Origin of the sequence: uncultured Arthrobacter sp. (assembly GCF_902805515.1) — a bacterium.
Lineage (GTDB): Bacteria > Actinomycetota > Actinomycetes > Actinomycetales > Micrococcaceae > Arthrobacter_D.
In genome coordinates this window covers 1-56,676 of record NZ_CADCTE010000008.1, presented here as the reverse complement: position 1 = coordinate 56,676, position 56,676 = coordinate 1, and the positions used below count along the sequence as shown (strand labels likewise).

Genomic DNA, 56,676 nt, shown 5'->3' with positions numbered 1-56,676 from the left:
CTCGCCACCGGCCTCGGCGACGAGGGGGGCTTCGCGCCGAACCTTCCCTCCAACCGGGACGCGCTCGACCTGATCACCACCGCCGTGGAGCGGGCCGGCTACAAGCCCGGAACCGACATCGCCTTCGCGCTTGACGTCGCGGCCTCCGAGTTCTTCAGCGACGGGGTCTACACGTTCGAGGGCAAGTCCCTCAGCACCGCAGAGATGAGCGCCTACTACGAAGAGCTGGTGCGTGACTACCCGCTGGTGTCCATCGAGGATCCCCTGGACGAGGAGGACTGGGAGGGCTGGAAGGCCCTCACCGCGTCCCTCGGCGACAAGGTGCAGATCGTCGGCGACGACCTGTTCGTCACCAACCCCACCCGCCTCGAGCGCGGCATCACCGCCGACACGGCCAACTCGCTGCTGGTCAAGGTCAACCAGATCGGCACGCTGACCGAAACCCTCGACGCGATCTCGCTGGCCCAGCGCTCCGGCTACACCACGATCACCTCGCACCGCTCCGGCGAGACCGAGGACACCACGATCGCCGACATCTGTGTTGCCACGAACGCCGGCCAGATCAAGACCGGCGCCCCCGCCCGGTCCGAGCGCGTCGCGAAGTACAACCAGCTGCTGCGCATCGAAGAGGAACTCGACGACGCCGCCCGTTATGCCGGGCGCAGCGCCTTCCCGCGTTTCACTGCATAGTTGAACCGGAGGGCAGTTACCCTCGTTAGACGGGGTCCGTAAGGATCCCGTCGCAGCAACCAGCCGAGGAGTGCCATGTCTGCCCGCCGCCCCAACGTGCCGCATGCCGTCCGTCCGTCGCCCCACGCGGCGGACCGGACGGCTGCCGGGGCGCCCCCGGCGAAACCCGGCACCCATCCGGGCTCGGTCGGAGGGCCGCCGGCGGACCGGGTCCGGACCAAGCCCCCCGCCGGCGCGGCACCCGCACCCCAGCCCGTTCCGACCCGGAAGCACGCAACGCCGTCCGAGGTCCGGGCCGCCGAACGTGAGCAGCTCGCCGGGTCCATCCGCAGGACAGGGGCCAGCGCGGTCCGGCCCCGGAACCGCGTGATCGTTCCGGCCGAGGACGCCAAACCCATTCCCGCGCAGTCGTTCTCCGGGCGCCTGCTGGCGCTGGCCCTCGTCCTCGTAGCAGTGATCGTGCTGCTCGTCCCCTCGGTGAGCAACTACCTCCGCCAGCAGGGCGAGGTGTCGGCCCTGCGGGAGCAGATCGCCGAGCAGCAGCAGGCCCAGGAGCAGCACCGGGCGGACCTGGCCCGCTGGGACGACCCCGCCTACATCAAGCAGCAGGCCCGTGAACGCATCTTCCTCGTGATGCCGGGGGAGAAGCGCTACCTCGTCAAGGGCGGCTCGGGCATCGAGGAGTCAACCGGCACCGGCTCCGCCGGACAGCCCGAGGACCTCCCGTGGGTCGATTCGCTGTGGGAATCGGTCTCCCGCGCCGCGACGGACTGACAACACCAGAACACCTGCCCGCACCGGGCAGCACGAAAGGACCCCAAGTGGCTCAGCAGGACGAGCGGACCCCCACGGCCCGGGACCACGAGGTCCTGAGCCGCCAGCTCGGGCGGCCGGTCCGCGACGTCGTCGAGATCGGGGCACGATGCGTGTGCGGCAACCCGCTGGTGGCCGTGACCGCACCCCGCCTCAGCAACGGCATTCCCTTTCCCACCACCTACTACCTGACCCACCCCGTGATCACCTCCGCCGTGTCCCGGCTTGAGGCCGACGGCGTGATGACGGAAATGACGGAGCGGCTCGGCCTTGACGCAGACCTCGCCGAAAAGTACCGGGCCGCACACGAGGCCTACCTTGCCGCCCGCGAGGAGGTCGGGGACCGGGCCGGGACCGGCCCGGTCCCCGAGATCGCCGGGGTATCCGCCGGCGGCATGCCCACCCGGGTGAAATGCCTCCACGTCCTGGTCGGGCACTCACTGGCCGCAGGGCCCGGGGTCAACCCGCTGGGCGACGAGGCGCTCGAGGGCATCGCCGAGTGGTGGACCGCCGACGTGTGCTACTGCACCGGCGCCTGGGACACCTCCGGCGACCCGCCCTCGGCCGACCTCAGCCGGCACACCAAGACCCAGGGACTCAGCCCCGAAGAGCTCGAGCGCAAGCGCGCCGGGCGACGAGCCGAAGCACAGGAGAACCAATGAGGACCGCCGCGGTTGACTGTGGAACGAACTCCATCCGGCTGCTGATCGCCGACATCGAGGACGGCGTGCTGACCGACGTCGAACGGCGCATGAGGGTGGTGCGCCTCGGGGAGGGCGTCGACGCCACCGGGCGGCTCTCCGAGGCCGCCCTGGCGCGGACCTTCGAGGCCACCGAGGAATACGCCGCACTGATCCAACGGCACGGCGCCGATGGGCTCCGCTTCGTCGCCACCTCCGCCTCCCGCGACGCCGAGAACCGGGACGTCTTCGTCGAGGGCATCCGCCAGCGCCTCGGCGTCGAGCCCGAAGTGGTCAGCGGAGACGAGGAGGCGTCGCTGTCCTTCAACGGCGCCGTGAGCGTCCTTGACGTGCCCGACACCGACACCGTGATGGTCGTGGACATCGGCGGCGGCAGCACCGAGTTCGTCGCCGGGCGCGGTGGTGCCGTGACCGCCGCCCGCAGCATGGACATGGGCTGCGTCCGGTTCACCGAACGCTTCCTCCGCTCCGATCCGCCCACCGGAGCCGAAATCGGGGCGATGGAACGCGAGGTCCGCGCGCTGATCAGCGAGGCCGGACGCGAGGTGCCCTTCGGGGAGGTGAGCACCCTGATCGGTGTCGCCGGAAGCATCACCACGGTGACAGCGCACGCGCTGCAGCTTCCCTCGTACCTCCCCGAGCGCATCCACGGCGCACGCCTGAGCACCGCCGCCATCGCCGGAGCCGCCGACGACCTGCTGCGCCGCGACCGGGCCGCCCGCGCGGCCCTGCCCTACATGCACCCCGGCCGGGTCGACGTCATCGGCGCCGGGGCCATGATCTGGAAGTGCGTCGTCGAGTACGTCGCCGAGGCCACCGGCGGCCGGGTCGACTCCGCCGTGGCCAGCGAACACGACATCCTCGACGGCATCGCCCTCAGCGTTCCCGCCCTCCGGAAGTGATTTTTTGACCTTTTCGCACACCAGCACCGCACCTTCACCCACCCGGGCGGCCCGCCGTCGAGCCTCCCGTGCCTCCGCCGCGGTCCTCGCCGCGGCAATGCTGCTGTGCACTGCGGCCCCGGCCCGGGCCGACCATGTCCGGGACAAGCAGTACTGGCTGCAGGACTACGGGGTGACCGAGGCGTGGAAGTCGACCCAGGGCGAGGGGGTCAAGGTCGCCGTGATCGACAGCGGCGTCGACAGCTCCCACCCCGATCTGCGCAGCGCCGTCACCGCCGGGATCGACGCCTCGGGCGCCGGCCGCGGGGACGGCCAGCAGGGCATCGGTGAGGTGCCCGAGCACGGGACCCTCGTCTCCACCCTTCTGGCAGGCAGGGGGCACGGGCAGCGTCCCGCCGAGGGAGCCGCGCCGTCCCCGCTCGCCGCGTACGGCGAGGGCCCCGACGGCATCGTCGGGGTGGCGCCGAAGGCGGACCTGCTCGCCGTGTCGGTCTGGATCGAGGGGCCCAACAGCGGCCCCAACCCGGCGGGGATCGGCACCGACGAGCAGATCCCGAACGCGGTGCGCTGGGCGGTGGACAACGGGGCCAAGGTCATCAACATGTCGCTCGGGAGCACCTCGACCGCCTGGCCCGAGAGCTGGGACGAGGCGTTCCTCTACGCCGAGAAACGCGACGTCGTCATCGTGGCCGCCGCGGGCAACCGGGCCGGCGGGCTTACCCAGGTCGGCGCCCCCGCCACCATCCCCGGCGTTTTGTCGGTCGCGGGTCTTGACCGCAGCGGGGTGGCGAGCAGGGAATCCTCATCCGAGGGCATCAGCATCGCCGTCGCGGCGCCGTCGGAGAACCTCGTCGGCGGGCTGCCCGGGGCGTTCTACGCCGAGTGGTCGGGAACCTCGGGCGCCGCGCCGCTCGTCTCCGGGGTGGCGGCGCTGATCCGCTCCAAGTATCCGGAGCTGAGCGCCGCGCAGGTCATCAACCGCATCGTCGGCACGGCCCGCGACGCCGGAGCGCCGGGCTTCGACACCATTTACGGGCACGGCATCCTCGACGTCGCCGCCGCCGTCGGCCCCGGGGTCGAGGTTCCCGAGGCCAACCAGCTCGGCAGCATCGAGCAGTGGATCCAGGTGTACCGGCGGGGGAAACCGCCCGCCGAGGCGGCACCTCCGGCTCCGGCCGAGAACACCGCCACCCCCGACATTCCGGCTGCCCCGGTCCCGCAGGCCCACGAAGGGGCCGGATCCTCAACGGTGCTGCCTCCGGTGGTGGTCCTGGGCTTCTCCGGCCTGTTCGTCGTGCTCCTGGTGGCCGGAACCGTCCACGTGCTGCGGGTCCGGCGCACCGAGCGCCTGGCGCCCCTGCGGGAGGAGCCGGACACCGGTGCGTTCGACGTCCCGAAGCGGGCCGACCGCCCCGCTGAGACCGGCTCCGGAAGCCCGCGCGGCTGAGCGGCTAGACGTTCTTTACAGTTAGTGAAGACTTTCACAAAGTCCGGTACTATCGAGCCATGGCATCGAACTCACTGTTCTCTGATCGTCCGCGCATCCTCGTCGTCGGAGGCGGCTACGTCGGCCTCTACGTGGCCCACAAGCTGCAGAAGAAGGTGAAGTCCCACGGTGGCATCGTCACCCTGGTCGACCCCCTTCCCTACATGACATACCAGCCGTTCCTCCCCGAGGTGGCCTCCGGAAGCATCGAGGCGCGCCACGCCATCGTCTCGCACCGCGTCCACCTGCCCGAGACCGAGCTCATCAGCGGCCGGGTCACCGGGGTCGACCACGCCGCCCGCACCGCCACGATCGAGCCCGCAGGCGAGGGTGAGCCGTTCACGCTCGGCTACACCGACATCGTCATGGCCGCCGGCGCGATCACCCGCACCTTCCCCATCGAGGGGCTGAAGGACCAGGGCATCGGCCTGAAGACGATCGAAGAGGCCGTCGCGCTGCGCAACCAGATCCTCGAGCGCATCGAGACCGGCTCGCTGCTGCCCGCCGGCCCGGCCCGGGACCGCATGCTGACCTTCGTCGTCGTCGGCGGCGGGTTCGCCGGCATCGAAGCCATCACCGAGATCGAGGACATGGCCCGCGATGCGGTGAAGAAGAACGCCCGCCTCAAGCGCTCCGATGTCCGCTTCGTCCTGATCGAGGCCATGCCGCGCGTCATGCCCGAGGTCACCGAGCAGCAGGCCGTCTGGGTCGTCGAGCACCTGCGCTCACGCGGCATCCAGGTCCTGCTCAACACCTCGCTCGCCAGCGCCGTCGACGGCAACCTGAAGCTGATCAACATGCCGGACAAGACCCCGGCCGACGAGTTCGCCACCGACACCCTCATCTGGACCGCCGGCGTGCAGGCCAACCCGGTCGTCCGCTCCACCGACTTCCCGATCGATGACCGCGGCCGCCTGCGCGCGAACGCCGAACTGCGCATCACCGGCGATGACGGACCTCTCCAGCACGCCTGGACCGCCGGCGACGTCGCGGCCGTGCCCGACCTCAGCGGCGGCGGCGTGGGCGGGTTCTGCGTCCCCAACGCCCAGCACGCGGTCCGCCAGGCGAAGCGCCTCGCGAAGAACATCTACGCCCAGAACTACGGCGTGGGCCGCGTTCAGGAGTACAAGCACACCAACCTGGGCGCCGTCGCTGGCTTCGGTACCTTCAAGGGTGTCGCCAACATCATGGGCTTCGGGATGCGCGGCTTCCCGGCCTGGCTGGCCCACCGCGGGTACCACGGCATGGCCATGCCGATGTTCGAGCGCAAGGCCCGGGTCATCTCCAACTGGTCGATGAGCTTCATCTTCGGCAGGGACCTCGCCCCCATCGCGGACCTGCAGACCCCGCGCCGGCAGTTCCGCAACGCAGCCACCCCGCCGCCGAAGAAGGACACCGCCCTTCAGGCGGCACCTCCGGTCCCGGCCGGAAAGGCGAGCGGCAAGGCCGCCTCGAACGCCTGATTTACCCGGTCCGCCGGACACGACGGTGGGTTCCCGCACAAGCGGGGGCCCGCCGTCGCCGCTTAACCGGTGATGCCCTCCAGCCGGGTTCACCCCGTGCCCTGCGACGCCCGGCCGCGCCTGGAGCGGGGGCGGGTGGTCCGGCGCGATATTCTTGACCTGCGGAGCATCCGCCCCAGTAGCCCAATGGCAGAGGCACCAGACTTAAAATCTGTTCAGTGTCGGTTCGAGTCCGACCTGGGGTACCACCGGGCCCGGCGGCCCGTAACCCGAGCACGACCGTCCGCTGAGGCCTCCAGGCCCGCCCGATCTCCGCCGCGGGCCCCAACCGGCTCTCATCACGCGCAGCATTTCAGCGTCACACCTCGACGCGCCGACCGGGCGCACCGCCGCCCGATCGTCTCCCCACCGCCCCGGTGTCAACCCCGCCGAGGCCTCGGTGTGACGAGCGTTACAAGGTCGTAACCGGATTCCCTTATGTTCGGGCCTTTTTTGCATTAGCTTTTCTACATACCAGGAACACCTGGTGAGTGCAGCGAAGGCTGACAATGCCTTTCGGTCGAGGAGAAAAATTGATGACTGTAACACGCAACCCGATGCGGTCCGGCATTGGGGAGAATGCTCCGCGCGCAGCGAAGATCGCAGCCCTCAGCCTGGGTATTGCACTCTTTGCCTCGGGCTGTGGCGGCGGCGGCGGCGGAAACGCGGCACCCGAGGACGGCGCCGAGCCCGGCGCCTCGGCGACCGCCGAAACCGCGGGCGCACTGTCCTGCCCGCCCAGCGAAGGCGGCGAGGCGGCGGAAGCCGGCGAGAAGGGCGACCCCTCGGCTGTCCCCGAGGCGAAGACCGTCACCGATACGCCCCTGAAGTTCGGATCCATCCTGCCGACCACCGGTGCCCTCGCGTTCCTCGGCCCGCCGGAAATCGCGGGCGTGAACCTCGCGGTCAAGGAAGTCAACGAAGCAGGCGGCGTCCTCGGCAAGGACATCTCGGTGGTCCACCGCGATTCAGGCGACACCACCACCGACATCGCCACCCAGTCGGTCACCGAACTCCTGTCCCAGGATGTCAGCGCCATCATCGGCGCCGCTTCGTCCGGAGTCTCCAAGACCGTCATCAACCAGATCACGGGAGCCGGCGTCGTGCAGTTCTCCCCGGCGAACACCTCCCCGGAGTTCACCGACTGGGACGACAAGGGCCTCTACTGGCGCACCGCACCGTCGGACGTCCTGCAGGGACGCACGCTCGGCAACTACATCATGTCCTGCGGCGCCCAGACCGTCGGCATGATCGTCCTCAACGACGCCTACGGCACCGGCCTTCAGGCCAACATCACCGAAACCGTTGAAGGAGCCGGTGGCAAGGTCGTCGCCGCCGAACTGTTCAACGAAGGCGATTCCCAGTTCAGCAGCCAGGTCGATGCGGTGGTCGCGGCCAAGCCCGACGCCATCGTCATCATCACCTTCGACCAGGCCAAGAGCATCGTTCCGCTGCTCACCGGCAAGGGCATCGAACCCTCGAGCATGTTCATGGTCGACGGCAACACCACCGACTACAGCAAGGACCTGGAGCCGGGCACCCTCGAGGGCGCCCAGGGCACCATCCCCGGCCCCTTCACCGGCGACGAATTCCAGAAGGCGCTGCTTGAGATCGACCCCAAGCTGACCAGCTGGAGCTACGCCGGTGAAAGCTACGACGCCGTCAACCTGATGTCGCTGGCAGCCGAGGCTGCAGGCAGCACCGATGGTACCGCCATCGCAGGGGAGCTCGAGTCCGTCTCGAAGGACGGCGAGAAGTGCTTCGACTTCGCCGGCTGCGTGACCCTGCTGCGCGACGGTGAGGACATCGACTACGACGGTATCTCCGGCCCGGTTTCCTTCGACGAGAACGGCGATCCCACGGAAGCCGCCATCGGCATCTACCAGTACGACGAGAACAACGTGCCGCAGCCGAGCCGTTCCGAGGTTGGCAAGCTCTAACCTCAGGAGCTCGGGTCAGCACACCCGCTGCACCGGAAGGCCCCGTCCACCAGGGCGGGGCCTTCCGCCTGTTCGGGCCTTGCCGCCTGTCCAGGCCCGTTTGCGGACCAGTTAACGACAAACGCACCCGATATATCGGGTGCGTTTGTCGTTAACTGGTGCATGGGTCGTTATCGGGTGCGGTCGTCGGATTCGTTGTGCCGGGGGGAGCGGGCGACGGCGTAGGAGCCCCGGCGCAGCTCCGCGGCCCACTCATAGGTCGACGCCGTGGGCAGGGGATTGCGGACCGGGTCGAACCGCAGGTCCTCCTGGCCCTGGTCGGGGTCAATCGTGAGCATGAGGGTTCCAAACGGGATCCAGCGCCCCAGCGGACTGGCATAGGACAGCTCCATCGACCAGGCACGTCCCGTGAGCGTGCGCCGGAAGGCCGGCAGCGACGCCGGAAGGCGTCCGGGGGTGGTTGACCGCTGCCCGGTGGTCCGCGCGGCCAGCAGGACCGGCCCGTGCGCGCCCCGGTACGGCATCATGGTGGTCAGCGGGGAGCGGGCGATGTTCAGCCGGGGGACCAGCACGAACCGGCCCAGCGGTGAACTTCCCGTCGAGGACAGCAGCAGATCGGCGTGCGCCTCGCCCGAGGGAATCCTCACCGCGAGTCCGATGATGTCCGGCAGGGGACCCGGCAGGCCCACCGACCGTGAGAGCCGCGCCTCGACCGCGGTGCTTCCCGCGGTGTCGAGCCACGGGATGCCGCTTGAGGTGCCGCCGCCGACGGCGAGGTATCCCGTCAGGCGTACCCCGGAGGGATGGATGGGGCGGGAAGGCCTGAGCACCTTCATCGCCCGGAACACTTCCATGAACCCCCTGCCCACCAGCCGGGCCGGTAGTGTGCCCCTCTGCTCTGAGCTCCTCGGTGCCGCGCCCTTCAGCTGCGTCCGCCCTGGTGCCGGGCTCCCGTGTACCGGGTTCATTGTGTCCTTCCCCGTCCGCCGTAAACCGTCAAGGCCCTGCGGTCGAGACGGTCCCCGGCAGTCTAAAGGCCCGCGAGCAGGGCTTCCATCTCCTTGATTTCCGACTCCTGCGCTTGCACTATCGACGCGGCGAGGTCTTTGGCGCCGGGATCGGCGCCCGCCTCCAGCTCCTGTTCCGCCATGTCGATGGCGCCCTTGTGGTGCTCGATCATCCCGGCAAGGAACAGCTGCGACGCTTCGTCACCCTCGGCGCCCGCGAGCTCCTCAAGCTGTTCGCCGCTCATCATCCCGCTGCCTGTGCCTGCGGCCTCCCCGCCGTGTCCGGAACCGTGACCGGCTCCGCTGCCACCGCCAGCGCCGGGCTTTCCCCAGTCATCGAGCCAGGCCTTCATGGTTCGGATCTCCGGTGCCTGGGCAGCCTTTATGCGGGTGGCCAGCGCAGTAACCTCCGGGTCGATCCCGGCCTTGGCGAGCATCGAATCGCTCATCTCCACTGCCTGCTCGTGGTGCGGAATCATTCCGGCGGCGAACTCCACGTCGGCGGCGTTGGACAGCCCGGCCGACACGGTGGGGGAGCCGGACGCCGACGTCGGGGCCTGCCCTGAGTCATGCGCGGAGCCGTGTCCGGCCTCCGGACCGGCCCCACAGCCGGCGAGGACAAGGACCAGGGCGAGGCCGGTCAGGGTTGAATAACGTTTCATGTTCATTCTCCTTTGGGTTCTCGAGGGGACCGACACGTCGGTCCCGAGGTATTCGAGCTCAGCGGGGTGTTCCCGCGAGGTGCCGCGGATCGAGATTGAGCCGGCGCAGCAGCTGGGCGTTGAGTGCCACGACGATCGTCGACACGCTCATCAGCACGGCTCCGGCCGCAGGCGACAGCAGCACCCCGGCGAACGCCAGCACGCCGGCCGCCAGCGGCACGGCGGCCAGGTTGTATCCCGCGGCCCAGACGAGGTTCTGGATCATCTTCCGGTAGCTGGCCCGCGACAGGTCGATCATCGAGAGCACCGCGCGCGGGTCATTGCCGGCAAGCACCACCCCGGCGGTCTCGATGGCGACGTCGGTCCCTCCGCCGATCGCGATCCCGACCTCCGCCCGTGCCAGTGCCGGGGAGTCGTTGACGCCGTCACCGACCATCGCCACCGTCAATCCCCGTGCCTGGAGTTCGGCGACCTTCGCGTCCTTGTCCTGCGGGAGGACCTCGGCGAAGACCTCGTCCACGCCCAGATCGCGGGCCACCGCGTCGGCGACCTGCCGGGCGTCGCCGGTGATCATCGCGACCTTGACCCCGCGGTCCTGCAGCGCCTTCACCGCGGCCCGGGACTCGTCCCGCACCCGGTCCTCAAGCGCCAGCGCTCCGATGACGCTGCCGTCGCGCACTACGGAGAGCACCGACGCTCCGCGGGAGGTCCAGGAGGCCACCGGCCCGACGATGCCCGCAGGGATGTCGAGGGAGAGCTCCCGCAGGAGGTTCGGCCCCCCGACAAGGACCTCGGAGCCTGCCACGGTGGCCCGCACGCCGCGTCCGGTCATCGAGGAGAACCCGGTCCCCGCATAGGCGAGCTCGGTCGCGCCGGCGTCGTCGGCGGCGGCCCTGGCCACGGCCCGCGCCACAGGATGCTCGCTGTCGGCCTCGGCCGCCCCCGCGAGCGCCAGCAGCCGGGAGTGGCTCATGCCGGGCACCGCGGCCACGCCGGTGACTTCCGGGCGGCCCTCGGTGAGGGTCCCGGTCTTGTCGAAGAGCACGACGTCGATGGTGCGCATCCGCTCCAGCGCCAGGCGGTCCTTGATCAGCACCCCGGCCCGGGCAGCCCGTTCGGTCGACAGTGCGATCACCAGGGGGATGGCCAGGCCCAGGGCGTGGGGGCAGGCGATGACCAGCACCGTCACCGTGCGGACGACGGCGTCCTCGGGGCTCCCGAGGGCCAGCCAGGCGAGGAAGGTCACGATGCCGGCGCCCAGGGCGAAGTAGAACAGCAGGGCGGCGGCCCGGTCCGCAAGGGCCTGCGCCCGGGAGGAGGAGGCCTGCGCGTCGGCGACGAGCCGCTGGATGCCCGCCAGCGCGGTGTCACCGCCGACTGCCCTCACCGCCACGCGCACGGCGTTGTCGGTGGCCACGGTGCCCGCCGTCACGGGGTCGCCCTTCCGGCGCAGCACGGTGCGCGATTCGCCGGTGATCATCGATTCGTCGAACTCCGCCGCGCCCTCGGTGACCGTGCCGTCGGCGGGCACCCGGGCCCCGGACCGCACCAGTACGACGTCGCCGGGGGCAAGGGATGACACCGGGACGGTTTCGACCCCGTCCGCGGTGACGCGGTCGGCCTCGTCGGGCAGCAGGGCGGCGAGGGCGTCGAGGGCGCCGGCGGCCGACCCGAGGGCGCGCATCTCCATCCAGTGCCCCAGGAGCATGATGACGATCAGCAGGGCGAGTTCCCACCAGAAGTCCAGGTCGAACCCGCCGAGGCCGAGGGTGGTGGTCCAGGAGGCGGCGAAGGCCACGGTGATGGCCATGGCGATCAGCAGCATCATCCCGGGCCGCCGCGACCTCAGCTCGCCCCACCCGCCGCGGAGGAACGGGGTACCGCCGTAGAGAAAGATGGCCGTGCCGAGCACCGGGGAGATCAGCGCCGCGCCGGGGAAGGTCGGCAGGCTGTACCCCAGGATCATGGCGAACATGGGGCTGAAGGCGACGACCGGGACGGCGAGGGCGAGGCTGATCCAGAACCTGCTGCGGAACATGGCGGTGCTGTGGCCGGCGTGCTGGCCCGAGGCATGGACCTCGTGGTCCCCATGACCGGCATGACCGGCAGGCCCGGCGTGACCGCTGGGCGGGGCGCCGTGGTGTGCCGCCGCGGATGGAGCCTGCTGATGGGACCGGCCGGGCGGAAAACCCGGAGACCCGCCGGGGCCCGGGGGAGAGGCGGGCGCCGCCGGGGGGTGCTGATGCGCCCCGGGGGAATGCTGGGTTTGGTGCTGCATGGGAGGCTCCTTGACCCGTCCAGTGATGCTGACGTACCGAACATATACCCCTGGGGGGTATGCGTCAAGAGGTCTGATTGAAAAGGGTGGAGGTCCTTCCGCAGGGTTAAACGACTGCGGGCGGCCCGTTTCCGGAGCCGCCCGCAGTTCTGTGCCAAGCAGGTATGTTCCAGGGGGATCAGGCCGTGTCGGCCAGGGTGCCCAGGTACAGCTGGATGACCTTGGGGTCCTTCATCAGTTCGCGGCCGGTGCCGGTGTAGGCGTCCTTGCCCTGGTCGAGCACGTAGGCGCGGTCGCAGATCTGCAGGCACCGCCGCGCGTTCTGCTCAACCATGATCACCGAGACGCCGGCCCGGTTGATCTCATGGACGCGCAGGAAGGTCTCGTCCTGCTTGACGGGGGACAGGCCTGCCGAGGGCTCATCGAGCAGCAGCACCGCCGGTTCCATCATCAACGCCCGGCCCATGGCCACCATCTGGCGCTCGCCGCCGGAGAGGGAGCCGGCCCGCTGGGCGCGCCGCTTGGCCAGTTCCGGGAAAAGGCCGGTGACGAAGTCGAACCGCGTCTTGAAGTCCTTGGGCCGCTGGTACATGCCCATCTGCAGGTTTTCCTCGATGGTCAGCGTCGAGAAGACGTTGTTGTTCTGGGGCACGAAGCCCACGCCCTGGCTGACCAGGCGGTTCGCCTTGAGGCCGGTGAGGTCCTTGCCGCGGACCATCACCTGCCCGGAGTGGATCTTCACCAGGCCGAACATCGCCTTGAGCAGGGTCGACTTGCCTGCGCCGTTCGGTCCGATGATGCCGATCAGTTCGCCCCGGCGGGCCTCGATGCTGCACCCGTTGAGGATGTTGACCCCGGGCAGGTACCCGGCCACCAGGTCGGTGACCTTCACCACTGAGTCGCCTTCGTACTCGCTCATCGCTTTGTCTCCTCAGTGCCGGTCGATCCGGTGCGGGTGGATCCGGGTTCGCTGACCTCGGTGATTGAGTGGCCGAGGATTCCCTCGTCCTCGGTGCCGACGACCGACTCGGAGTCGTGGGCGAGCTCCTCCTCGAGGCGCTCGACACCGGTCGAGTCGCCGAGGTCGACGTCGTGGTGGGCGCCCAGGTAGGCGTCGATGACGGCCTGGTCCTTCATGACGATGTCGGGCGGCCCCTCGGCGACGATCTTCCCCTCGGCCATCACCACCACCCAGTCGGCGATGTGGCGGACCATGTGCATGTCGTGTTCGACGAACAGCACCGTCATGCCTTCGGCCTTGAGGTTCTTGATGTGGTCGAGCAGCGACTGGGTCAGGGCCGGGTTGACGCCGGCCATGGGCTCATCGAGCATCACCAGGCGCGGCTTGACCATGAGGGCCCGTGCCATCTCCAGGAGCTTGCGCTGCCCGCCCGAGAGGGAGGCGGCGTAGTCGTCCCGCTTGGTGTCGAGCTTGAACTTCGCGAGCAGCACCTCGGCCTGGGATGTGATCTCCCTCTCGCGGGCACCCCAGAGGCCCTTGAACAGCGCCTTGGCCAGGCTCTCGCCGGGCTGCTTGGTGGCACCGAGCCGCATGTTCTCGATGACCGTGAGCTTGCCCATCACCTTGGTGAGCTGGAAGGTGCGCACCATGCCCATCCGGGCCACCTTGTACGGCGGGACCTTGGCGAGCGGCTTGCCGTCGAACTCCCAGTCCCCGCTGTTGGGGTTGTCGAATCCGGTGAGCAGGTTGAACAGCGTCGTCTTTCCGGCGCCGTTGGGGCCGATCAGGGCAGTGATCTTGTTGCGCGGAATCTCGAGGTATTCGACGTCGACGGCATTGATGCCGCCGAAGCTGCGGGTGACGTTCTTCGCGACGACGATGGGGTCCCGCTTGCGGCAGCCCGGGCCGGCGTCGCCGCTGGCGATGGGCCGGGTGTCGTTCATGTAGTTCTCGGCCGCGGGGGCCGCGGCGACGGCGGACCCCGCCGTCGTATCCGACGGCGTGGCGCGGTGGGCGCCACCGCCGGACGGGACGTGGTTGGTGGAATTCTCGCTCATGCGAATGCCAGCTCCTTCTTGTTGCCCAGCACGCCCTGCGGTCTAAAGACCATCAGCAGCATCAGGGCGATACCGACGAGGATGTAGCGCAGCTGCCCGGCCTGGGTGTTCGTGAGGAAGGTGATGGCACCCGACTCGATCGCGCCGTACAGGATGCCCTGGGTCAGCGACAGGACCAGCCAGAACATCATGGCGCCGATCACCGGTCCCAGCACGGTGGCCATGCCTCCGAGCAGCAGGCAGGTGTACAGGAAGAACGTGAGTTCGGTCGCGTAGTTGGCCGGCTGGACGGCGCCGCGGGGGAGGGTGAACACCATCCCCGCGAGCGATCCGAGGATGCCGCCGATCACCAGTGCCTGCATCTTGTAGGCGTAGACGTTCTTGCCCAGGGCGCGGACGGCGTTCTCGTCCTCGCGGATGCCCTTGAGGACGCGTCCCCAGGGGCTGCGCATGAGCAGCCACACGGTGAGGCAGGCGAGGATGACGACCGACCAGCCCACGACGCGGATCCAGAAGTTGCGCTCGTTCATCGCCAGGGGGCCGATGTTGTAGGTGCCCGCCGGGAAGGGGTTGAGGGCGTAGAACCCGCCCTCGAAGGCCGCCAGCCCGTTCGCCGAGCCGGTGACCTCGGTGAGGTCGTTGGTGGTGACCACGTACCGGATGATCTCCGCGGCGGCGATGGTGACGATCGCCAGGTAGTCGGTCCGCAGGCGCAGGGTCGGGATGCCCAGCACGATGGCGAAGACCACCGATGCGAGCATTGCGACGAGCACCGCGACCGGCAGCGGGGCGTTGAAGGTCAGCGTGGAGATGGCGAAGCCGTAGGCTCCGACGGCCATGAAGCCGGCCTGCCCGAAGTTCAGCAGGCCCGAGTAGCCGAAGTGGACGGCGAGGCCGAGGGCGGCAAGCGCGTAGGCCGCCGTCGTCGGGCTGATGAGTTCGCCGAAGGCGTTGACAAGGATGTTTCCGAAATCCATTGGAACCCCTAACCTATGCGCTCGCGGCGGCCGAGGATACCCTGCGGCCGGAAGAGGAGCACGAGAATCATGATGAGCAGAGCGCCGACGTACTTCAGGTCGGCCTCAAGCCAGAGCGTTGAGATTTCGACGAACAGCCCCACGATGATTGAGCCGATGAGCGCCCCAAAGACCGTGCCGAGGCCGCCGAGCACAACGCCGGCGAAGATCAGCAGCAGGATCTGCTGGCCCATGTTGAAGGAGACCCCCGGGCGGTAGTAGGCCCACAGGATGCCGCCCAGCGCGGCGAGCATGCCGCCGATCACCCAGACGATCCGGATCACCCGGTCGACGTCGATCCCCGACGCCGCCGCCAGCGCGGGATTGTCGGCCACCGCGCGGGTCGCCTTCCCAATGCGGGTCTTCAGCAGCAGGAACGCCACCAGCAGGATGACAACCAGGCTCACGATGAGCGAGTTCAGGTTGTTCTGCGAGATGGAGAGCGCCCCGAGGTTGATGATCTCGCCCTGGGAGCCGGGAAGCTGGGTGGTCGCCCCGCCGAAGTTGAACTGGATGATGTAGCGCAGCGCCAGCGCCAGGCCGATGCTGACGATCATCATTGGGACGAGGCCGGTGCCGCGGTTCCGCAGCGGCTTCCACAGCCCGGCGTCCTGCACGTAACCGAGCACGCCGCCGCCGATCACCGCCAGGATGATGGCGACCGGCGCGGGGAGTCCGAGCGCGGCGAAACCGAAGGTCAGGACGGCCCCGAGGGTGACCATCTCGCCGTGGGCGAAGTTGGTCAGGCCCGTGGTGCCGAAGATCAGCGAGAGTCCGACGGCGCTCAGCGCGAGGAGGAGCCCGAAGCTGAAGCCCGCAAGTGCGCGTTCGGCGAGGGTGTCCCAGAAGGTTCCGCCCTGGGCGACGATTCCCTCACCGAACAGGAAGAGGGTCGTGGCGTTCGAGGTTCCGGCGAAGGTGACGGTGCGTGGGTTCTCCTGGCCCTCGGCGAGGGTGATTCCCTCGGGGAGGGTGTCTTCGTCGACCTCGACCTCATAGGAGCCCTGTTCCGGCACACCGATTGACCAGAAGCCGTTCTCGCCGGAGGTGGTTTCGCCTTCAAAGCCGTTGCCCGTGGCCGTGATGGTGACGTCGGCGATCGGGCCGTCGACGCCTCGAAGGACGCCGCTGATGCGGTCCTGGAACTCTTCCGCCTGAACAGTTGCAGGTACTGCCGAATTCATCGCCCTCACGGGCGGCTGGGTGGACGCCTGCGCTGACGGTGCGCTGAGAAGCACGGCGAGAAGCACGCTGAAAAGGGCAGCGATCATCTTCCCGAGCCGTGCAGGCGTCGGTTGGGTTATCAAGATAGGAACCTCCACTGTGGGGGCCGCCTGCCGGACGGGCAGGAGATCATGCGTGTGACTGGTGTCACTCAATGTGGAGCTTATGTTACTCGGGCGCTGTTTCCGTTCCGAACCAATCGGCCCCGGCCAGGTAGCGATTGGATAACAACTGCGCGGAACGGCGCGGGAGACGCGGCCCGGGGCGGGAACAAAAGCCCACTTACAGCGTTGATATGGGTAGGGTTGGAACACTTACAGCCCCCTATTGGAGGACTACACAAAATGGCAATCGGCGGAAATCCGGTTTTCAACGGAAAGACCTTCCGTTCTGCCGCCCGCGGCACCAGCCCGGCGGCCTACGGCACGACGACCTTCGCGGGTCAGTCGGCTCTGAACCAGCAGCAGCTGGAGCACATGTACAACCGCCCTGCGGCGGGACCGGCCGAGACCGGCCGGATGACCTACGACGACGTCATCGTCAAGACGATCCTCTCGATCGCAGTCGTTCTCGTGGGCGCGGCCATCCCGGTGTTCCTCGTGCCGGGGCTTGCGCCGGCCCTGATGGTCGTCGGCCTGATCGGCGGACTCGTCCTGGGGCTGGTCAACTCCTTCAAGCGCGAGCCGGTCCCGGCTCTCATCCTTGCCTACTCGGCGCTCCAGGGCCTGTTCCTCGGCGGAATCACCATGTTCCTCGAGGCGGCCTTCCCCGGCATCGCGATCCAGGCGCTCCTCGGCACCGTGACAGTGTTCGCCGTGACCCTGGCGCTGTTCAAGAGCGGCAAGGTGCGTGCGACGCCCAAGGCGATGAAGTTCTTTATGATCGCCATGCTGAGCTACCTGGCGTTCTCGCTGATCAACCTGGGCCTGATGGTCTTCGGCGTCAGCAATGACCCGTGGGGCCTGCGCACCGGTGTGGAGATCTTCGGTATCCCGCTCGGCGTCCTGGTCGGCATTCTCGCCATCGGCCTTGCGGCGTTCTCGCTGATCATCGACTTCACCTCGATCGACGAGGGCGTCAAGAACGGCGCCCCGCAGCGCTACTCCTGGACGGCCGCGTTCGGCCTCACGGTCACCCTGATCTGGCTGTACATCGAGTTCCTGCGCCTGATCGCGATCCTGCGCGGCGACGAGTAACACGGCCGGCACCATCGCTGACTGACTGAAGAAGCTCAAAGGAAGGGCCCGCAGCACCGGCTGCGGGCCCTTCCTGTTTGACACACCGGTGATATCCGCGGATACCACCGGTGTGTCGCGATCAGCTGTCAGCGGCCGGCGCTCAGGCCACCCGGCGGGCCCCGGCGTCGGGCATCACAGCGAAGATCACCGGTGATTTGAACCCGGCGTCGGCGAAGGCAGCCGTGACCGCCTTGGAAACGGCGTCGGCGTCCTCGGTGTTCACGAGGGCAATCGCGGCGCCGCCGAAGCCGCCGCCGGTCATGCGCGCGCCCACCGCACCGGCAGAGACCGCGGTGTCGACGGCGAGGTCGAGTTCGGGGCAGCTGATCTCAAAGTCATCGCGCATCGAGGCGTGGCTCTGGTTCAGCAGCGGCCCCAGGGCGCCCGGGCCCTTGGTGGTCAGCACGGCCACGGCGTCCTCAACCCGGGCGTTCTCGGTCACCACGTGGCGCACCCGCCGGAAGGTCTCCTCGTCGAGGATCCCCGCGGCGTTGCCCAGATCGGCCACCGAGAGATCGCGCAGGGCGGGCACGCCCATCTGCCGGGCGCCCTCCTCGCAGGATGCGCGGCGGGAGGCATAGCCGCCGGTCGAGTGGGAGTGGCTTACCCGGGTGTCCATCACCAGCAGGGTCAGCCCCGCACCGTCGAGGTCGAGCGGCACGAGCATCGTCTCGAGGCTGCGGCAGTCGAGGAAGACGGCGTGGCCCACCTCGCCCAGCAGTGAGGCCGTCTGGTCCATGATGCCGGTGGGCGCGCCGACCATCTCGTTCTCGGCCAGCCGCCCGATCGAGGCCAGCTGGGAGCGCGAGAGCCCCGCCGAGGCAAGGTCATTGGCCGCCGCGGCGACGGCACACTCAAGCGCGGCCGAGGAGGAGAGCCCGGCGCCGACGGGCACCGAGGAGTCGACGAGCAGGTCCATGCCCGGGACCGCGTGGCCCGACCGGCCGAGCGCCCAGAGGACGCCCACCGGGTAGGCGGCCCAGCCCTCGACGTCGCCCGCGGCCAGCCCGTCCAGGTCGGCGGTGACGACATCGCCCTCGCTGAAGGTTGAGGCGACCCGGACGGTGCTGTCGGTGCGGGGCCGGGCGGCGACCATTGTCGAGCGGTCGATGGCGAAGGGAAGCACGAAGCCGTCGTTGTAGTCGGTGTGCTCACCGATCAGGTTCACCCGGCCCGGAGCCGACCAGACGCCGGCCGGCTCGGTGCCGAAGCGGGCGGTGAACGCCGCGGCGAGTTCTGCTGCGGAGAGAGTCATGAGGTTGCCTTTCCTGGGGTTCCCGGCACGGCGTTGCGCAGTCGGTCGGCAACCTGCTCGGGGGTGGTGTCGTTGATGAACGCTCCCATGGCCGCTTCGGAGCCGGCGAGGAACTTCAGCTTGTCCTCCGCACGGCGCGGTGAGGTCAGCTGCAGGTGGAGGTAGCTGGCGGGGCGGATGCGTGCATCCAGGGGTGCCTGCTGCCAGGCGGCGATGTACGGGGTGGGGGTCGAGTACAGGGCGTCGACCTTGCCCAGCAGGTTCAGGTAGACCTCGGTGAGGTCATCGCGCTCGGCCGGGTTCAGCGCCGCGAGGTCCGGGACCTGGCGGTGCGGCACGAGGTGCACCTCAAGCGGCCAGCGCGCGGCGAAGGGGACAAACGCGCTGAAGTGCTTGCCCTCGAGGATCATCCGCTCCCCGGAGTCCCGCTCCTTCTTCAGGGCAGCGCCCATCAGCGTCTCGCGTCCGCCGGAGGTCTCGTAGAACGCGGTTGCCTGCGCGCCGAGCTGCGCCGCACGCGGCGGGATGAAGGGGTAGGCGTAGATCTGCCCGTGCGGGTGGAGCAGGGTGACGCCGATCTCGGCGCCGCGGTTCTCGAAGGGGAAGACCTGACGGATGCCTTCCATCGCCGAGAGGGCCTCGGTGCGCTGTGCCCACGCGTCGATGACGGTGCGGGCACGCTCGGGGGAGAGCGAGGCGAAGGAGCCGTCGTGTGCCGGGTCGAAGGCGATGACCTCGCAGCGGCCGAAGGCCGTCGTCGTCGTGCCCCACTCGGGGGTATCCGGCAGCGAGCCGAGCTGCGGGCCGAAGGAGGCGAACCGGTTCTCGAACACCACGACCTCGTAGTCCGGGGCCGGGATCTCGGAGGCGTAGCGCTCGTTCGAGGCGCACAGCGGGCACTGGTCGGCCGGGGGGAGGTGCGTGCGGGTCTGGCGGTGCGCGGCCACGGCGACCCACTCGCCGCTGAGCGCGTCGTAACGGGCATCGCCGGTGGCGGTGCCGCGGGGGTCGAGGCCACGGCTGTCGGCCGTCGCGGCGGGGTCGGCGTGCAGCCGGGCCGAATCCTCCGAGGCGTCGAAGTAGATGAGCTCACGGCCGTCCGAGAGCGTGGTGGGGGTGATATGCGTCATGTGAGGGCTTTCCTTGCGTCCTTGATGGTCTCGGGGGTGGTGACGAGCGTGTGCCGTGCGAAGCCGGGCTCCGCAGGGAGGGTGTCGGTGATCAGGCAGGAGGTTTCCTCGAGGCCCGCAATGCGGGCCAGGCTCACGACGCCGAACTTGGTCGAGTCGGCAAGCACCACGAGGTGCCCGCAGCCATCGGCGAAGGCCCGGTTCGTGTCGGCCTCGGCGAGGTTCGGGGTGGTGATGCCGGCGTCGACGTCGACGCCGTGGACACCCATGAAGCACAGGTCGACGTTGAGTGCGCGGATGGCGGCCGTGGCCAGCGGGCCCACGAGGGCCTCGGAGGGCGAACGTTCCCCGCCGGTGAGCAGCACGGCAGGCCCGCGGCCGCCGGCGGTGAGCCGGTAGAACCGGTCGGCGGCAGGCAGGGAGTTGGTGACGACGGTAAGCCCTTCGATCTGCGCCAGGTGGTCAACGAGCTGGACGGTCGTGGTGCCGCCGGTCACCGAGACGGTCATGCCCGGGAGCACCAGCTGGGTCGCCGCCCGGGCGATGGCCCGTTTCTGGGCCGCCTGGCGCCGCGCATTGGCGGGGAAGCCCGGCTCGGCCGCCGCCAGCACCCCTGCGCGCGCTGCGCCGCCATGGATGCGGTGGACCGAGCCGGCGGCGGAGAGGGCATCGATATCGCGCCTCACGGTCATCTCGGAGACCCCGAGCTTGCCGGCGAGCTCCGTGACGCGCACCACCGGGCGGCCGTCGAGGGCGGCGAGGATGGCGGCGTGCCGTTCGGCAGCGAGCATTCCACCTCCCGGGCAGAGGGACAGCAAGGCGCCGAACAGCCTCGGCGCTCATAACAAAATCGAACAGAAACAAACATATCCGAAAGTAGCGGCCGGGGGAAGCGCGTCCTCCCCGGGCTGCCGTCCGGGCGGGCGCGCTCATCCCGGCGGCGGTAGCATCGGTGCATGGATACTCCGCGGCGGCCGGCCTCCGGCACGAACTACCTCCTGACCTCCGGCAGTTCCACGGTGGTGATCGCCTCCCTCGCGGCGGCCCTCCGCTCCTACACCGTGGACGGGGTGCAGCTGACCGAGACCTGGGGTGAGAATTCGATTCCCGCCGGCGGCGCGGGGATTCTCCTCGCCCCCTGGGCCAACCGCGTCGACCGCGGACTGTGGACGCTGGATGGCGCCGAGCAGCGCCTCGACATCACCGAGCCGTCCAAGGGCAACGCCAGCCACGGACTGCTGCGCAACACCGGCTACTACGCCCAGTCGGTGGCCGAGGACGCCGTCGTCCTGGCCGCCGAGATCTTCCCCCAGCACGGCTACCCGTTCCACCTGACCCACACCGCGTCCTACGAGCTCAACGGCGGGGGACTGCAGGTCACCCAGTCGCTGACCAACCACTCCGACGCCCGGGCACCGTTCGGCCTGGGCGCCCACCCCTACCTGAAGATCTCCGGGGTGCCCACCGAGGACCTCACCCTCACCGTGAACGCCGACACCGTCTTCGACACCGACGAACGCTCAATTCCCGTGGGCCGGGTGTCGGTCTCCGGCGACCGGGACCTGCGCGGCGGGAAGCGGGTCGGCGACATCGAGTTCGATTCGGCCTTCACCGGGCTCACCACCGTCGACGGACGCTTCGAGCACACCCTCACCGCGCCGGACGGCCGGTCGGTCACCCTGTGGGCCGACCCGGAGTTCGAGTTCGTGCATGTGTTCATCAGCCGGACCTACCCGGGGGTTGACCGGGCGGTCGCCGTCGAACCGATGACGGCGCCGGCCAACGCCTTCAACTCGGGCCACGGCCTGAGGTGGCTCGAGCCCGGGACGACCTTCGCTGCCCGGTGGGGAATCCGCCCGCGTCTCGGATAACTCGCGGCGCAGGCTTGTGTGGAAAGATTGGCTCATGCAGCGACTCTCCGGAGGTTTCCCCAAGCGGGCCCTCCAGCGCGCCGTTCCCGCCGCCGCCACCCCCGGCGCCGCTGACGGCGCGGCTGCACCACCCGCCACCGCCCCCACCGGGGCGGGCGGCCCCGCCGGAAAGTCCTCCCGCGCATCCCGCGGTGCTGACGGCGGAGCCCCTGCACGGCGCGGACGTTCGGCGCCCCAGGACGACGTTCCCTACGCCTTGAGGGTCGGCGCCGCCTGGTCCTGGCGCGTGGGCATTGTCGTGGTCGTCGCCGGCGTCCTGATCTGGCTGCTCAGCCACATCACGCTGATCGTCATCCCCCTGATGATTGCGGGCCTGCTCGCTTCGCTGCTGCTGCCGCTGACCACCTTCATGATCCGCCACAAGGTGCCCACCGGGCTGGCGGTCACCCTCACGGTCCTCGGGCTCGTCGTCCTCGTCGTCGGAGCGCTCTCACTCGTCGGCCGGCAGCTGGCGCTGGGCTTCTCGAGCCTGTGGGGGGAGACCCGCACCGGGATCGAGCAGATCCTCGCCGGACTGTCCGACGGGCCGCTGAACATCACCACGGACGAGGTGGTCGGTTTCCTGCAGGAGGCAGGGGACGCCCTCCAGAACAACGGTGGAACCATCGTCAGCGGGGCGTTGTCTTTCGGGTCGAGCGCCGGACACTTCGCGGCCGGTTCGCTGCTGACGCTGTTCGCCCTGTTCTTCTTCCTGATCGACGGCGGACGGATCTGGCGCTTTCTTGTCGATCTGGCCCCGGTGCGCGCCCGGGCGGCGATTGACGGCGCGGGCCGGCGCGGCTGGACCTCGATGGGCAGCTATGTCCGGGTCCAGCTGCTCGTCGCCTTCGTTGACGCCGCCTGCATCGGTGCAGGTGCGGCCATCATCGGTGTACCGCTGGCCCTCCCGCTGGCGGTGCTGGTGTTCATCGGCTCCTTCATCCCGATCGTTGGAGCCCTCGCCACCGGTATCGTCGCGGTGCTGCTGGCCCTGGTGGCCAACGGCTGGGTCAACGCCCTGATCATGCTCGCGATCGTGCTCATCGTCCAGCAACTCGAGGGAAACTTCCTGCAGCCGATGATCATGGGGCCGGCGGTCGCCCTGCACCCCCTCGCGGTGGTGCTCGCGGTGACCGGGGGCACCCTCGTCGCGGGGATTCCGGGCGCCCTGTTCTCCGTGCCGCTGCTCGCCGTGCTGAACACCTCCGTGAAATACATTGCGCGGCGGGCCTGGGAGACCGACCCTGCCCTGAGCGGGTCGCACCCGGCCCCGGGTCCGCTGCCGCTCCCCTAACCCCGAAAAGGAACACCCTGTGACAGAGCAGACCGCCCTCGGCGCCGCGTCCACCCACACCCTCGAAGAGATGTCCCGGCTTCCGGTGACCCTCGGGGACATCGAGGCCGCCCAGGAGCTGCTGGCGGGCGTCATTGCGCGGACCCCCATCGAGGAGTCCCGGGCGCTGGGCCGGCTCATTGGGGCCAACGTCTGGCTCAAGTGCGAGAACCTCCAGCGGGCCGGCTCCTTCAAGGTGCGCGGGGCCTACACCCGGATGGCGAAGCTCACCCCGGCCGAACGCGCCCGCGGCGTGGTCGCGGCCAGCGCCGGCAACCACGCCCAGGGTGTGGCGGTTGCGGCCAGCCGGCTGGGCATCCAGGCCCGGATCTTCATGCCGCTGGGGGTGGCGCTGCCCAAGCTCGCCGCCACCCGCGGACACGGCGCGGAGGTGGTCCTCCACGGGCACAACGTGGACGAGGCGCTGGCCGAAGCCAAGCGCTACGCCGACGAGACCGGCGCGGTCTTCGTCCACCCCTTCGACAATGTCGACGTCGTCGCCGGGCAGGGAACGATCGGCCTTGAAATCCTCGAGCAGTGCCCCGAGGTCGACACCATCCTGATGGGCGTGGGGGGCGGCGGGCTCCTGGCCGGGGTGGCTGTGGCGGTCAAGGCCCGGGCGCGCGAACTCGGCCGGAACATCCGCATCATCGGCGTGCAGGCCGAAAACGCCGCCGCCTACCCGCCCTCGCTCGCCGCCGACGCGCTCGTGCCCCTGACGAAGGTCTCGACCATCGCCGACGGCATCGCCGTGGGCCGGCCGGGCCAGCTGCCGTTCTCCATCATCCGCGAACTCGTTGACGACGTCGTCACCGTCAGCGAGGACTCCCTCGCGCGGGCCCTGATCTTCCTGCTCGAACGCACCAAGATGGTCGTCGAACCGGCCGGCGCCGTCGGGGTCGCCGCGCTGCTCGACGGCAAGCTCACCGAGAACGGCGTCCTGCCGGGCAACACCGCCGTCGTGCTCTCCGGGGGCAACATCGACCCCATGCTGATGCTTAAGGTGATCCAGCGCGGCCTCGCCGCCGCCGGCCGCTACCTCGTGGTCCGCATGCTGCTCGATGACCGGCCCGGCTCGCTGGCCACGATCTCGCGGATCATCGCCGAATCCGACGCCAACGTCACCGGCGTGGACCACACCCGGGTGGGCGGCTCCATCAGCATGGGCGACGTCGCCATCACCATCAATATGGAGACCAAGGGCGATGAGCACTGCGAACAGGTCCTGAGCAACCTGCGGGCCGAAGGTTTCCAGCCCGTCGTGATCCAGGGCTGAGATGCTGGCCCGGCGCGCGAAGCTCGGCCTCACCACCGTCCTGGCCTTTGCCGCGGTGCTGTGGGCGCTCTACCTCATCGACACGTTCTCCGGGCGGGGGCTTACCTCGGTCCTCGCCATTGAACCGCGCCGGGTCCGCGGGCTTGACGGGATCCTGTTCGCACCCCTGCTCCACGGCGGCGTCGGTCACCTGCTGAGCAATACGCTGCCGCTGGTGGTGCTCGGGTTCCTCGCGTTCCTCGAGGGCCTCCGGCGGTTCGCGGTGGCCCTGGGCACCAGCTGGCTGGCCAGCGGGCTCGGCGTCTGGCTCACCGGCGGAGGGCTGACCATCGGCGCCTCGGGGGTGGTGTTCGGCCTGTTCACGTACCTTGTGGCCCGCGGCTTCTACAACCGCAACTGGAGGCAGATCCTCCTGGCGGTGCTGCTGTTCCTGATGTACGGGTCGATCCTCTGGGGGGTCCTGCCCGTGGTCGGCTCGAACGTCTCGTGGCAGGCGCACCTGTTCGGCGCCCTCGGCGGAATCCTCGCGGCGTTCCTGCTGCGGAAGCGGCCCGTCCCTTCCGGAACGGGCCGCGTCCTGCGCCGCTGAGCCGCCGCCGGCCGGGCCGGCTGCGGGGGAGTGCTGCTAGCCCGCGTAGGGCTTGGCGGAGAGAATCTCCACAGTGATGTTCCGGCCGTTGGGTGCGGTGTAGCTGACGGTGTCGCCGGCCTTCTTGCCCTGGATGGCGGCACCGAGGGGCGAGCGCTCGCTGTAGACGTCGATGTCGGTGTCTCCGGCAACCTCGCGGCTGCCCAGGAGGAAGGACTCGACGTCGCCGGCGATCTTCGCCTCGACCATCATGCCGGGCTCCACCACGCCGTCGTCGGCGGGCGCCTGGCCGACCTGGGCGTTGTTGAGCAGCTCGGTGAGCTGGCGAATGCGGGCCTCGGCCTTGCCCTGCTCCTCCTTGGCGGCGTGGTAGCCGCCGTTCTCCTTGAGGTCTCCCTCGGAGCGGGCCTGCTCGATGCGAGCAACGATCTCTGTGCGCCCGGGCCCGGAGAGGTGTTCCAGCTCGGCCTTGAGGCGCGTGTAGGACTCCTGCGTGAGCCAGGCAACGGGTGCGCTGTTAGTCGACACGGGGCATCTCCTTAGGTATGTCCGGACCCGCTGAGGCGGGCCGGCTCTTGATGTTCTGCCGCCGGCCGGCACTGAAAGGCCGACCACAAGCAAGAACCCCGCCGTCTGGGTGACCGCGGGGGTCTCCGTCGGGGCGGGGTGGGTATGCCTCCAGTCTAGTCAGCACTTGCAGATAACCCAAGAAAAAACCCAGCGCCCTTCTTTTTGCCCCGGCCCTTGCGACGCCGGGGCGGGTTCGGGGGCGCGGTTTCCCGCCGAGTGTGCAGCTCACCACCCTTTGGGCGGGGCGAAGCGTGGTGAGCTGCAGTTTCGGCGGATGGCCCTCCCGCCGAGTGTGCAGCTCACCACCCTTTGGGCGGGACGAAGCGTGGTGACATGCAGTTTCGGCGGGCGGAAACCCGTCAGTCGCGGGTTCCGGCGATCCAGCAGCTGTCCACGCCGCCCGAAACGCCCGGGGAGTCGGTGCGCAGCTCGACCTGCTGCGCCGTCGTGCGCCCGCCGCCGGCACCCGCGGGCCCGATGGTCACAACCTTCCACCCGACGACGGCGTAGTTTTCGCTCAGCACCTGCACCGCGCAGTGGGCGGTGGCGTCGGTGGGCTTGGTCACCTCGAAGTCCACCCGTGCCTGCTCGTCGGAGGAGAAGGAGAACCCGACGTCCTTAAAGGAAACCCGCGGGCCCACGTTGGAAAAGGCGAAGATTCCAATGGCGATGACGGCCGCGGCGAGGGCGCCGATGACCCACCAGCGGCGCCGTCCGGCCGCACGGACCGGCTTGGGGGCACCGTAGCGATTGGCTACTCTTGGGGTAGGCGCATTTCCGGAGCTCACCTCCGTATTTTACCGTCGATTCGCTGGGCGGTTTGCCTGCGCCGCGGACCGCACCCCTGCCTCACCCGACCCTCACCAGGAGCCTCCTTGTTCAGCACGGATAACCCCGCCGCGTCCCGTTCCGGCTTCCGCCTCCTGGCGGTCCATGCCCACCCCGACGACGAGTCGAGCAAGGGCGCGGCGACCATGGCGAAGTACGCGGCCGCCGGCGTCGACGTGCTCGTTGCCACCTGCACGGGAGGCGAACGCGGATCCATCCTGAACGCGGCAATGGAGGGCGACCCCCACGCCCGGCGCGACCTGGCCGGGCTGCGGCGCCTGGAGATGGCCCGCGCCGCGGAGATCCTCTCGGTGAAGCAGCGCTGGCTGGGCTTTGCCGACTCGGGGCTGCCCGAAGGGGACCCGCTGCCGGACCTGCCGGTGGGCTGCTTCGCCCTGCAGCCGCTGGAACGCGCCGCCGCGCCGCTGGTCCGGCTCGTGCGGGAGTTCCGCCCGCACGTGATCCTCAGCTATGACGAGAACGGCGGGTATCCCCACCCGGACCACATCATGGCCCACCGGGTCGCCGTCGAGGCTTTCGAGGCGGCAGCGGACCCCTCCCGCTACCCCGGCACCGGCGAGGCCTGGCGCGTCGACAAGCTCTACTACGACCGCGCCTTCAACCCCGAGCGTTTCCGTGCCCTGCACTTCGCCCTCGAGGAGGCAGGGATCCAGTCGCCCTACTCCGAGCGCATCGCCCAGTGGCTCGAGGCCGACGCCGAGGGGCACCAGCCGCCGGCACCCACGCACGCGACCACCACGCAGATCGATGCCGGCGACTACTTCGGACTGCGGGACAAGGCGCTGATGTCGCACCGCACGCAGGTCGACCCCGAGGGGTTCTTCTTCGCCGTCTCCGCCGACATGCAGCGCAAGGTGTGGCCCTGGGAGGACTATTCGCTGATCCACTCCCACGTTGGGTCCACCCTTCCGGAGGATGACCTGTTCGCCGGAATACCGGAGCCGCGCTGAGCCCGGGCCACGTAGAATTGGAAGGTGGCGGGCTTTCCGCCGTCGGATGTGAAAGTGGTGCAAAGTGAACCTCCCGCTCAACCTGGCCGCCGCCGTGGCTTCCTCGACCGGGGATGACCTTCGGCCGGGTCTCGACCCGGAGTCCGTGACGCCGGGAACCCTGGGCTTCATCTTCACCGTGGTGATCGTCGTCGCCGTCATCTTCCTCATCCGGGATATGAGCAAGCGGGTCCGCCGCGTCCGGTACAACTCAATGCTCGACGAGAACGGGGCCGGACCCGATGCCGCCCGCCCGGCAGCACAGAACCGGCCGGAGTCCACAGATCGTCCGGAGTCCACAGACCGTCCGGAGTCAACGAACCGGTCCGAGTCCGGTCCGGGCGCAGGCACCGGGACGGCTCCCGGAACGGCCGGACGGGACTGACCGGTGGGCGGGCGGCTGAAGGCGCAGGCGTCGGCCTACCTCCGCCAGCACGCGGACAACCCGGTCGACTGGTGGCCGTTCGGGGATGAGGCGTTCGCAGAGGCCCGCATCCGGGACGTTCCGGTGTTCCTCTCCGTCGGCTACGCCGCCTGCCACTGGTGCCACGTCATGGCCCATGAGTCCTTCGAGGACGACGTCGTGGCACAGTACCTCAACCAGCGGTTCGTCAGCATCAAGGTGGACCGCGAGGAGCGCCCGGACGTCGACGCCGTCTACATGGGGGCGACCCAGGCCATGACCGGCCAGGGCGGGTGGCCGATGAGCGTCTTCGCCCTCCCCGATGGCCGCGCCTTTTTCGCCGGAACCTACTTCCCACCCCTGCCCATTGCCGGGCGCCCGTCCTTCCGCCAGGTCCTCGAAGCGGTCTCCGAGGCGTGGGACCAGCGCAGGGAGGAGGTCGAGCGCAGCGCCGCGGCGCTCGCCGAGGGCCTGGGCGCGGCGCAGCGGCAGAAGAGCGACCTCGTCGGAGTCCTCGGCCTGGACTGGGAACCGGATCCGGTGCGCATCCCCGCCGGGTCCGGCACACCCGTCGACGACGCACTGCTTGAGGCGGCGGTGCGCGCCCTGGCCGAAGGGGAGGACCGGGTGTACGCCGGCTTCGGCGGCGCGCCCAAGTTCCCGCCCTCCACCGCGCTCCGGTTCGTGCTCGCCCACGCCCGGAGCGCCTCCGCCACGGCCGAAGAGGCCGCCGGGCTCGCCGGCCGGACCCTCGAGGCCATGGCCGTCTCCGGTATCTACGACCGCGTTGGCGGCGGCTTTGCCCGCTACGCGGTCGACCGGGCCTGGGCGGTGCCCCACTTCGAGAAGATGCTCTACGACAATGCCCAGCTGCTGCGCCTCTACGCCGAATTCGCGCTGACCGCGCGCACCGACGGCCAGCGGGCGCTCGCCGCCGACGTCGTTCGCGGCACGGCGCAGTGGCTGCTCGGGGAGATGGTGGTCGACGGCGGCGCCTTCGCCTCATCGCTCGACGCCGACACGATCATCGACGGGCGCTCGGTCGAGGGCGGGACCTACACCTGGACCCGCGGGGAGCTGGAGGCCGCGCTCGGCGCCGACGCGCAGGCCGTCACGGACCTGTTCGACACCGCCGCCGGCGCCGTCGAGGACGGCGCCTTCACCCTGCACGCCGGAAGGGCCTTCACCGCCGCCGAACGCCGGGTCTGGGACCGGGCGGCACCCCGGCTCCGCGCGGCCCGCGCGGCGCGCCCGCAGCCGGGCCGCGACAGCAAGGTCGTGGCGGGGTGGAACGGCCTGGCCATCGCGGCGCTGGCCGACTCCGGGGCGGCCCTTGGCGAGCGGCAGCTGATCGACGCGGCCGCCGCCGCGGCCTCCTACCTGCTGAAGGTGCACTGGGACGGCGCGGTGCTGCGCCGGGTTTCCCACGAGGGGAGCGCCATCGGCATCGAGGGACTCCTCGAGGACTACGCCGGCTGCGCGGAGGGACTCTTCGCCCTGTTCGCCGCGACGGGGGACACCGCCTGGTACACCGCCGCGGAGCGGCTCCTGCTCACCGCCGAACGGCGGTTCCTGCGCGGCGGACGCCTGGCCGACTCCGCCTCCCCGGACGGGCCGCTGCTCGCCGCCCAGGGCTCCGAGGAGGGCTCCGACCCCCTCGACGGCCCCACCCCGAGCGGCACGGCGCTGTTCGCCGCGGCCCTGCTCACCTACTCCGCCTACAGCGGGTCCGCCCGGCACCGGGCCCTGTCCGCCGAGATCCTGCGCTACGCGGCCCATCTGGCCGACCGCGCCCCGTCCGCCGTCGGCTGGGCGCTGGCCGCGGCCCAGGCCTTCGCCGCCGGCCCGCAGGAGCTCGCCGTCGTCGGGGGAACACCCGAGGCCGCGGCGGCGCTCGCCGACGCGGGACGGCGTTTCGGCCGGGCCGGCCTGGTCCTCGCCCCTGCGGGTCCGGACGGCGCGGCGGACGGTGCCGTGCCGCTGCTCGCGGGCAGGACGCCGGGGGAGGCCGGGGCATCGCGGGCCTATCTGTGCCGGGGGATGGTCTGCCAGCGCCCGGTTGAAACCCCGGCGGAACTCGTGGAACTCCTGTCGGCGCCCTGAGGGCGGCCGCGGGTCAGGCGGTGGCAGGGTCGAGCACGGCGAGCAGGATTGCCGTGAAATGGGCGGCGAACGCGGCCACGGTGAAGGCGTGGAAAAGCTCGTGGAAGCCGAAGCGTTCGACGCTGAAGTTCGGGCGGCGCAGCGCGTAGAACACCGCCCCGGCGATGTAGAGCGCGCCGCCGGCCAGGATGAGCACCGTGACCAGCGGGTCGGCCGCCCAGAACGCGGGGAGGTAGAACAGGGCGCCCATGCCAAGGGCCACATAGACCGGCACGTAGAGCCAGCGCGGCGCGTTGAGCCACAGGATCCGGAACAGGACCCCGATGAGCGCGCCCGCCCAGATGATCCACAGCAGGGTCACCGCGGTGCTGCGCTCGAGCATCGCCCAGGCCAGCGGCGTATAGGACCCGGCGATGACCAGCATGATGTTGGTGTGGTCCAGCCGCTTGAGCACCAGGCGCGTCCGCGCACTCCAGTTCCCGCGGTGGTAGACCGCGCTGACTCCAAAGAGCAGGACGCCGGTGGCGGCATAGACCGCCGATGCCACCCGGAGTCCGCCCGTCGGGGCGGCGAGGATGAGCACGATGCCCGCCGCGAAGGCCAGGGGAGTGGCGACCGCATGGATCCAGCCACGCCAGGACGGCTTCGCCGCCAGGGCCTCGGCCACGTCGTCGAGGGCCGCCTCCACCGGTCCCGGCCGGTCCGAGGGGGCTGGCTTCTTCCGGCGCTGAGAAGGCGAAGTCATGCAAAGAGAGTAACCTACGGTCGCGTAAGTTACCGACGGGTAGCGATGTGGGAGGGTCAACCTCCGGGTGATTTCCCGCCGGGCCGGTACCGTAGGGGTAGCGCTCCCGAAGGCGCGCGGACATTGGACCGAAAGGAAGGGCGACCCGGGCGTGTTCCTGAAAATCCCAGAATTCGCCTACAGCTTTTATGAGCGGCGGCTCCAGCGGGGGCTGAGCCCGGCGCGCATTCCGCACCACATCGGCGTCATGGTCGACGGCAACCGGCGGTGGGCGAAACTCGCCGGCGCCCCGACGAGCCACGGGCACCAGGCCGGGGCCGACAAGATCCACGAGTTCCTCGGCTGGTGCGAGGAACTCGGCGTGGACGTCGTCACCCTCTACATGCTCTCCACCGACAATATGGGCCGGCCGCAGGAGGAGATCGAGCAGCTCCTCGACATCATCGCCAACACCCTCGACCGGCTCGGCGAGAGCCACCGGGTCCGCGTCCAGCCCGTGGGCGCCCTCGAACTGCTCCCCGAGGACCTCGCCGGGAAGCTTGCGGACCTCGCGGCCCAGACAGCGGAGATCGATGGAGTCCACGTCAACGTCGCCGTGGGCTACGGCGGACGGCGGGAGATCGTCGACGCCGTCAAGGAACTCCTGCTGAACTCCGCGGAGAAGGGTAAATCCCTCGAGCAGCTCGCGGGGGAGCTGACCGATGAGCACATCTCGTCGTTCCTCTACACGCGCGGCCAGCAGGATCCCGACCTGGTCATCCGCACCTCGGGGGAGCAGCGCCTCTCCGGGTTCCTGATGTGGCAGAGCGCGTACAGCGAGTTCTACTTCTGCGAGGCGCTCTGGCCGGACTTCCGCCGCGTCGACTTCCTCCGCGCCCTGCGCGACTTCGGGCGCCGGCAGCGCCGCTTCGGTTCATAACGGTTCATCGGCAATTCATTTTCGACACGGGTTTTCTGCTGCTCGTCCCGGCCGCTGTCGGCGTAGTCTTTCTCCATCCACCGGCGCCTCCGCCGGCGGACGGAGAGGCCGCCCATGACGCCGGAACGCACACCCGTTCCGCACAGCCCGGGGAGGCCGGACCCGGCCTCGGCCCGGGCCGCCTCGCCCCACCTCGAACTCGGGGTGCCCGCACCCCGGAGCGGAGTCCACGTGGCACCATCCAACACCTCCCCATCTCCGGCCGCCGATGGCCGGCGCAGCTACGTCATCGACACCTCGGTCCTGCTGTCGGACCCGCGGGCGGTGCTGCGGTTCGCCGAGCACGAGGTGATCCTTCCCGTCGTCGTCATCTCCGAGCTCGAGGGCAAGCGCCACGACCCGGAGCTCGGCTACTTCGCGCGGAAGGCGCTGCGGCTGCTCGATGACCTGCGGGTCAAACATGGCGGGCTGGACACGGCGGTCCCTCTCGGGGAAGAGGGCGGAACGCTGAAGGTCGAGCTCAACCATGTCTCGCCGGAGGTCCTTCCTGTCGGGTTCCGCAGCGCCGACAACGACGCACGGATCCTGGCCGTGGCCAAGCACCTCTCCCTCGAGGGCCGGGACGTCACCGTGGTCTCGAAGGACCTGCCCATGCGGGTCAAGGCCTCCGCCATGGGACTGCTGGCCGACGAGTACCGCAATGAACTCGTCAAGGACTCGGGCTGGACCGGGGTGGCCGAACTCGATGTGTCGGTGGAGGACCTCAACGCCCTCTACGACCACCGGCCGGTGCACTCGGACGCCGGCGCGGAGCTGCCCGTCAACACCGGTACGATCCTCCATTCGCCCCGCGGTTCGGGGCTGGCGCGGGTCGGTGCGGACAAACAGCTCCGCGTGGTGCGGGCCGACCGGGACGTCTTCGGGCTCTCCGGCCGCTCCGCCGAACAGCGCCTGGCGATCGACCTGCTGCTCGATAAGGAGGTCGGCATCGTGTCCCTGGGCGGACGGGCAGGCACCGGCAAGTCGGCGCTGGCCCTGTGCGCAGGGCTGGAGGCCGTCCTGGAGCGGCGGGAGCACCGCAAGGTCGTCGTCTTCCGGCCGCTGTACGCCGTGGGCGGGCAGGAGCTCGGGTACCTTCCCGGCAGCGAGAACGACAAGATGAACCCGTGGGCGCAGGCGGTCTTCGACACCCTCGGCGCGCTGGTCTCGCAGGAGGTCGTCGAGGAGGTGCTCGACCGCGGCATGCTCGAGGTGCTTCCGCTGACCCACATCCGCGGGCGCAGCCTCCACGACTCCTTCGTCATCGTCGATGAGGCGCAGTCCCTCGAGAAGAACGTGCTCCTGACGGTGATGAGCCGGATCGGGCAAAACTCGCGGGTCGTACTCACCCACGACATCGCCCAGCGCGACAACCTTCGGGTGGGCCGGCACGACGGCATCGCCGCCGTCGTCGAGACCCTGAAGGGCCACCCCCTGTTCGGGCACATCACCCTCACGCGGTCGGAGCGCTCGCCCATCGCGGCGCTGGTCACCGACCTGCTCGAAGGCGCCGAGATCTAGGGGCGCACTTTGGGCGGCACCCCGGCCGGGGCTGTGGACGGACCGGGGTGCGACGGCCGGACTGTGAACGGCCGGGCTGCGCCGGTGACGTAGGGTATTCTGCATGCCTACACCCGACTTCGTCCTTGAACTGAGGGAAAAGATCGGCCACGCCCCGCTCTGGCTGCCAGGGGTGGGCGCGGTGGTCTACAACGCGGCGGGGGAGGTGCTGCTGGGCCGGCGCGCGGACAACGGCCGGTGGACGATCATCACCGGCATGGTCGACCCGGGGGAGGAACCGGCCGAGGCGATGCGCCGCGAGGTGTACGAGGAGACCGGCGTGGACGTTGAGGTCGAGGTCCTCCTCAACGTCGGCGTCGTCGGCCCGATCACCTTCCCCAACGGCGATGTCTGCACCTTCCTGAACCTCGACTTCCGCTGCCGCTACCTCGGCGGGGAGGCCCGCGTGAACGACGACGAATCCCTGGAGGTGGGCTGGTTCGCCCTCGACGCCCTCCCGGAGCTCAATCAGCGCCACCGGGAACTGGTCCTCACGGCCGCCGACGCCGACGGCGTGCCATCCTTCCACCGCTGACCCCGCCCGGACGCACCCGTTAACGACAACCGCACCCGTTAACGACGAACGCACCGGATATAACCGGTGCGTTCGTCGTTAACGGGTGCGCTGGACGCGTTCGGGCGCGCGGAAGGCGTCAGCCCTGCGGCGGGCGGGTCATCGACAGGACGTCGAGTGCCGAATCGAGCTGCTCCTCGGTGAGCTCGCCGCGCTCCACGAAGCCCAGGGCGACGACGGCCTCACGCACGGTGAGCCCCTCCGCGACGGCCTTCTTGGCGATCTTCGCGGCGTTCTCGTAGCCGATGTACTTGTTCAGCGGAGTGACGATCGACGGCGAGGCCTCGGCGAGGAAGCGGGCCCGCTCCACGTTCGCGGTGATGCCGTCGACCATGCGGTCCGCCGAGACGCGGCAGGAGTTGCTGAGCAGGCGGATGGACTCGAGCACGTTGCGGGCGATCACCGGGATGCCGACATTGAGCTCGAACGCGCCGTTGGTGCCGGCCCAGGCCACCGTGGCGTCATTGCCGATGACCTGCGCGCAGACCATGAGCACGGCCTCCGGGATGACCGGGTTGACCTTGCCCGGCATGATCGAGGAGCCGGGCTGCAGGTCGGGCAGGGCGATCTCCCCGAGGCCCGTGTTGGGGCCGGAGCCGAGCCAGCGCAGGTCGTTGTGGATCTTCGTCAGGGACACGGCGATGGTGCGCAGCATCCCGGAGACCTCGACGAGGCCGTCACGGTTCGCCTGGGCCTCGAAGTGGTCGCGGGCCTCGGTCAGCGGAAGGGCGGTGTCGGCGGCGAGCAGTTCGATCACGCGCGCCGAGAAACCGGCCGGGGTGTTGATGCCGGTGCCGACGGCGGTGCCGCCCAGGGGAACCTCGGCGACGCGGGGCAGGGAGGCGGAGATCCGCTCGATGCCGTAGCGGACCTGCGCGGCGTAGCCGCCGAACTCCTGGCCGAGGGTGACCGGGGTGGCGTCCATCAGGTGGGTGCGCCCGGACTTCACCACGGTGCTGAACTCCCCGGCCTTGCGCTCCAGCGCCGCGGCGAGGTGCTCAAGGGCCGGGATCAGGTCGTTGGTCAGCGCCGAGGTCGCCGCGACGTGCACCGAGGTCGGGAAGACATCGTTAGAGGATTGGGAGGCGTTGACGTGGTCGTTGGGGTGGACCGTCACAGTGCTGCCGGCGGCCTCGAGGGCGCGCGTGGCCAGGGTCGCGATGACTTCGTTGGCGTTCATGTTCGAGGAGGTCCCCGAGCCGGTCTGGTAGATGTCGACGGGGAAGTCGCCGTCGTACTGACCCGCCGCCACCTCCTCGGCTGCGGCTTCGATGGCCCGGGCGCGCTCGCCGTCGAGCACCCCCAGTTCGGCGTTGGCGGTCGCGGCTGCCTTCTTGATGCGGGCCAGCGCTTCGATGTGCGCCCGCTCAAGGGTGGTGCCGGAGATCGGGAAGTTTTCAACGGCGCGCTGGGTCTGCGCGCGGTACAGGGCGTTGGCCGGAACGCGGACCTCGCCCATGGTGTCGTGCTCGATCCGGAATCCGGCGTCCTGGGAAGTGGTGTTCGGGGTTGGCGTCATGGGCCAATTCTCGCCTCAGCGCTTACAGTGCGCCAAATCCGGAGACCCGCACGACCCTGCCCTCCGCCAGCCGGTACGATACGCCGACGACGGCGGTCGAGCCGGACTCTACGGCGTCGGCGATGACCCGGGAGCTGTCCACCAGGCGCTTGGAGGTCTGCCGCACGTGTTCGACGGCGGTGCCGTTGACCTCCGTCGTTCCATCGCGCCGGGCCGTGAGCACGGAGGGGGTGATGCGCTCCACGAGGTCCCGCAGGAACCCTGTGGGCATGTTCCCGGTGTCGATGGCGTCCATCGTCGCAGTGACTGCCCCGCAGTTGTCGTGCCCGAGGATGACGATCAGCGGCACGCCCAGCACGCTCACGCTGTATTCGAGGGAACCGAGCACGGCGTCGTCGATCACCTGGCCGGCGGTGCGGACGACGAACACGTCGCCGAGGCCGAGGTCGAAGATGATTTCGGCGGCGAGCCGGGAGTCGGAGCACCCGAAGATCACGGCGAAGGGGTTCTGGTTGTGCACCAGGGAGGTTCGGCGCGAGGCGTCCTGGTTGGGGTGGGAGGAATCCGCGGCGACGAAGCGCGCGTTGCCTTCCTGAAGTCGGAGCCAGGCCTGGGCGGGGGTCAGTTGCTCGGTCACGCCCCCCACTCTACCGGTGGGTCAGGGAGCCCCGGCAGCCGGCGGCGCGGGCTCGACGTCGGCCAGGACCGCCTTGGCGAGCACGTCGAATTCGGCGAGGTCGGCCTCGCCGCTGAGGATGAGGGTGGACCCGTCCACCTCGGAGGTGAGCACCGTGTCGCCGTTTGAGGCATCGAGCAGCTCCCACTCGACCCCGCCGATGGTGCGTCCGCCGGAGACCTGCGCCTCACCGGCCTGCTGGGCCGTCCAGGACGGGTTGCCCTCGACCGTCTGGGTGAACTGGATGAAGCCCTTGTCCGGGGTGAGGTAGCCGACCTCCCAGTAGTCGACGCCGTCGCTGGTGCCCGCAGTCCAGCGCGCGAAGTTCGAGTTCCAGTCCTCGGGCAGTTCCGGGGCGGCCGGCGCGTAGCCTGCGTCGCCCGCGGCCTGGCCGGCGACCCGCTCGACGTCGATGTCGCGCTGGTAGGTCTCGGCGGTGTGCGTGGGATTGATCAGGACGACCGGGACGACGATTGCGACGGTCGCGGCCACCGCCATCACCATGCCCACCACCGTCGAGTTGGCACGTTTGGCCTGGGCGGGGGTCAGGACCGGCTTGGGAGCCGGGGTGTCGGCGCCGGGCCGGGCGCCGTCGGGCCCTGCGGTCTCCTGCTGTGCATCGCTCACCTTCCCATTTTCCCCCACCGGAGGCCCCCGGCCTAAACGGGATGCCCGAAGCGCGGCTCCACTGGCGGACGGGCCCCACTATGATGGGTTCAGGGACTGTGCCGGCCCCGCCGGCGCAACCGGACCTGCGACAACACTGCCTTCAACGAACGCTGCCTTCAACGACGAGGACCCACGTGACCGACAACGCCGCAAACCCCACCGCCCAGAACGCCCGGTACTCCACCCTGTCGCCGGCCCTTGCCGTCGGCGACCAGGAGCCTGACCGCAACCTCGCGCTGGAGCTGGTGCGCGTCACCGAGGCCGCGGCCATCGCCGGCGGGCATTGGGTGGGCTTCGGTGACAAGAACCTCGCGGACGGCGCCGCGGTCGACGCCATGCGCTCCCTGCTCTCGACGGTGCACTTCAACGGCATCGTCGTCATCGGCGAGGGCGAGAAGGACGAAGCGCCGATGCTCTTCAACGGCGAGCGGGTCGGTGACGGCAGCGGCCCGCTGTGCGACGTCGCGGTTGACCCCATCGACGGCACCCGGCTGACCGCCCTGGGGATCAACAATGCGCTCGCCGTGCTCGCCGTCGCCGAACGCGGCACAATGTTCGACCCGTCGGCGGTCTTCTACATGGAGAAGCTCGTCACCGGCCCGGAGGCCGCGGACATGGTCGACCTGCGCCTGCCGGTAAAGCAGAACCTCCACCTGATCGCCAAGTCCAAGGGCAAGAAGGTCAGTCAGCTCAACGTCATGGTGCTCGACCGGGACCGGCACAAGCCGCTGATCGAGGAGATCCGCACCGCCGGGGCCCGCACGAAGTTCATCATGGACGGCGACGTCGCCGGCGCGATCGCCGCGGCCCGCGAAGGCACCGACGTCGATGCCCTGATGGGCATCGGCGGAACGCCCGAGGGCATCGTGGCCGCCTGCGCCATCAAGACCCTCGGCGGCGTCATCCAGGGCCGGCTGTGGCCCACCAGCGACGAGGAGAAGCAGAAGGCCATCGACGCCGGACACGACCTCGACCGGGTCCTCTCGACGGACGACCTCGTCACCAGCGACAACTGCTACTTCGCCGCGACGGGCATCACCGACGGCGACCTGCTGCGCGGAGTGCGGTACAACAAGGACAAGGTCCTCACCCAGTCGATCGTCATGCGCTCAAAGTCCGGGACCATCCGCGTGGTGGACGGCGAGCACCAGGCCCACAAGTGGGAGAGCTACGCCCGCATCAAGTAGGCAGATCGAGCAGGCAGATCAAGCAGGGCGCCGGCCTCCGCCGGGGAAAGGGCCGGTGATGGCGATGGCTCCGCAGCGTGACTCGACCCGCCCGCTGGGCGTGGCCGTGATCGGCTACGCGTTCATGGGCAAGGCGCACTCCCATGCCTGGCGCAATGTCGCCGGGTACTTCGAGGTGCCGGCCTTCGAACAGAAGGTCCTCGTCGGGCGGGACGCCGATTCGGTGGCCGACGCGGCCCGGCGGTACGGCTGGCAGGAATCCGAGACCGACTGGCGGAAGGTGATCGCCCGCCCCGACATCGACATCGTCGATATCTGCACGCCGGGGTGGCTGCACGCCGAGATCGCCGTGGCCGCCCTTGAGGCCGGCAAGCACGTCCTGGTGGAGAAGCCGCTGGCCAATACCGTCGCGGAGGCCGAAACCATGGTCGCGGCCGCCCGCGCGGCCCGGGCGCGCGGCGTCCAGTCGATGGTCGGGTTCAACTTCCGGCGGGTCCCCGCGCTCGCCCTGGCCCGCACACTCATCGCCGAGGGCCGGCTCGGGGAGATCCGCCAGGTCCGCACGGCGTACCTCCAGGACTGGCTGGCCGACGCCGAGGCGCCCATGGTGTGGCGGCTGCAGAAGGAGAAGGCGGGCTCCGGGGCGCTGGGGGACATCGCCTCCCACGCCATCGACCAGGTGCAGTTCCTGCTGGGGGACACCGTCGCCGATGTCACCGGCCGGATGCGCACCTTCGTGGGGTCCCGCCGCGGGCCCGAGGGCCCGCAGGAGGTCACCGTCGACGACGCGGTCTGGGCGAGCCTTTCACTGACCTCGGGCGCGGTGGCGAGCGTCGAGGTGTCCCGGATGGCGCTGGGCCGGAAGAACGCCCTGCGGATCGAGGTGTTCGGCACCCGCGGGTCCCTTTCCTTCGACTCCGAGTCGCTCAACGAGCTCTCCGTGTTCGACGGCGCGGTCGCCACCGCCGGGCAGGGGTTCACCCGCGTCCTGGTCACCGAACCCGAACACCCCTACCTCGAGGCGTGGTGGCCGCAGGGCCACCTGCTCGGCTGGGAGCACTCCTTCACCCACGAGATCCGCGACTTCCTGGTGGCCGTGGCGGCCGGCGCGGAGCCGAGCCCGTCCTTCGAGGACGGGCTGCAGCTCCAGCGGGTGCTTGCCGCGGTCGCCGAGAGCGCGGCGTCGGGCAGCGCGATCGTGAAGGTCGCCTGACGCGCTTACTGCAGCTGCCGCCGGCGGCCGCGGAGGAGCCGGGCGCGCCGCTGCCGGGCTTCACGGAGGGACGCCGGGCGGGTGCGCCGCTGTCGGGCCTCGCGCAGCGACGACGGGCGGGCGCCCGTCACGGCAGGGTCCCGGACCAGGTCCATCATCAGCGCCGCGCACAGGCCGATCATGATGAGCAGGAACGGCGCGGCGGCGATGATGGTCAGCGTCTGCAGGGCCTGCAGGCTTCCCACCCAGAGCAGGGTGGCCGCCACCGCCCCCGTGAGCAGTCCCCACAGCACGGTGATCCACTTCGGCGGCACGGCCGCGCCGAAGGAGGACAGCGAGCCGAGGACGATGTAGGAGGCGTCGGCGCCGGAAATGAAGAACACGGCGACGAGGAGCACCACGACGACGGACGTGATGGCCGCCAGCGGGTAGTCGGCCAGCAGGGCGAACATCGCCGACTCCTGGCTTTCGGCGTTCGCGGCCGCGATGTCGGTGCCCGAGTCCTGTGCGGTGATGGCGGTCCCGCCCCAGACGCTGAACCAGAGGACGCTGATGGCGCTGGGCACCGCGACGACGCCGATCACGAACTCCCGGATGGTGCGCCCGCGGGAGATCTTGGCGAGGAAAGAGCCGACGAAGGGGGTCCAGGAGACCCACCAGGCCCAGTAGAAGATGGTCCAGGTGGAGAGCCACTCATGGCCGCCGAACGCCCCGGTGCGCGAGGCCATCTGCGGCAGGCTGACGAGGTAGCTGCCGGCGGAGGCGGGAATCAGTTCAAGGATGAACACCGTGGGTCCGACGACGAAGAGGAAGAACAGCAGGGCCAGGGCGAGGATCATATTGCCGTTGGAGAGCCACTTGATGCCGCGGCTGATGCCGCTGACGGCGGAGATGACGAAGCAGATCGTCAGCAGGGCGATGATGCCGATCTGCAGACCGAGGCTGCTTCCGGTGCCGAAGACCTCGGTGAGGCCGCCGTTGATCTGCATCACGCCGAGGCCCAGGGAGGTGGCCGATCCGAAGAGCGTGGCGAAGATGGCGAAGACGTCGATGGCGCGCAGCGCGCCGGGGGCCGGCCTGCCGCGGAACAGAGGGAGGAACGCGCCGCTGAAGCCGGCTCCGCGGCCCTTGCGGTAGGCGGAGTAGGCGAGGGCCAGGCCGACGACCGCATAGATGGCCCACGGGTGGATGGCCCAGTGGAACAGCGTGTAGTTCATGGCCTGGCGGGCGGCGGCCGGGCTGCCCGGTTCGATGCCCTCAACGGGCGGCGTCAGGTAGTGGGAGATGGGCTCGGTGACGCCGTAGAACATCAGGCCGATGCCCATTCCGGCGCTGAACATCATGGCGATCCAGGACAGCGTCGAGTAGCGGGGTTTCTCGTCGTCCCGGCCGAGCCGGATCCTGCCGTACCGGCTGAAGACGAGGAAGAGGGCGAAGGCGACAAAGCCGGTAGCGGTCGCCACGAAGGCCCAGCCGAAGTTGGTGACGAGGCCGGCGAGGACGGCGGCGGTGACGTCGGTGAATTCCGACGGGAAGATCGCCGCGGCCAAAACGAGTGCGGTGACGACGCCGAGGGCGGTGAAGAACACCGGCCGGTCAAGCCGGGCGGAGCCTGCGGCGGAGGCTGGGTCGGGTTCCGGCAGGGCGGGAGCCGGGCCGGCATCGAGGCTGGATTCGGGGAGGTCGGTAGCCGGTGTGTCGTGCTGTCCGGGTGGTCCTTCAGATCGTGCGGCGGTTCTAAGCATACTTTCCAGCCTACGCGCGGGTACGCCGCGGGCTTGCCCGGAGCCGCCTCTGGGTGTCTCTTGTCACACCCGTAAGCGCGCCCGAACTCCTGCGGCCGGAGGGCACCGTCGGCCCCGAGAGTGCGGTAGGAACGGTGCCGGGGGTGGCTGCGCGGTCGGTGCTGCACTCTCGATGGGGGTGGCCCGGACGGCGCCGACCCGGGGTGCCGTCCCGATAGAGTTGGCCCATGAGCCTCTCCGTAACGCCCTGCCTTGACCGCGCCCTCTGGGATGCCGGTGTGAACGCCCTGTCCGGTCATCCCCAGCAGCTGTGGGGGTGGGGCCAGACAAAGGCGGACCACGGGTGGTCGGTGGAGCGCGTCGAGGTGCGCGACGGCGACGCAACGGTCGGCTCGGCGCAGGTGCTGCTGCGGAAGCTCCCGTTCCCCCTGCGCAGCCTCGCCTACATTCCGCGCGGACCGCAGTCAGTCGAAGGCCGCGAGGTCGAGGTCCTCGACGCCGTGGCGGCGCACGTCTCCTCGGCCCACGGCTCCGTCGCGCTCTCGATCGAACCCGACCGGGAGGCCGGCAGTACGGTCGAGGCGCGGCTGGCCTCCGCCGGCTGGAAGCGCAGCGCCAATACGATCCTGATCGGACGCACCCTGATCCTTGACCTCACGCAGTCCACCGAGGACCTGCTGGCGGGGATGAGCAAGAAGCACCGCCAGTACATCCGCAAGTCGGGCCGGGAGGCGCTCGACTACCGGCGGGTCGTCCGCGCGGAGCTGCCGGCCTGCCTGGCCGTCTACCGCCAGACCGCCGAGCGGGCCGGTTTCGGGATCCACGAGGACTCCTACTACTTCGACATCTTCGACAACCTGGGCGAAGCCTCCCCGGTGTACGCGGCCTTCAGCGGCACCGAGGTGGTGGCCTTCCTGTGGCTCTCCGCCAGCGATGCCACATCCTTTGAGCTGTACGGCGGGATGACCGAGGAGGGCGAGCGGCTCCGTGCGAACTACGCCCTGAAGTGGTTCGCCATCGAGGAGATGAAGCGCCGGGGGATCACCCGCTACGACTTCAACGGCCTCCTCAACGACGGCGTCTCGAAGTTCAAGATGGGCTGGGCCGGCCACGAGGACCAGCTGATGGGCACCTGGGACAAGGCGCTCTCGCCCCTGTACCCGGTGTTCGCGTCGGCCCTGCCGCTGGCCAAGACGGCGGTGCGGGGCGGCCGGGTGCTGGTCGGCGCGGCGGCCGCCAAACTGCGCCGCTGACCGGGCCCCGGCCGGGCGCCGGACTCAGGCGCCGTCGACTCCGTCCGCGTCTCCACCGACGGTGACGGCGAAGGCGAGGACGCCCTCGTCGGTGCTTTCCCCGGCCGGCCGCACCAGGACCGGCGCCTCCCCGGCGGGGATGAAGGCGCTCTGGCCCCGGGTCAGCAGCAGGTCCGAGGCGGGGGAGTCGATCAGGATCGAGCCGGAGACGGCGAGGACCACCGTGGGCCCGTGCTGCGCCAGCGGAACGTGGGAGGGGGCCATGCTTCCCTCCTGCCCGGGCCCGGAGACCGGGTCGAGGGCGATGCGCTGAAGCTGGAACTCCGCGAACGGCGGGCGGTACAACTCCTGCCCGAGCAGAGTGCGCTCGGGCTGCAGCGCCGGGGGTGCGAGCGGCTCGAACACGACGGTCCTCAGGAGCTCGCGCGTGTCGACGTGCTTGGGGGTCAGCCCGCCGCGGAGCACATTGTCCGAGGAGGCCATCACCTCGATGCCCAGCCCGCTGAGGTAGGCATGGATGTTCCCGGCAGGGAGGTAGAGGACCTCCCCGGGCTGCAGCGAGACGCGGTTGAGCAGCAGGGCGATCAGGACGCCGGGATCGCCGGGGTACTGCGAGCCGAGTTCGGCCACGGTGGCCAGGTCCCGGGTGAAGCGGGGGTCACCGGCATCCCCGGACCCCTCCGGCGGGGCAGACACGGCCGCCTCGACCGCCGCGACGATCTCCGGACGGGCGGTGAGGAGCATCTCGAAGCCCGACCGGAGCCCGGCGTCGCCGGAGCCGAGTTCCGCAGCCACCGCGCCGAGCACCTCGGCCTCCTCGGAGCCCGGCTCCACCAGGGTCTCGAGGTGGGCGAAGACGGCGGCGGCTTCGGCCAGCGGCCGGAACCCGCACAGCGCCTCGAAGGGGGAGAGGGCGAACACCATCTCGGGCTTGGCGCTGCGGTCCTTGTAGTTGCGCTCCGGCGCGTCCGCCGGGACGCCGGCGCTCTCCTCGGCGTCGAAGCCCGCCTCGGCCTGCGCGGTGCTGGGGTGCACCTGCAGCGAGAGCGCCGACCCGGCGGCGAGCACCTTCATCAGGTAGGGGAGCCGGCGCCCGAAACGTGCCGCCACCTCCGCGCCCAGGGTTGCGTCGGTGTCGGCATCGATGACCGCGTCCAGCGGGGAGCGTCCGTCCGGCAGTTCCGCAACGGACGGCGCCCCGGGGTGGGCGCCGATCCACAGTTCGGCCTCCGGCCCGCCGGAGGGCGCCCTGCCCAGGAGCTCGGCGATCGCGGTCCGGGAGCCCCACGCATAGGGCCGGATGGTGTTCTCGAGCAGGTACATGGCGCTCCTCTTCGTCGGGGTCAGGCCGGGGAGCATTCCCCGTTGTTGGCCAGCAGGGTGCTCAGGGTGGCGTCGTCGCCGATGGCGGCGAGCTGGTCGAGGTACTCCTGGGTGATGCCCGGATCCGTGGTCTGTGCAGGCAGCACGGTGGTCAGGCCGGCGCGCTCAAGACCGGGCAGTTCCCCGGCGGCTCCGGCATCGGTTCCGGAGGCCGCGGCGAGCTCCTGCTGGACGCGGGAGTGGATCTCGTCGAAGTCGGGGTAGGTGACGAAGTTGTCGGCGGGGGTGCCGAAGTCCGGTGGGCCGATGGTCAGGCGGCGCGTCTCGTGCTCCTTGGCCTTCAGCGCCAGGTCCACGAAGCTTCCGAGCTGGTCCTGGGGGATGTCGGTCTCGACGACCTGGGTGCCGGCCGCGGCGATCGCCTGGAAATGGGTGAGCAGCGTCGCCGGGTCGAGCTGGGCGATCATGGCCTGCTGCACGCACTGCTGCCGCGAGATGCGGTCATAGTCGGTGACGAACTCGCGCGACCGGGCGTACCAGAGGGCGTGGAAGCCGTCGAGGGTCTGGACTCCCGGCGGGATCCAGCCCTCGGGCGGGTAGTGGCGCACCGGGTCGGTGCCGGGGATGTCGGGGCCCGAAATGGGGACCCAGCCGCCGGCGTCGATGCGGATGCCGCCCATTGCGTCGATGAGCTCCTCGAAGCCGTTGAGGTCGACGAGGAGGTAGCCCTGCACCTCGAGCCCAAGCACTCCGGACGCGGCGTCCATCATGGCCTCGGCGCCGGGATCCTTGCTGTCCGGGTAGAGGTCGGCGTAGTTCTGGGACACCGTGGTGTAGAGGCTGTTGATGATGCACTCGTCGCCGCAGTTGTAACCGTCGGGGTACACCTCCCGCAGGGGCGAATCCTCCGGGAACGGAGCGTTCTGGAAGTTCCGCGGAATGCTGAAGGTGATCGTCGCCCCGGTCTTGGCGTCGACGCTGATGACGGAGATGCTGTCGGGGCGGCGTCCGGTGCGGTCCTCCCCGGCGTCGCCTCCCATCAGCAGGAAGTTGTAGCGGCCGTCGACGGGTTCGAAGGCCGGCCCGGCCTGGAAGATCGAGCCGACGGTGGACTGGCCCAGCCCCAGGAGGTAGGCGCCGTAGGCGAGCGAGCCGCTGGTGACGAACATGACGCCGGCCAGGGCAGCCGCCACCAGGGGCCGCACTCCGCGCTCAAGCAGCGGCAGGCAGATGATCCGCAGCGTGTTGATGAACAGGAACGCCCAGCCGGCGGCCAGCGCCAGCAGCACGGCGATCAGCAGCAGCGACCACAGCCGGTGGGTCACGAGGGTCACGAGGATCTGCCGGTTCGAGGCGGCCAGGACGGCCCCGGCGATGGCCAGGACCCAGACGGTGAAGGTGACCCGGAGCGCCCGGCGGCCGAGGCGCCGGTCACCGGCGACGATCTGGGCCGAACCGGGGAGGAACAGCGTCAGGACGAGCAGGAAGAAGGCACGCTTGGTCCGTACCTCGGGCGGGGCCGACTGGGGATAGCGCACCGGATCGGTGAGCTGTCCGCGGACGCCCCGCGCGGGGGTGGAGGCACTGGGGTTGTCGATCATGGGGTCTCCGTCGCCCGGCGGGCAGTCCGCCCGCGCAGGGCGGCGCCCTTCGCCGTGGCCGTCTCTTTCAGCTCCGCTGCGAAGGAGACGAGCTGGGCCCTCAGCCTTTCGGCGGTGTCGCCCTCACCGGCGGCGAGGATGCGGGCGGCGAGCAGTCCCGCGTTGCGGGCTCCGCCGATCGAGACGGTGGCCACGGGCACACCCGCGGGCATCTGGACGATGGAGAGCAGCGAGTCCATGCCGTCGAGGTACTTCAGCGGGACGGGCACACCGATCACCGGCAGCGGGGTGACGGAGGCGAGCATCCCGGGCAGGTGCGCGGCTCCGCCGGCTCCGGCGATCAGGACGCGCAGCCCGCGGTCGTGCGCCTGCCGGCCGTACTCGATCATTTCCACGGGCATCCGGTGCGCCGAAACGACGTCGGCCTCGTAGGCGATCCCGAACTCGTCGAGGGCCGCGGCCGCCTGCTCCATGACGGGCCAGTCCGAATCCGAACCCATCACCAGTCCCACCAGGGGGTTGATCACTATTTTTCCTTCCAGGAATCGGTGCCGTCGCGCAGGATCGCAGCGGTCCTGCCGGCGCGGGCCCGAACCGTCTTGAGGTCCTCACCCGCCGCGGCAACGACGTTCACGTGGCCGATCTTGCGGCCGGGGCGCACCTCTTTGCCGTAGAAGTGCACTTTAGCCGACGGTTCCGCGGCGAGGGCCTCGGCGTAGGCGCCGAAAATGTCGGTGTTGGCCCCGCCCAGGTAGTTCTTCATCACCACGACCGGCCCGGTCGGGGAGGTGTCCCCGAGCGGAAGGTCGAGGACGGCGCGCAGGTGCTGTTCGAACTGGCCGGTGACGGAGCCGTCCATCGTCCAGTGCCCCGAGTTGTGGGGGCGCATTGCCAGTTCATTGATCAGGAAGCCGGCGGGGGAAGCGGGCGTTTCGAAGAGTTCAACGGCCATCACTCCGGTCACTTCCAGCGCCTCGGCGAGCCGCAGCGCCGCCTTGGTGGCGGCGGCCGCCACCGAGGGGTCGAGCCCCTGCGCCGGTGCGATGACCTCGTCGCAGACGCTGGCGACCTGGATCGAGTGAACGACGGGCCAGGCCCGGGTCCGGCCCGACGGTGTGCGTGCCACGAGGACCGACAGCTCGCGCTCGAACGGCACGAACTGCTCCGCGAGGAGGTCGCCCGCTCCGAACCAGTCGGCGGCCCGGGGGAGGTCCGCGGGCGTCTCCAGGACGAGGACGCCCTTGCCGTCATAGCCGCCGCGGGGGGTCTTCAGGACCACGGGCCAGCCGGCGGTGCGGCCGAAGGCCTCAAGGGCGCCGAGGTCGGCGACGGGGGCCCAGCGTGGGTTGGGCAGGCCGAGGTCCTCGACCGCGCGGCGCATCCGCAGCTTGTCCTGCGCATGGGCGAGGGCCGAGGGGCGCGGCTGCACATTGACGCCTTCGGCGGTGAGCTGCTCCAGCAGCTCCCCGGGCACGTGCTCGTGGTCGAAGGTGAGCACATCGACCCCTGCGGCGAACTCGCGCAGCGCCTGGAGATCGGTGTAGTCGCCGACGGTTGACGAGGCGACGGCGGCCACGGCCGACACGCCGGGCCCCTCTGCCAGGACCCTCAGTTCGAGGCCGAGCTCAATCGCCGGCGCTGCCATCATGCGGGCCAGCTGGCCACCGCCCACTACGCCAATTACGGGAAAAGTCACTATCTCAGGGTACCTACCAGCGCAGCCATCGCTGGGATGCGGGGGGCAGGACGGAGCCGAAGAGGTAGGAAACGCACAGGTTTGGACCGTAAGATGAGGGCTCGTACGCCACGCGCCGGCGCGGAGCGGGACGCCGCCCGGTGTTCCGCCGGGCCGCCTGCAGTGGCGAGCCCGACGCTCTGCGGTGGACGGTAATTACCCTTGGACCGCGGAGGTCACATGTCAGCAGTTATGGAACGCATCCGGGGCCTCGTCTCCCTCTTCTGGCGGGAACTGGCCAAATTCGGGGCCGTTGGAGGAGTGGCGTTTGTCATAGACAACGGGATGTTCTGGTGGCTGATCCACGGCCCGATGGCCGGCAGCGAGGTCAAGGCCCGTCTGGTGTCCGCCTCCGTGGCGACCCTTTTCGCCTGGGTCGCCAACCGCTACTGGACCTTCCGCCACCGCAGGCAGCCCAACCCGCTGCGCGAATTCTCGATGTTCGTCCTGATCAACGTGATTGGAATGGGCATCGCCGCCGGCTGCGTGTGGCTCGCCAAGTACCCCTTCGGGATCCTCGATCCCAACCTGCTGTTCCTCGCCGGCATCGCGGGCACGGTGCTCGCGACCGCCGTGCGTTTCGTGGCCTACCGGTTCTGGGTCTTCAATGTCGAACTCGATGCTGACCCGAACTTCAGCCAGGACCACGAGCTCCTGCACGTTCACACCGGCACCCTGCCCGAGGCGGGGGCTGCCGGAAACGTCCGCATCGGCACCGGGGATCCGGACCCGAAGTAGCCCGTTCCCGGCCCTGCCTCAGCCTGCGTCCGGGGCGAAGGCCGCCCGGGCGCCCACGCGTTCGCCGTCGAGCAGGCTCTGCGTGATTGGAACCTCCGGATGGACGACGACGAGGGTCCCGTCGACGCTCCAGACCGCAAGTGCCGCCGCGAGGGCCCGGGACAGGGACGTGTCCGCTCCCAGGAGCACGACACCGGTTGGCTCAGGCGCCGCCGCATACAGCCGGTTCAGCCCGGCGACCGTCAGGGGATCCGCCGGCCCGGCGCCGTCCGGTCCGGCACCGTCGAACAGGACGGTGGAGGCGTCCTGCGCCACGGCGTCGGCGAAGTAGTCGCCGTAGGAACGCACCTCGGCGGCGTAGTCGACCGCCCCCGCCGGCAGCGGAGCGGGCCAGCGCAGGGCCAGCGCGCCAAGGGCGACGGCCACCTGCACCGCCGGCGGGGCCACCTCCCGCTCGGCCGAGGTCACCACAAGGTCGGCGCCTGCTGCCGGGCCGGGATCGGCTCCCGGCGGAGCGGATGGAGGGACCAGGACCGCCCCCACCTGCCAGCAGGCCAGCGCCCACACCAGGGACTTCCAGTGAACCGGCAGGTCGAGCTCGACGCGCGTACCGGCCTCGGCGTCGAGTTCCTCAACGAGCAGGTTCGCTGTTTTCGCGACCCAGTTGTCGAACACCCTGCCCGACAGTTCGATGCGGCCGTCGGGGCCGTACCAGACGAGGCGCGGCGAGGTCGCTTCCCGCAGGCGGGAGAGGACGGCCGTGGGAAGAGCGTGCTGGTCCATTGGTATTTCTCCAGGTTGGGGCGGGTGACGCCGCGATTAGAGGCGTGTGCGCTTCCCAGCATAGAATTGATGGGACGTACGCACCGCGGAGAGGGCAGCCCCGGCATACCGGATCCTATCCAAGTAGTGCGGCGGGTAATTCGAGTAGGTTCTCCCGCGTGGCGTTCGCCCGCAAATGGAATTCTGCTCTGTAAAATTGCCGCCCCCGCTTGACTCCTGTGTATTACACCCTTGTAATTAGGTATCGGATTTTTTCCAGCACCCCGGCGCGAGCGTCGACCGGGATGAGGCTGGGATGGGGACACCGGAAGGGCTGACTATGGGGAATCCAGAACGCGTCGAGGACCAACGCCACATCGCAGCGCATGCTTCGGCGCGCTACGGTTCGCGGGGGGTGCCCGACGACTGGTTCATTGACCCCGCCGACCCCGGTGCGGCCGAGCGGTACCGGGAGGATACGCGCAGTCCCCTCGAGGACCAGGCCACGGCCTTCCTGGCCGCCCACGAAGCACTGACCGGCCTGCCGGAAGTGGAGCAGGGCCCAAGCAGCCTCCTCGTCCTGCCGGGCCGCTCCGACGACGCTTGGAACGCGCCGGAAGCCGCCCCTGGCGAGCGGAAGGCCCAGCCCGAGTGGCCCGGCCTGCCGCCGGCCGGCGGCTACGACGACGGCGAACTCGGCTGGCAGTCGGATGCGCTGTGCGCCCAGACCGACCCCGAGGCCTTCTTCCCCGAAAAGGGCGGCTCCACCCGCGACGCCAAGAAGGTCTGCGGTGCCTGCATGGTGCGCTCGGAATGCCTCGAGTACGCACTTGAGAACGACGAGCGCTTCGGCATCTGGGGCGGACTCTCGGAGCGCGAGCGGCGCCGGTTGCGGAAGCGAGCAGTCTGATTCTGCTTGACCTCCGCGTTACGGCCGTCGTCGTGGCCCACAACGGCGCCCGCTTTCTTTCCACCACCCTCGAGGCCCTCGCCGGGCAAACCCGCCCGGTCGACTTCTGTGTCGGCGTTGACACCGGCTCCACCGACGATTCGGCGTCGACCCTCCAGCTCGGCCTTCCCGTCGGCACGCCCGTTGTGGGCTCACCGGCGCGGGCCGGCTTTGGTGCCGCCGTCCGGACGGCCGTAGCGCAGATTCCCCCGCGGAAGGCCGCCGCGGAGGGTTCAGAGAACCAGGACTGGCTCTGGCTGCTGCACGACGACTCGGCACCCGGGCCCACGGCGCTCGAGGAGCTCCTCCTTGCCGTCGAGCGCGCACCCTCGGTGACGGTCGCCGGGACCAAGCAGGTTCACTGGGACAACCCTCGGGAACTCCTCGACGTCGGGCTCTCCATCAGCCGGTGGGCGGAGCGGCTCACCCTTATCGACGTCGATGAGCACGACCAGGGCCAGTACGACGCCCGCAGCGACATCTTCGCCGTGAACTCCGCCGGGATGCTCATCCGCCGGGACGTCTGGGATGCCCTGGGCGGGTTCGATCCGGCACTGCCGGGCGTGGGCGACGACATCGACTTCTGCTGGCGCAACCGCCTCGCCGGGCACCGGGTGGTCGTGGTGCCGGCCGCAGTGCTTCATCATGCCTCCTCCCGCGGGACCGGGCCGGTCGGCAGCCGGGCCGCCCGCCGGGCCGAGGTTTTCCTTCGGCTCAAGCATGCCCCGTTGTGGCAGGTGCCCTTCCTCGCCGTCGGCGCGGTGCTCGGTGGTTTCGGCCGGCTCCTGCTTGGACTGCTCGCCAAGGATCCCGCCCACGGTACGGGGCAGCTTCTGGCGAGCCTTGCCGCAGCGCTTCGTCCGGTGGTCCTGGCCCGGTCCCGGCGCAGCGCCCGACGGACCCGGCGGCTGCCGCGGGGCGTCGTGCGGCCGCTGCTCACTCCGCGCCGCGAGGTCTGGGCGCACCGCCGGTCCGTCCTCGAGGCGTTCACCGCCCGTGGGGCGGTTGCCGGGGGAGGCGGCATGGGGGCCGTTCCCGAGCAGGACGTCCCGGCCGGCGACAGCAATGACGATTTCGCGGCGCTGACGGCGCCGGGCCGGGCCTGGGTCGGGGCGGGGGCTCTTGCCGCCGCGGCCGTGCTGCTCGGTGTATCCCTGGTGGCCCTGCGCGGCTGGATCGGAGCCCCGTCCCTCGCCGGGGGAGCGCTGCTGCCCCTTCCGCCCACGCCGGCGGAGATCTGGGAGAAGGCCTCGGCGTGGTGGGTGCCCCTGGGCTCCGGGGCGCCCGGGCATGGCAGCCCCTTCTCCTACCTGCTCTGGGCGCTCTCGGCGCTCGGGCTGGGAAACCCCAATGCAGCGCTCGTCACCATCCACCTGCTCGCGCTGCCGCTGGCCGGGCTCGCCGCCTGGTTTGCGGCGGGCGCGCTCACCCGCTCGCGCGGGCTGCGCCTGTGGGCGGCATTCTTCTGGGCTGCGGTGCCGGCCCTTCAGGTCGCGCTCGGCAGCGGCAGGCTCGGCGCCCTGCTTGCCCACCTCCTGCTGCCGCTCGTGCTCCTGGGCCTGGTCCGTGCCGTCGGCGCCGCCGCCTCCGCGCCGTCCGCAACCGGTGAGGTCCGGCTGCGGCCCGGCACGAACGGGGTGCCGAGCTGGACCGCCGCCGCAGCGGCAGGCCTTGCCCTGGCCGCAGCCACCTCGGCGGCGCCCTCACTGCTGCCCGCCGCCGTCCTCGGCATCGCCGCGGCATGCCTGATCCTGCGCCGGAGGGCCCGGACCCTCTGGTGGTCGCTGCTTCCTCCCCTCGTCCTGGCCCTGCCGGTCGCCCTCTCCGCGGGGCTCGAGCCCCGGGGCATCCTCGGGGACCCGGGAGTGCCGCTTCAGTTCTCCGCTGCCGCGCCCTGGCAGCAGGTGCTGGGCTACCCGGTGTCCTTTGACGCTCTGGCCGCCCCGGCCGGCATCCCGGCCGCCGGACCGTGGGCCCTGGCGGCCGCGCTCGTCGTGGGAGCGCCGGCCGTCCTGCTCGCCGCCGGCGCGCTGTTCTCCTGGCGCATCCGGCCGGCGGCGCTGTCCGCGTGGGCCTTCGCCCTCCTGGTGCTGGCCTGCAGCGCGGCCTCGGCCCACCTGCCCGTTGCGGCCGGCCCGACCTCCCTCATCCCGCCCTTCCCCGGCCCCCTGGTCTCGGCCTTCAGCCTGGCCGTGCTCGCCGCCGCGCTTCTAGGCGCCGACCGCTTCGCCGCCCGGACGGCGCCCGCCGGAGCGCTCCGGCGCGGGGTCCGGCCGCTGCTGGCGGCGGGGGCGGTCGTGCTGGCCCTCGGTCCGGCAGTCAGCCTTGGGCTGTGGACCCTTCCCTCGATGCTTGCGGCGCCGGCCTCCGGCACGGCGGCATCCGCTTCCGGCGGGGAAGCCCCTGCAGGGAACGGAACGGCGGGGAAGGGGACCGCGGACACCGTTCCAGGGGGTACGGCGGCCTCCGGCACCCGGTTCGGAGCCGACCTCCAGGTCTCACCCACCCCGGCCCGGACCCTGCCGGCGACCGCCGCCGACCGCGGCAATGGCCCGGACCGCACCCGCACCCTGGTGCTCGAACGAACGGAAGAGGGCGCCATCGAGGCCGCCCTGGTCCGCGGCGGCGGCACCACCCTCGATGCGCTGTCCCCGCTGTACGCCGCCCGCGCCGTGCAGGGGCCCCCGGGCCGGACGGACGTGCGCGGCGACGACGATGCGACGGGAGCGCTCCGTACCACCGTCGCGGTGATCACCGGGGGAACGGGGACCGACCCGCGGGAGGACCTCCGCGCACTTGGCGTCGGCTATGTCGTGCTCCAGCAGAGCGGAACGGCAGCGGAACTGCTGGCCGGGCAGCTGGACTCCGTCCCGGGACTTGCCGCCGTCGGCAGTACACCCTCCGGCTGGCTCTGGCGCGTGGTGCCCCCGGCAACACCGGCCGGCGTTGAGGACGCCGGCGCCCAGACCGCTCGGGTGCGCATCCTCGACGCCTCCGGCAGCGCCGAGGCACTCGTTCCCTCCGGCCCGCTCACCGTTGACGCCGACATCCCGTCCGGGTCCGAGGGCCGCACCCTGGTGCTCGCGGAACGGGCGGATCCGGGCTGGAAGGCCACCCTCAACGGGCGGGCCCTGGACAGCCAGTCGACCGGATGGGCCCAGGCCTTCGCGCTGCCCGCCGCCGGCGGTGAGCTCGAAGTGAGGTTCCTCAGCCCCTGGCAGCCGTGGGTCGAGGCCGGCCAGGCCGCGGTCCTGCTCATCACGCTGCTGCTCGCGCTTCCCCTTCCGACCGGTCTGAAGCTGGCACGCGTGCCCGCGGCGGTGCGTCCGGAGCAGGGGCGGCCCGCCGCTCCAACGGCACCCCGAAGCGGGCATCCACCGGAGGAGCCCATGCGGCACGGGTCGGGGTCCCTGAAGGCGGACGGCGGAAGGGGCCAGCGCGGGACCGGTCCCGGTCTCGTAGGATCGAACTCTGGAAAGACGGAAGCATGAGCGGCGGAACCGACAGGGGAACCGGGAACGGACGCACCGAGGGCGGGAGCCCCGGACAGCCCGCCCCCCACGAGGGACTTCCGCGGGAGGGACTTCCCCGGGAGGAAGCCTCCCAGGCGGGAGGAAAGCGGGAGGAAGTATTCCAGGAGGAGGTGTCCCAGGAGGAGGTGTCCCAGGAGGGCAGTGCCCAGCGCGCGTCGGAACCCGTTGGCCCCGACGCTGCTGCGGTCCCTGGCCCCGACGCTGCGGCCGCCCAGGATCCCGCTCCCAATGCCGCATCTTCCGAAGCGGCGGCCGCGACGGCCGCCCGGGGCCCCCGTCGCCGTGGACTGCAGGGGCCGCAGGGTGCCGCGGCCGCGGTGCTGGTGCTCGGAGCCACGGCGGCGATGGCCGCGGGCGTCATGATTCCCCGCCCGGCGGCGGATGCCCTCGGCTATGACCTGGCAGAGACGGCGGTGCCCGCCGGGGACTACACGGCGGTCTGCGCCGGACCGCCCCGGCTGTTCGGCGCAGATGCCGGAGGCATCGACCCGGAATTCAGCCCCGTCTCCAAATCGGCCAGGAGCCTGGTCAGTGCAATGGTGCTGGGCGATCTCTCGGGAGCGCTTCCGGGCAGCGCCCTTTCCCCCCTCGGCGGCGGCGACCCGCTCGCAGTGCTCTCGAAGGGACCCTCGGAGGGTGCGGCGGCCGCCCCTCCGGCGAGCAGCGACTCCACCGGGCTCACCAGCCGGACCGCCGGAGTGGCCGGCGGTACGGCCGTGCAGGATGCCTCCGTGTTCCGGGCCGAACCGCTTGGCGCGCAGACTCCGGTGGCGGGCGCCATGTTCAGCTACACCGCCAGGGACGGCGACCTGCGCGGGCTCGCCGCCGCCCCCTGCCAGGCGCCCTCGAACGACTTGTGGATCCTCGGGGCCGACACCACCGTCGGCTCAACCTCGGTGCTTTTCCTGTCCAACCCCACCTCGACCCCGGCGACCGTCGACCTCGAACTGACCGGCGCCGAGGGGCCGCTGAAGCCCGCCGGCGGCACCGGGCTGCTCGTGCCACCGGGCCAGACCCGCCAGCTGGTCCTTGGCGGTCTCGCTGCCGACCAGGAGCAGCTGGCGGTGCGGGTGCGCAGCACCGGCGGCCGGGTCGCCGCCTATATCCAGCAGAGCGTGCTGCGGGGGCTCACCCCCGGAGGGGTGGAGCTGCTGACGCCGACCGCCGGTCCCGCGGACACCCAGGTCCTTCCCGGGGTGTCCATCCAGGACGCCGCCACCGCGCGGCGCATCCGGGAGCAAAAGGGGTACGAAGGGGCCGCCCCGGCTCTGCAGGTGCTGGTGCCCGGAACCAGCGACGCCGTCCTCGACGTGGTGGTCCTCGGTCCCGACGGAGAGCGGGCCCTCGACGGCGGGGGCGTCGTCACGGCCCGGGCGGGAGCGCTGACGACGCTGCCGCTCGATGAACTGCCCGAGGGGAACTACACCGTCGCCGTCAGTGCCGATGTTCCGGTCTCGGCGGCCGTACGGGTCAGCCGGGGGACGGGCCCGGGCAAACCCGTCGATCAGGGACTTGCCGTTGCCGCGGCGCGGATCGGCGGAGATTCGAGTGTCGTCTTCGCCGACGGCACGAACGCCTCGCTGGTCTTCGGTTCGCCGTCCGGCCGCTCGGAAGTGAGCGTGACCGGTATCCGGGCCGACGGGACCCTGGGCACCCCGAAAATCTTCAACCTCGCCGGCGGCACCTCCGTGGCCGTGCCTGCGTCGGAACTGATGGAGGGTGCCGCCGCGGCGGTCATCAGCGCCACGGGGGATCCCGTGTACGGCGCCCAGGTCAACACCCTCGCCGGTGCCGCCGGCATCTCGGTGAGCGCAGTGCCCCCCGGGGCCACGGGACGCGAGAGCATCCCGGTCATCCTCGGGTACTGAACCTCGCGTATTCAACCTCGCCCGACCACCCTCGCCCGACCACCCTCGCTGCGGCGGCCGCTGCGAGGCGGCGCAGGGCCGGCAGCCGGCGCGGGTAAGCGCGGCCGGTCAGGCCTGGGAGCGCCCGTAGGCCGGGTCAACGGCCTCAGGCGCCATGCCGAGCAGCTCAGCGGCCTGCTCGACGACGACATCGTGCACCAGTTCGTTGACCGGCATCACGCCCTTGGCCGCCATCTCCACCGGGTGGCGGTATACGGTGATCGCCGCCGGGCGGCCCGGCGCGGCCGGGGTCGCGGAGCCGAGCAGGTCCCGTATCTTCTCCCGGGTCATGTCCTCGAGCCCGTCGGGAATCTCCTGGACGATGATCTGAAGGTCCTGGATCCGCTCGCCCCAGAGCCGCTCGAGGCGCTGGGCCGATTCCATCACCCAGTCGTCGAACCGCTCCGCCCGCGTCCGGAAGCCCGGCAGATGCGACCCGATCAGGTCCCCCCGAAGGCCCCGGCCACGCCGGTTTCTGCGGCGCTCGAAATAGGAACGGCCCCCACGGGGCCCCGCCGCCTCGGCGCCGGAGAGGTTAACCGAAAATGTTGAAGCATCCCGCATGGTAGAACTGTATGCCCATCACACCATCGATGCATCCATCCGGGTTCCCGCCGCGGCGGTGCTCCCGGAGTTTGGCCCAGGCAGCGGGTAGGCTTGCCGATCGTGGGATCCCTCCGAACATGCTCTCGTTCCGCGTGCCAGCGCCCTGCCTTCGCCACGCTCACCTATGTCTATGCCGACTCGACGGCCGTGCTCGGGCCGCTGGCGACCTATGCGGAGCCGCACTGCTACGACCTGTGCGCCCAGCACGCCGAAACCCTGACGGTGCCCCGCGGCTGGGAAGTGGTCCACCTGATGCTTCCCTCGACACCCCCCGGGCCGAACCCCGACGACCTGCTCGCCCTGGCCGACGCCGTCCGCGAGGCCGGCGTCGACCGCGCCCCCGAGCCGGGGCAGGTCTCCCAGCGCTCGAGCAGGACCCCCATCGAGCCGCCCGCCGAGGGCGCCGGACCGCGCCGCGGACACCTGCGCATCCTTAAGGAATAGGCGCACCTCCTGAGGGTTTCCCGCCTCCACCGGCCCGGCGGTAGGCTGGAGGAAGGCCTCCACCCCTCTCCAGAAAGCTTCCTTCCATGGCACATCTGTCCAAGCAGCTGCTCGAGGTGCTGCGCTGCCCGGTCACCGGAGCCGCGCTGGTGGAGCAGGACGGCGTCCTGGTCTCCGGTGCGTCCGGCCCCGACGGGCTCCGGCGCACCTACCGTCTTGAGGAAGGCATCCCGGTGCTCCTTGCCTCCGAAGCACAGACAGCGGCATCCGATGCCGCCCATCCCGGCACACGATGAGGAACCCCATGACCTTCGATTACAAGATCGCCGACATCTCCCTCGCCGAGGCCGGCCGGCACCAGATCCGCCTGGCCGAACACGAGATGCCCGGGCTGATGGCACTGCGCCGCGAGTACGCCGATTCTCAGCCGCTCAAGGGGGCGCGCATCGCCGGCTCCCTGCACATGACGGTGCAGACCGCCGTCCTCATCGAGACCCTCACCGCGCTCGGCGCCGAGGTGCGCTGGGCCTCCTGCAACATCTTCTCCACCCAGGACGAGGCGGCGGCCGCCGTCGTCGTGGGCGCAGGCACAGTGAACGAGCCGGCCGGCGTGCCCGTGTTCGCCTGGAAGAACGAGTCCCTCGAGGAATACTGGTGGACCGCGGCCCAGATCCTCACCTGGCCCGGTTCGGCCGAGGGCCTCGGCCCGAACATGATCCTCGACGACGGCGGCGACGCCACCATGCTCGTGCACAAGGGCGCCGAGTTCGAGGCCGCCGGGGCCGTCCCGGCGAACCCGGCCGAAAACGATGTCGACTACTCCCACGAGTACACCGTGTTCCTCGACGTGCTGCGCAGCACCATCGACACCGAGCCCGGGAAGTGGACCGCGATTGCCGCAGGTATCAAGGGCGTCACCGAAGAGACCACGACCGGCGTGCACCGCCTGTACCAGCTGGCGGCACAGGGCAAGCTGTTGTTCCCGGCGATCAACGTCAACGACTCGGTGACCAAGTCGAAGTTCGACAACAAGTACGGCATCCGGCATTCACTGCCCGACGGCCTCAACCGCGCCACCGACGTTCTCACCGGCG

The 56,676-nt window shown here is 70.4% G+C and carries 51 protein-coding genes and 1 tRNA gene (1 of these 52 only partly in view); 29 read left to right on the top strand and 23 right to left on the bottom strand.

Annotation, left to right across the window (positions count from 1 at the left end; all coding sequences use genetic code 11):
• The 8 genes from eno to QZX79_RS01380 all read left to right on the top strand — a co-directional run.
• Positions 1-690: the 3' portion of a phosphopyruvate hydratase gene (gene eno, locus QZX79_RS01415; RefSeq protein ID WP_294563605.1), read on the top strand. It extends 591 nt beyond the left edge of the window; only the last 690 of its 1,281 coding nucleotides appear in the window; the start codon falls outside the window, past its left edge; the stop codon is at positions 688-690.
• A 75-nt stretch (positions 691-765) separates the two neighbouring features.
• Positions 766-1,464: a septum formation initiator family protein gene (locus QZX79_RS01410; RefSeq protein WP_294563602.1), complete on the top strand. Its 699-nt coding sequence runs from the start codon at positions 766-768 to the stop codon at positions 1,462-1,464.
• Positions 1,465-1,511: 47 nt separating this feature from the next.
• Complete coding sequence (locus QZX79_RS01405; protein ID WP_294563600.1) at positions 1,512-2,165, top strand: DUF501 domain-containing protein; 654 nt, start codon at positions 1,512-1,514, stop codon at positions 2,163-2,165.
• Positions 2,162-3,106 (top strand): Ppx/GppA phosphatase family protein, encoded by a 945-nt coding sequence (locus QZX79_RS01400; RefSeq protein ID WP_294563598.1) that lies wholly within the window; start codon positions 2,162-2,164, stop codon positions 3,104-3,106. Before QZX79_RS01405 ends, QZX79_RS01400 begins: the two co-directional genes overlap by 4 nt.
• A 4-nt stretch (positions 3,107-3,110) precedes the next feature.
• Entirely contained in the window at positions 3,111-4,553 is a 1,443-nt protein-coding gene (locus QZX79_RS01395; RefSeq protein ID WP_366484647.1) for a S8 family serine peptidase, read from the top strand.
• Between the two features lie 59 nt (positions 4,554-4,612).
• A complete protein-coding gene (locus QZX79_RS01390; RefSeq protein ID WP_294563596.1) occupies positions 4,613-6,055 on the top strand; it encodes an NAD(P)/FAD-dependent oxidoreductase in 1,443 nt (480 codons plus the stop codon).
• Between the two features lie 172 nt (positions 6,056-6,227).
• Positions 6,228-6,303, top strand: a tRNA-Leu gene (locus QZX79_RS01385).
• Between the two features lie 327 nt (positions 6,304-6,630).
• Complete coding sequence (locus QZX79_RS01380) at positions 6,631-8,034, top strand: ABC transporter substrate-binding protein (protein ID WP_294563594.1); 1,404 nt, start codon at positions 6,631-6,633, stop codon at positions 8,032-8,034.
• Positions 8,035-8,204: 170 nt separating this feature from the next.
• Here QZX79_RS01380 and QZX79_RS01375 read toward each other — a convergent pair whose 3' ends face one another.
• The 7 genes from QZX79_RS01375 to QZX79_RS01345 all read right to left on the bottom strand — a co-directional run bounded on the left by QZX79_RS01375 (position 8,205) and on the right by QZX79_RS01345 (position 16,287).
• Positions 8,205-8,888 (bottom strand): hypothetical protein, encoded by a 684-nt coding sequence (locus QZX79_RS01375; RefSeq protein WP_294563592.1) that lies wholly within the window; start codon positions 8,886-8,888, stop codon positions 8,205-8,207.
• Positions 8,889-9,064: 176 nt separating this feature from the next.
• Positions 9,065-9,703, bottom strand: coding sequence for a DUF305 domain-containing protein (locus tag QZX79_RS01370; protein ID WP_294563590.1), 639 nt, complete (start codon positions 9,701-9,703; stop codon positions 9,065-9,067).
• Between the two features lie 58 nt (positions 9,704-9,761).
• Positions 9,762-11,741: a copper-translocating P-type ATPase gene (locus QZX79_RS01365; RefSeq protein WP_294563588.1), complete on the bottom strand. Its 1,980-nt coding sequence runs from the start codon at positions 11,739-11,741 to the stop codon at positions 9,762-9,764.
• Between the two features lie 418 nt (positions 11,742-12,159).
• Positions 12,160-12,900 (bottom strand): ABC transporter ATP-binding protein, encoded by a 741-nt coding sequence (locus tag QZX79_RS01360; protein ID WP_294563586.1) that lies wholly within the window; start codon positions 12,898-12,900, stop codon positions 12,160-12,162.
• Entirely contained in the window at positions 12,897-13,886 is a 990-nt protein-coding gene (locus tag QZX79_RS01355; RefSeq protein ID WP_294563619.1) for an ABC transporter ATP-binding protein, read from the bottom strand. The genes QZX79_RS01360 and QZX79_RS01355 overlap by 4 nt, the downstream gene beginning before the upstream one ends.
• 110 nt (positions 13,887-13,996) lie before the next feature.
• Positions 13,997-14,977 (bottom strand): branched-chain amino acid ABC transporter permease, encoded by a 981-nt coding sequence (locus QZX79_RS01350; protein ID WP_294563585.1) that lies wholly within the window; start codon positions 14,975-14,977, stop codon positions 13,997-13,999.
• 8 nt (positions 14,978-14,985) lie between these two features.
• A complete protein-coding gene (locus QZX79_RS01345; RefSeq protein WP_294563616.1) occupies positions 14,986-16,287 on the bottom strand; it encodes a branched-chain amino acid ABC transporter permease in 1,302 nt (433 codons plus the stop codon).
• 297 nt (positions 16,288-16,584) lie between these two features.
• On the opposite strand from QZX79_RS01345, the gene QZX79_RS01340 reads away from it, so the two are divergent.
• Entirely contained in the window at positions 16,585-17,436 is an 852-nt protein-coding gene (locus QZX79_RS01340; protein WP_294563583.1) for a Bax inhibitor-1/YccA family protein, read from the top strand.
• A 142-nt stretch (positions 17,437-17,578) separates the two neighbouring features.
• Here QZX79_RS01340 and galK read toward each other — a convergent pair whose 3' ends face one another.
• The 3 genes from galK to QZX79_RS01325 are packed head-to-tail and all read right to left on the bottom strand — an operon-like array spanning position 17,579 to position 20,654.
• Complete coding sequence (gene galK, locus QZX79_RS01335; protein WP_294563581.1) at positions 17,579-18,733, bottom strand: galactokinase; 1,155 nt, start codon at positions 18,731-18,733, stop codon at positions 17,579-17,581.
• The gene (gene galT / locus QZX79_RS01330; RefSeq protein WP_294563578.1) at positions 18,730-19,863 is read right to left on the bottom strand and encodes a galactose-1-phosphate uridylyltransferase; all 1,134 of its coding nucleotides are present in this window, start codon (positions 19,861-19,863) and stop codon (positions 18,730-18,732) included. The genes galK and galT overlap by 4 nt, the downstream gene beginning before the upstream one ends.
• Positions 19,860-20,654, bottom strand: coding sequence for a DeoR/GlpR family DNA-binding transcription regulator (locus tag QZX79_RS01325; protein WP_294563576.1), 795 nt, complete (start codon positions 20,652-20,654; stop codon positions 19,860-19,862). Before QZX79_RS01325 ends, galT begins: the two co-directional genes overlap by 4 nt.
• A gap of 165 nt (positions 20,655-20,819) precedes the next feature.
• Here QZX79_RS01325 and QZX79_RS01320 point away from each other — a divergent pair, with 165 nt between their 5' ends.
• The 4 genes from QZX79_RS01320 (at position 20,820) to QZX79_RS01305 (ending at position 24,971) form a co-directional block, all read left to right on the top strand.
• Positions 20,820-21,734 (top strand): aldose 1-epimerase family protein, encoded by a 915-nt coding sequence (locus QZX79_RS01320; protein ID WP_294563574.1) that lies wholly within the window; start codon positions 20,820-20,822, stop codon positions 21,732-21,734.
• A 34-nt stretch (positions 21,735-21,768) separates the two neighbouring features.
• Entirely contained in the window at positions 21,769-23,067 is a 1,299-nt protein-coding gene (locus tag QZX79_RS01315; RefSeq protein WP_294563572.1) for an AI-2E family transporter, read from the top strand.
• A 70-nt stretch (positions 23,068-23,137) separates the two neighbouring features.
• The gene (gene ilvA / locus QZX79_RS01310) at positions 23,138-24,382 is read left to right on the top strand and encodes a threonine ammonia-lyase (protein ID WP_294563614.1); all 1,245 of its coding nucleotides are present in this window, start codon (positions 23,138-23,140) and stop codon (positions 24,380-24,382) included.
• 1 nt (position 24,383) lies between these two features.
• Positions 24,384-24,971, top strand: coding sequence for a rhomboid family intramembrane serine protease (locus QZX79_RS01305; RefSeq protein ID WP_120166983.1), 588 nt, complete (start codon positions 24,384-24,386; stop codon positions 24,969-24,971).
• Between the two features lie 36 nt (positions 24,972-25,007).
• On the opposite strand, the gene greA is transcribed toward QZX79_RS01305, so the two are convergent.
• Positions 25,008-25,499 (bottom strand): transcription elongation factor GreA, encoded by a 492-nt coding sequence (gene greA, locus QZX79_RS01300; RefSeq protein ID WP_120166981.1) that lies wholly within the window; start codon positions 25,497-25,499, stop codon positions 25,008-25,010.
• 401 nt (positions 25,500-25,900) lie between these two features.
• A complete protein-coding gene (locus QZX79_RS01295) occupies positions 25,901-26,329 on the bottom strand; it encodes a DUF4307 domain-containing protein (RefSeq protein ID WP_294563567.1) in 429 nt (142 codons plus the stop codon).
• An 87-nt stretch (positions 26,330-26,416) separates the two neighbouring features.
• On the opposite strand from QZX79_RS01295, the gene mca reads away from it, so the two are divergent.
• From mca to QZX79_RS01280, 3 genes are all read left to right on the top strand, one after another.
• Complete coding sequence (mca, locus tag QZX79_RS01290) at positions 26,417-27,340, top strand: mycothiol conjugate amidase Mca (protein ID WP_294563565.1); 924 nt, start codon at positions 26,417-26,419, stop codon at positions 27,338-27,340.
• Positions 27,341-27,404: 64 nt separating this feature from the next.
• Positions 27,405-27,764, top strand: coding sequence for a hypothetical protein (locus tag QZX79_RS01285; protein ID WP_294563563.1), 360 nt, complete (start codon positions 27,405-27,407; stop codon positions 27,762-27,764).
• 3 nt (positions 27,765-27,767) lie between these two features.
• On the top strand, positions 27,768-29,885 hold the full coding sequence (locus QZX79_RS01280; RefSeq protein WP_294563561.1) for a thioredoxin domain-containing protein: 2,118 nt from the start codon (positions 27,768-27,770) through the stop codon (positions 29,883-29,885).
• Between the two features lie 13 nt (positions 29,886-29,898).
• On the opposite strand, the gene QZX79_RS01275 is transcribed toward QZX79_RS01280, so the two are convergent.
• Positions 29,899-30,552, bottom strand: coding sequence for a hemolysin III family protein (locus tag QZX79_RS01275; RefSeq protein WP_366484649.1), 654 nt, complete (start codon positions 30,550-30,552; stop codon positions 29,899-29,901).
• A 235-nt stretch (positions 30,553-30,787) separates the two neighbouring features.
• Between QZX79_RS01275 and QZX79_RS01270 the strand changes: the two genes are divergently transcribed.
• From QZX79_RS01270 to QZX79_RS01260, 3 genes are all read left to right on the top strand, one after another.
• Positions 30,788-31,549: an isoprenyl transferase gene (locus QZX79_RS01270; protein ID WP_294563612.1), complete on the top strand. Its 762-nt coding sequence runs from the start codon at positions 30,788-30,790 to the stop codon at positions 31,547-31,549.
• 114 nt (positions 31,550-31,663) lie between these two features.
• Positions 31,664-33,109: a PhoH family protein gene (locus tag QZX79_RS01265; protein ID WP_294563557.1), complete on the top strand. Its 1,446-nt coding sequence runs from the start codon at positions 31,664-31,666 to the stop codon at positions 33,107-33,109.
• A 103-nt stretch (positions 33,110-33,212) separates the two neighbouring features.
• Complete coding sequence (locus tag QZX79_RS01260; RefSeq protein ID WP_294563555.1) at positions 33,213-33,683, top strand: NUDIX domain-containing protein; 471 nt, start codon at positions 33,213-33,215, stop codon at positions 33,681-33,683.
• A 118-nt stretch (positions 33,684-33,801) separates the two neighbouring features.
• On the opposite strand, the gene QZX79_RS01255 is transcribed toward QZX79_RS01260, so the two are convergent.
• Genes QZX79_RS01255 through QZX79_RS01245 form a run of 3 tightly spaced genes read right to left on the bottom strand, consistent with a single transcriptional unit; the run spans position 33,802 to position 36,544 of the window.
• A complete protein-coding gene (locus QZX79_RS01255; RefSeq protein WP_294563553.1) occupies positions 33,802-35,241 on the bottom strand; it encodes a class II fumarate hydratase in 1,440 nt (479 codons plus the stop codon).
• A gap of 22 nt (positions 35,242-35,263) precedes the next feature.
• Positions 35,264-35,878 carry a carbonic anhydrase gene (locus QZX79_RS01250; protein WP_294563551.1) on the bottom strand — a complete coding sequence of 205 codons (615 nt, stop codon included), beginning with the start codon at positions 35,876-35,878 and terminating at the stop codon, positions 35,264-35,266.
• Positions 35,879-35,899: 21 nt separating this feature from the next.
• On the bottom strand, positions 35,900-36,544 hold the full coding sequence (locus tag QZX79_RS01245) for a DUF4245 domain-containing protein (protein ID WP_294563549.1): 645 nt from the start codon (positions 36,542-36,544) through the stop codon (positions 35,900-35,902).
• 176 nt (positions 36,545-36,720) lie between these two features.
• Here QZX79_RS01245 and glpX point away from each other — a divergent pair, with 176 nt between their 5' ends.
• Complete coding sequence (gene glpX, locus QZX79_RS01240) at positions 36,721-37,773, top strand: class II fructose-bisphosphatase (protein WP_294563548.1); 1,053 nt, start codon at positions 36,721-36,723, stop codon at positions 37,771-37,773.
• 58 nt (positions 37,774-37,831) lie between these two features.
• The gene (locus QZX79_RS01235) at positions 37,832-38,986 is read left to right on the top strand and encodes a Gfo/Idh/MocA family protein (protein ID WP_294563546.1); all 1,155 of its coding nucleotides are present in this window, start codon (positions 37,832-37,834) and stop codon (positions 38,984-38,986) included.
• A 5-nt stretch (positions 38,987-38,991) separates the two neighbouring features.
• On the opposite strand, the gene QZX79_RS01230 is transcribed toward QZX79_RS01235, so the two are convergent.
• Positions 38,992-40,731 carry a BCCT family transporter gene (locus QZX79_RS01230; protein WP_294563543.1) on the bottom strand — a complete coding sequence of 580 codons (1,740 nt, stop codon included), beginning with the start codon at positions 40,729-40,731 and terminating at the stop codon, positions 38,992-38,994.
• Between the two features lie 227 nt (positions 40,732-40,958).
• Between QZX79_RS01230 and QZX79_RS01225 the strand changes: the two genes are divergently transcribed.
• A complete protein-coding gene (locus QZX79_RS01225; protein ID WP_294563541.1) occupies positions 40,959-41,984 on the top strand; it encodes a peptidoglycan bridge formation glycyltransferase FemA/FemB family protein in 1,026 nt (341 codons plus the stop codon).
• Between the two features lie 24 nt (positions 41,985-42,008).
• On the opposite strand, the gene manA is transcribed toward QZX79_RS01225, so the two are convergent.
• Genes manA through QZX79_RS01205 form a run of 4 tightly spaced genes read right to left on the bottom strand, consistent with a single transcriptional unit; the run spans position 42,009 to position 46,604 of the window.
• Positions 42,009-43,307 (bottom strand): mannose-6-phosphate isomerase, class I, encoded by a 1,299-nt coding sequence (gene manA, locus QZX79_RS01220; RefSeq protein WP_294563538.1) that lies wholly within the window; start codon positions 43,305-43,307, stop codon positions 42,009-42,011.
• 20 nt (positions 43,308-43,327) lie between these two features.
• Complete coding sequence (locus tag QZX79_RS01215) at positions 43,328-44,908, bottom strand: LCP family protein (RefSeq protein WP_294563535.1); 1,581 nt, start codon at positions 44,906-44,908, stop codon at positions 43,328-43,330.
• Entirely contained in the window at positions 44,905-45,408 is a 504-nt protein-coding gene (gene purE / locus QZX79_RS01210; protein WP_120167327.1) for a 5-(carboxyamino)imidazole ribonucleotide mutase, read from the bottom strand. Before purE ends, QZX79_RS01215 begins: the two co-directional genes overlap by 4 nt.
• Positions 45,409-45,434: 26 nt before the next feature.
• Complete coding sequence (locus QZX79_RS01205) at positions 45,435-46,604, bottom strand: 5-(carboxyamino)imidazole ribonucleotide synthase (protein WP_294563533.1); 1,170 nt, start codon at positions 46,602-46,604, stop codon at positions 45,435-45,437.
• A 219-nt stretch (positions 46,605-46,823) separates the two neighbouring features.
• Here QZX79_RS01205 and QZX79_RS01200 point away from each other — a divergent pair, with 219 nt between their 5' ends.
• The gene (locus QZX79_RS01200) at positions 46,824-47,381 is read left to right on the top strand and encodes a GtrA family protein (protein WP_294563532.1); all 558 of its coding nucleotides are present in this window, start codon (positions 46,824-46,826) and stop codon (positions 47,379-47,381) included.
• Positions 47,382-47,399: 18 nt separating this feature from the next.
• Here the strand turns inward: QZX79_RS01200 and QZX79_RS01195 are convergent, their stop codons facing one another.
• Complete coding sequence (locus tag QZX79_RS01195; RefSeq protein ID WP_294563530.1) at positions 47,400-48,164, bottom strand: TIGR03089 family protein; 765 nt, start codon at positions 48,162-48,164, stop codon at positions 47,400-47,402.
• A 319-nt stretch (positions 48,165-48,483) separates the two neighbouring features.
• Between QZX79_RS01195 and QZX79_RS01190 the strand changes: the two genes are divergently transcribed.
• Genes QZX79_RS01190 through QZX79_RS01180 form a run of 3 tightly spaced genes read left to right on the top strand, consistent with a single transcriptional unit; the run spans position 48,484 to position 54,493 of the window.
• Positions 48,484-49,053 (top strand): WhiB family transcriptional regulator, encoded by a 570-nt coding sequence (locus QZX79_RS01190; RefSeq protein WP_294563525.1) that lies wholly within the window; start codon positions 48,484-48,486, stop codon positions 49,051-49,053.
• Positions 49,050-52,583: a glycosyltransferase family 2 protein gene (locus QZX79_RS01185; protein WP_366484648.1), complete on the top strand. Its 3,534-nt coding sequence runs from the start codon at positions 49,050-49,052 to the stop codon at positions 52,581-52,583. Before QZX79_RS01190 ends, QZX79_RS01185 begins: the two co-directional genes overlap by 4 nt.
• Positions 52,580-54,493 (top strand): DUF5719 family protein, encoded by a 1,914-nt coding sequence (locus QZX79_RS01180; protein ID WP_294563524.1) that lies wholly within the window; start codon positions 52,580-52,582, stop codon positions 54,491-54,493. Before QZX79_RS01185 ends, QZX79_RS01180 begins: the two co-directional genes overlap by 4 nt.
• A gap of 108 nt (positions 54,494-54,601) precedes the next feature.
• Here QZX79_RS01180 and QZX79_RS01175 read toward each other — a convergent pair whose 3' ends face one another.
• The gene (locus tag QZX79_RS01175; RefSeq protein ID WP_233091301.1) at positions 54,602-54,916 is read right to left on the bottom strand and encodes a metallopeptidase family protein; all 315 of its coding nucleotides are present in this window, start codon (positions 54,914-54,916) and stop codon (positions 54,602-54,604) included.
• A gap of 282 nt (positions 54,917-55,198) precedes the next feature.
• Here QZX79_RS01175 and QZX79_RS01170 point away from each other — a divergent pair, with 282 nt between their 5' ends.
• The 3 genes from QZX79_RS01170 to QZX79_RS01160 form a co-directional block, all read left to right on the top strand.
• Complete coding sequence (locus tag QZX79_RS01170; protein ID WP_294563520.1) at positions 55,199-55,582, top strand: DUF3499 domain-containing protein; 384 nt, start codon at positions 55,199-55,201, stop codon at positions 55,580-55,582.
• Positions 55,583-55,668: 86 nt separating this feature from the next.
• Positions 55,669-55,878 carry a Trm112 family protein gene (locus tag QZX79_RS01165; protein WP_294563518.1) on the top strand — a complete coding sequence of 70 codons (210 nt, stop codon included), beginning with the start codon at positions 55,669-55,671 and terminating at the stop codon, positions 55,876-55,878.
• Between the two features lie 8 nt (positions 55,879-55,886).
• A partial coding sequence (locus QZX79_RS01160; RefSeq protein WP_294563515.1) for an adenosylhomocysteinase occupies positions 55,887-56,676 on the top strand: 790 nt, incomplete at its 3' end.

What these genes read in the sequence shown, in the direction of transcription:
- galT (WP_294563578.1), bottom strand. Translation starts at nt 19,863, where the DNA reads ATGACGCATATCACCCCCACCACGCTCTCGGACGGCCGTGAGCTCATC.
- QZX79_RS01265 (WP_294563557.1), top strand. Translation starts at nt 31,664, where the DNA reads ATGACGCCGGAACGCACACCCGTTCCGCACAGCCCGGGGAGGCCGGAC.
- QZX79_RS01190 (WP_294563525.1), top strand. Translation starts at nt 48,484, where the DNA reads ATGGGGAATCCAGAACGCGTCGAGGACCAACGCCACATCGCAGCGCAT.
- ilvA (WP_294563614.1), top strand. Translation starts at nt 23,138, where the DNA reads ATGTCCCGGCTTCCGGTGACCCTCGGGGACATCGAGGCCGCCCAGGAG.
- QZX79_RS01360 (WP_294563586.1), bottom strand. Translation starts at nt 12,900, where the DNA reads ATGAGCGAGTACGAAGGCGACTCAGTGGTGAAGGTCACCGACCTGGTG.
- QZX79_RS01390 (WP_294563596.1), top strand. Translation starts at nt 4,613, where the DNA reads ATGGCATCGAACTCACTGTTCTCTGATCGTCCGCGCATCCTCGTCGTC.
- QZX79_RS01180 (WP_294563524.1), top strand. Translation starts at nt 52,580, where the DNA reads ATGAGCGGCGGAACCGACAGGGGAACCGGGAACGGACGCACCGAGGGC.
- QZX79_RS01195 (WP_294563530.1), bottom strand. Translation starts at nt 48,164, where the DNA reads ATGGACCAGCACGCTCTTCCCACGGCCGTCCTCTCCCGCCTGCGGGAA.
- QZX79_RS01370 (WP_294563590.1), bottom strand. Translation starts at nt 9,703, where the DNA reads ATGAAACGTTATTCAACCCTGACCGGCCTCGCCCTGGTCCTTGTCCTC.
- galK (WP_294563581.1), bottom strand. Translation starts at nt 18,733, where the DNA reads ATGACTCTCTCCGCAGCAGAACTCGCCGCGGCGTTCACCGCCCGCTTC.
- QZX79_RS01400 (WP_294563598.1), top strand. Translation starts at nt 2,162, where the DNA reads ATGAGGACCGCCGCGGTTGACTGTGGAACGAACTCCATCCGGCTGCTG.
- QZX79_RS01380 (WP_294563594.1), top strand. Translation starts at nt 6,631, where the DNA reads ATGACTGTAACACGCAACCCGATGCGGTCCGGCATTGGGGAGAATGCT.
- QZX79_RS01175 (WP_233091301.1), bottom strand. Translation starts at nt 54,916, where the DNA reads ATGGAATCGGCCCAGCGCCTCGAGCGGCTCTGGGGCGAGCGGATCCAG.
- QZX79_RS01255 (WP_294563553.1), bottom strand. Translation starts at nt 35,241, where the DNA reads ATGACGCCAACCCCGAACACCACTTCCCAGGACGCCGGATTCCGGATC.
- QZX79_RS01215 (WP_294563535.1), bottom strand. Translation starts at nt 44,908, where the DNA reads ATGATCGACAACCCCAGTGCCTCCACCCCCGCGCGGGGCGTCCGCGGA.
- QZX79_RS01305 (WP_120166983.1), top strand. Translation starts at nt 24,384, where the DNA reads ATGCTGGCCCGGCGCGCGAAGCTCGGCCTCACCACCGTCCTGGCCTTT.
- QZX79_RS01340 (WP_294563583.1), top strand. Translation starts at nt 16,585, where the DNA reads ATGGCAATCGGCGGAAATCCGGTTTTCAACGGAAAGACCTTCCGTTCT.
- QZX79_RS01235 (WP_294563546.1), top strand. Translation starts at nt 37,832, where the DNA reads ATGGCGATGGCTCCGCAGCGTGACTCGACCCGCCCGCTGGGCGTGGCC.
- QZX79_RS01410 (WP_294563602.1), top strand. Translation starts at nt 766, where the DNA reads ATGTCTGCCCGCCGCCCCAACGTGCCGCATGCCGTCCGTCCGTCGCCC.
- QZX79_RS01315 (WP_294563572.1), top strand. Translation starts at nt 21,769, where the DNA reads ATGCAGCGACTCTCCGGAGGTTTCCCCAAGCGGGCCCTCCAGCGCGCC.
- QZX79_RS01225 (WP_294563541.1), top strand. Translation starts at nt 40,959, where the DNA reads ATGAGCCTCTCCGTAACGCCCTGCCTTGACCGCGCCCTCTGGGATGCC.
- purE (WP_120167327.1), bottom strand. Translation starts at nt 45,408, where the DNA reads ATGGGTTCGGATTCGGACTGGCCCGTCATGGAGCAGGCGGCCGCGGCC.
- QZX79_RS01350 (WP_294563585.1), bottom strand. Translation starts at nt 14,977, where the DNA reads ATGGATTTCGGAAACATCCTTGTCAACGCCTTCGGCGAACTCATCAGC.
- manA (WP_294563538.1), bottom strand. Translation starts at nt 43,307, where the DNA reads ATGTACCTGCTCGAGAACACCATCCGGCCCTATGCGTGGGGCTCCCGG.
- QZX79_RS01355 (WP_294563619.1), bottom strand. Translation starts at nt 13,886, where the DNA reads ATGAACGACACCCGGCCCATCGCCAGCGGCGACGCCGGCCCGGGCTGC.
- QZX79_RS01230 (WP_294563543.1), bottom strand. Translation starts at nt 40,731, where the DNA reads ATGCTTAGAACCGCCGCACGATCTGAAGGACCACCCGGACAGCACGAC.
- QZX79_RS01260 (WP_294563555.1), top strand. Translation starts at nt 33,213, where the DNA reads ATGCCTACACCCGACTTCGTCCTTGAACTGAGGGAAAAGATCGGCCAC.
- QZX79_RS01375 (WP_294563592.1), bottom strand. Translation starts at nt 8,888, where the DNA reads ATGGAAGTGTTCCGGGCGATGAAGGTGCTCAGGCCTTCCCGCCCCATC.
- QZX79_RS01365 (WP_294563588.1), bottom strand. Translation starts at nt 11,741, where the DNA reads ATGTTCCGCAGCAGGTTCTGGATCAGCCTCGCCCTCGCCGTCCCGGTC.
- QZX79_RS01345 (WP_294563616.1), bottom strand. Translation starts at nt 16,287, where the DNA reads ATGATCGCTGCCCTTTTCAGCGTGCTTCTCGCCGTGCTTCTCAGCGCA.
- QZX79_RS01320 (WP_294563574.1), top strand. Translation starts at nt 20,820, where the DNA reads ATGGATACTCCGCGGCGGCCGGCCTCCGGCACGAACTACCTCCTGACC.
- QZX79_RS01165 (WP_294563518.1), top strand. Translation starts at nt 55,669, where the DNA reads ATGGCACATCTGTCCAAGCAGCTGCTCGAGGTGCTGCGCTGCCCGGTC.
- QZX79_RS01325 (WP_294563576.1), bottom strand. Translation starts at nt 20,654, where the DNA reads ATGCTCGCTGCCGAACGGCACGCCGCCATCCTCGCCGCCCTCGACGGC.
- QZX79_RS01200 (WP_294563532.1), top strand. Translation starts at nt 46,824, where the DNA reads ATGTCAGCAGTTATGGAACGCATCCGGGGCCTCGTCTCCCTCTTCTGG.